Consider the following 57,671-nt stretch of genomic DNA (forward strand, 5'->3'; position numbering starts at 1 on the left):
AGCCCAAACCATTAACAAATGTTTTGATAATTGTGGGATGGTGGGAAAAGGGTGAAAGATCACAATCCGTAAAAGCGGCGATACTTGAGTTGCGGGGTGGATATATGTGTGGGAGAGAAGGGGAGAGTCTCAGCGCTATAATTCAATGATTTCATAATTATGTACTTCAAGACTTTCAGAATCTATACAAAACAACTAGTACATCCAGTGCATCTATAAGCTTTTCCATGTGATCTCTTTCTATATAACTGTTATCATAACATGTTCATTCCAAGTACCGTCTATTAACAGGATGTTTTGTATTTGCCCAATTTAAAAATCCTGCCATTATCCAGCGGGATGCTTGATAAATGGCAGGACAATAACCTTACTTCATGTTCACTAACTTTAAATATTCCGAACTTCAACAACCTTACCTAAATCCACAAACTGCTCATGATCCACCTTCACCTTCACTCTGCCCTTTCGGCGCTTCTCACGCCATTCACGAAGGTCTTCCTCCGTTTCTAAGCGAAGCTCCGCGATTTCCAGCGCTCGGTCTAGGACATATTTGCTTGTGTAAAGGACTGTATTTATCCCCTGTCCCCCTAAAGCAATGTGAGGCTTTAAAGGTATCCATTCCTCGACAGTGAATCTAACATAATCTTTCTCTTCCTTATGAGGTTCAGGGACAATCTCCTTTATTTCCTTCCGTTTCACCACTTCCCAATCTATCACTTTACCCACCCAATGAATCCCTGTCTTTGCAGGATCGAAGAATTTCCTTCTCGATTGGCACATCGCTACGTATTCAATTTGGGTTATTATCTTCTGGCTTGCAAGGTTCTCCACAGGTACATGGTAAAAAGAATGCTGCCTGGCCACCTCCACTTGTTTGGGGCCACGAACAGAGCCGACAAGAACATTTTTACCCGCGAGTTGGTTGGCATAGTATTCTTTCGTACCGCGTGGACGAGTCGAGCGTTCATAAGCCTTTTCCGGACTATCCTGAATAATCTCATCTAAAAATTGCTCCACCAGGCTTGTAGAATTCGGTAGGAACGGCAAAGCGCCAATATTCAATAGCTCGATGCTTTTGTAGAATTGGTGGGTCTTATACCGCTCCTCATCCGGATAGGGAAATAACACATAGGCGCCGAACATGCTTCGTTCGTATTCCCCCGAGCCTTTCTCCTGATACACTATGGCGTCACGATAGCGGTGCATCGTGTTGATGTCATCCTCTTCAGGTCCAGGTTGTCTATAAGTCCCGTGATAGGAAGTCCCTTCATAAGCCGGATTTAACCGATACTTCGCATCAAAAATATACTTATACTCTTTGATTTTGCCAGCATCCTTCTTCTTCAGTGTCAGCACATTATCCGGACGCTGATTGAGCGTCGGGGTCCTATCCGAGCTAGGAATCGCATTATAATACAGGATGAACTGCTCTCCGTTAACTGGATTCTCGTACACCATCTTAGCGCTCTGCGAGCGGTCAAGTGTAACAAAAATACCGTTCCGATTCACCTTAATAATATCCTGCTTCACCAGTTTATACTTCTGCCCCAGGAGCTGATTCAGCTTCAAGAAGCACCAGTACTCATAGAGCTGAGCGACATCCTTCATAGACAGGCGCAGCAGATCGCCTTGGATCGACAAGCCTTTGAGCAGCATGAGATAACAGCGATAGACTTCGCGGTATCCAGGGGCCATCTGCAGCACCAGTGTAACGGACATCTGCCTCAGTACTCCAACCTCACGCAAAAAATCCATCTTGAGCACCCGCTCTAGTTGAGTGAGCATGGTGTCTATCCTTTTTATTAGTAATGGATCTGGGGTTCGGTTTTTAATCTTCCAGCGACTCTTGAGCTCTTTCAACTTTCCATGAATACGTTCCAGCATCCAGCGGATGAACCGATTCTCATTAGTATCATAGGCGAGGCGTCTTCGTGTCTCGATTAAATGTGTAGCTGTGTAATTTCGGCTGCCGATGGTCAGGAATCCATGGTCCATGTCTTCTCTTAATCGTTCGGGATGCTTCGCGAGCTCGCGGATGTTCTCTCTTCCTGCCTTTTTGACCCGATTGGCGTCCACTAGTCGGCGATCCTGGAGCAGAGCATAATTAGGATTCTTGTTAATCCGCTCAACGGCATCCAGAAGCTGTCTAAATACATGCTGAAGTATAGTGAAAAACTCCGTCAAGCTCTGATGCTGCGTTTCCCGCAGGCCTGTTAATTGGTAGGTTTTACGCAAAAAATCAAAGGCCAAATTATAAATCTGCTCATTCACTTCATTTAAAATATTCTGGTAATCCAGCTTGTAATCCATTTTAGAGGGAAAGATCTCCATCTCTACCCGCAGCAAAGCCTGTCCTGAACTACGGATCTCCCACTCCGTCAAACCTACCTCATTCCCAAAGTTCAGCACACCCGCAAGAATAGACTCACCTAGGGGCTTAATCGCCTGCCGAAGCAGCACATTTTCATGATAAAAAGATAGGTTAGCAGCGGTCTTCTTCTGAATCACCAGCTCATACGACTGTGTCTCATAAAAACAAGGAAAAACTGACTCCCCCGGCTGCCAGTCCACCATCCCTTGGGCTTCAGGAGAAAAGACTTTAATCTGAACATTACCAAGCCGTTCGGAGCAAACAAGCCCTAGCTGCGCACTCACCCATTCCTGACCAGAAGAACGATGAAGCTGCAAGGTCTCCACCGTAGGATGATAAGGCCGTCCTTGAAGAAAAAGCGTAAAAAGCTCCGTTTCTACACGGAGCAATTCTACCGTCTGATTAAGAGAGCCAGTAAGAGGTAAATCCATCTTCCTCTAACCTCCTAAGCATAAAAGCCAATTTACGCGCACTTTGTGGATGTTTAGCCGTAGGTGGAGTTTGGCCAGCAGCCCATTTCAGGTAGAGTGGAGAAGCATCATTGTCCATAAGATCTTCAATATTTACCGTCACACCAGATCCGGTACCAAGAGCCCCTTTCATCAATTTCAATAATACCCGGCGAACCGAAGAATGACTTCCTTGAATACGTGGTAGTATCTTTTGCAGCAGTTGCCAGTCAAACGCTTCTTCCTCACTCATCAGCTTGTACCGTTCGTTATAGATCATATAGAAGCAAATCGCATCCCGTACCCGAAAACCTACATGAGCGTGGATATCCTCAAGCAAAGCATTGATCTTAACCAATCTCTCTGTCGTCCGTACAACAAGCTCTTTGTTTGTATCATAGGCATCCACTAGCTGCAAATAATCGGAACGCAGAAAAAGATGATTCAGTTCGGCAACGTCAGAGCTATCACTGGTCTCTACCTGCACATTGAAATCCGGATACTGCTGCAGATTAATATAATTGAATTCTAGTGTATTGGCTCGATCCAGTACCTTTTTGCTAAAAGGATGTGTCGTTTCGTCCATGTTCACAGTCCCGATTAAGAACACATTCTCCGGGATACCCAGGCTGCCAAACTTCACTTGATCCTCAGGTGTATCCAGCAGGGTAGAAGATATGAGATCCTGTGTCTGTATCTTCCCCTCCTGCCAGTCCTGTGTTTCCAGCACACTTAACAGATCACTGAAATAATGCTCTACCCGCGCCAAATTCATCTCATCCATACAGATAAAATATGGCTTATGTCCATTCTCCGGCTTCCGCGCCTCTACTAATACTTCCGTGAGCGGACCCGGTTTGAACCTGCCCGAAAGATCCTTGTATCCCAGCAGATCCGCAGGATCACTCCAATCCGGCCGCACTGGGATCAAGGTAAACTGGCCGTTATTCCCCGTTGCACCAAAAGCCTCTGCAAACAGCTTCACCAACCGAGTCTTCCCTGTACCCGATATCCCCGCTAGTATGACAAAAGGCTTTGTCTTTAGGGAGAGGTAAAAATTCTCGATAAGGTGCTTAGGGAAGAAGAAACCTTTGCGGCGGATGTGGGATTGGATTTGGTGGAGTAATGTTATAATCGTAGAATCTGTCGGTGGTAAAATAGGGATCACCTCATGTGCGTTCTCCGTATTGGAGGCAGCCTCATCTTGATCTAGAATGGTAAAATTAGGCCAAATGACCTCAGCAGTTAACGATTGAAGCACTTGAAGTCCTTGTCTTGAAAAGCGAAACAAATATCCTTGATTAACTCCGCCTCCAGAATGAAGCGGACCTTGGGTTAAGTTTACTTGCATAATTTGCTGATTAAACTGTTGTAGCATAATGGGCGGAATGAGTTCCACATACTCTGTTCGAACCAAACGACCATCCTCTTGCCAGTTCGTATTGGCCATAGAGCCTGGCTTGGGTGCTTCCACCGCAGCATCAGTTACCTGGCTTACATAACGAATAGCTTTATTTGAATAATGGAGGATGATATCTCCTTGTTTAACTTCCCTCATCATCTCCCAATGATATAGCTTTCGGCCTTGCGAATTCAGTAGGGGCGCCCACAGAATCCCCTCTTCCTTCTCCGCTTGAATAGTCGTTCCCTGATTCACCCACCATACATTAGGCTTCGACTTAAACGTTATAAACTCTAAACGGTATTCGAAAGGAACTCCTGTGGCAAAGAAATCTATGTATTCAGCTTGATCTTCAGGAACGACAACCTGAGGTCTCTTCGCATCATCTGCTTGTTGGTTCGTTCTCTCTTGCATAATGTAGGAATATGAATGCGAGAAGGTTTCAATTAACAAATTCTTCAACGTTTGATTTCCGTTATAGCGGAGTTGAAGGGCTTCCCGACCAGCAGATACTTGATCAATTTTAAATAATGTGGCTTCATAGTTCTGATCTTCATGCACCAGCTTAACTTTTCGCCCTTCACCTAAACTAGGCTGTTGACCTTGGTTAGCTTCTAAAAAATCCGGATGAAACTCAACTGGAATATGAGTGCCATCACGAAACATGGAAAAGTCCACCTTTTTCCGACCGATTAGGTTAGGGATCTCTGTATCCTTCCACCAGCTTCGTAGTTGTTTGATCATTTATGTTAACTCCCTTAGTACAATGATAGGTAACTCATAGGTACTTCTAGTTTTTTTGCTTTATTCTCTGTACGTGAAGCTTGCGAATCTCCGCATCGGTTATATTGGCCTGAAGCAAATGCTCATAAATCGTTTGTATTTGCGCCGGAGAGATAGAAGGTTCAGGAGTTACTGTTTTTAAACTGATCAGCTTCCTAGAGATAAACTCACTTAGTTCCACATCATAGACAACCAGTTCGTCCGAGTGGATTTTCCGAAGCTCCGGATCAATAATGAACCGACATCTCATCGTGAATGAAACCATAGAGATAAATTTCACTGCAGCTATACCTTGTATCAGGCTCTCGATGGCCTTAATATGTCCATAGTTTTGCTTCAGCGGATTATACATCTTGTAACGATTGCTCACTGACCATTGTTGATCCGTTCGCCCACCTTTAATTTCTCCATTATAGTTTTTCGTCTCAATGACAAATAAGCAATACGGGGAAATAACGATATGATCAATCTGGGTATACCCTGTTCGAGACTTGGGATTAGGGAGTAATAGATCGCTTAACGATTTACACTCCTTAGGTAACTGGTCGAGTTGAATATTGATTTTATGCTCACCTAACTCTCCAATTCGTGTGGAAGCAACCTTCGGTTTCGACTTAGGAGTTTGTGCCTTACGCACTGCCTGTGGTGGCTTAGTGTCGGATATTTTAAAGAGAGACAATAGCGCTTTAAACATAGCAAAACCTCGCCTGATATAGATTTACAATATGTATGGTTATTCGACAATATGGGAAGTTATCCCTTTATTCAAACCATGAATGGAGGTCTGCCCTCTTTTTGGATGAACAGCATCTAAAAAAACAAAAATTCCAAACATATATACACAAAAAGACTGTCGCAAGGACAGTCCGAAAATAAAGTATGCGTTTATCCCCTTTAGTTCCGATCCTTATATGCTTTTCCGGCAGCCACAGGACATGTCTTAGTCTGAGGGAACTGAAGGGGCAGTAAAGGCATTTGCAAGCTGCATGCCATCCTTCAGTCCTTGTAGATATAGACGTTCATAAAGAACGGCTTGCTTCGATTGAAGCCTATCCTCCCAGTACTCAAACTCTGGCATACGTGCAATGTCCATGGAGTCAAACAACGCTTGAAAAGCTTTGCGCTCTTCTTCAAAAACATGCCTAGGCTCGGATTGATGTTCAATCTGTGCGGTCACCTCATCCAATCGACCTTGAATCGTCTGTAAAAACCATGCAGGAAAGCTCAACATATCCCCTCCAAGATAGAAACTCAAACGAAACGACGCTGCATGTCCGTTTTTTTCTTGGTACATCCGATTAATCAGTTCGTCAACCTTACGACTCTGGGCCTGAACCTCTTCATTGCTGCTTAACGGAATTCCCTGCTCTAGTGATTGCTGTCCGAGTTCATTCAGCTTACGCTTTTCCTCCTCATATTTGCACATCAGATGTTGCATTGCACCCCCACCTTCCGGAAAAGCTATATCTGTAGACGATGTATGGAAATTTTAATGCGTTTATCGGTTTATTTCATTTTAATTCGATATCCGCATTAAAACAACACTTACCTCGCATACAATTTGGTTAAATTGTGAGGTGAGACCAAAATGAGGCATCGCAAAGAGCCCCCAGGTGACAAAAATATCATTGGAACCCGAGTTGTAGCTATTCGAAAAGCTAAGCGAATGAAGCAAAAGGATTTCCTTGCCAGGTTGCAAACCTTCGGCTTAGACATCAGTCCAACCAGTTTATCGCGCTTGGAGGGTCAATATAGACTCGTGCAGGATTATGAGGTGGTTGCCATTGCGAAAGCTCTGGATGTTTCTGTTGGGGAGCTGTTGGGGGAGGGTTAGTGAAGTGATGTTGATGGTGAACTCTACTGCTGAAAAAAGATTTGGCGATCAAGCGTAAGTACGTACGTATAACGTCCAAAAAGATGGAGAACTGAAGCAACTTCTGATTCTTACTTTGTATGCTTCAGTCGCTTACAGATGATTTCTATTGCTAGGTAGACATCAAATAATACCTTTCAATGAAGAGAAGGCAATCCCCCAATCCCATATAACTTCTCATTCGTTATTTCCGTTGTTCGTATTAATAAACTCCTGTTAAAAAACCGTAATTTCCCCAATTATTTCCTTTTTTATATCACGACTTTATAATAATCTGAATAATATCCTGATAGAAAGACAGGGGAAAGGCTTGATGGATAAGATTTTCACTTCTTCACTCATGCTTTTCTCCGATGTCTATCACGTCTTCATTCGATTTTAGTCACGAGTTTATTGTGGGGCTACAACTTTCGCACAAGAAACGCCACACTTTCCACACTTATTGGACAGTCCTGATGTGGCAGTATTCGCTTAATTGTTATAATAGCCCATACATCTTAGCCTTGGTTGATTCTTAAGCAAGAAGGAACTAAACTTATATATTTAATAATTCTAAGACATCTTGTGGTTTTTGATTGGCTTGAGCCAATAACACTTGAGATGCTTGAGCAATGATATTATTCTTAGTCATTCTCATCATTTCTTTCGCCATATCCACATCTCTTATCCTTGATTCCGCTGCCGTTAAATTAACTCCGTAATTCGAAACATTATTATGTATGTGTTCTAATGCATTTTGATAAGCACCGAACTTAGACCGCTCTGCTGAAACTATTTTTATTGCTTTATCAATTTTGGATATTGCTGATTCTGCACCCTGTATTGTTGAAAAGTCAATCCCATTAATGCCTAGGGCAGTTGTCCTCGCGTCTGATAAATTAACTATAAAGATATTACCTGCATTCGGACCTACTTCTAAATGTAATGTATTACTATTTTTAGCAGCATCAATGATTGTTAGATCAGATACCGTATAACTACTACCATTCATTTCTCGCTCAAACTTAAGTATGCCGTTATCATTTTTAGCAATTATACCAGCACTAATTTTGTCAAATTGATTATTAAGGATATTAATGAAATCGGAAGTAGTATATGAACCTGCGCCTAATGTAACTTGTTTTTTGATTGAACCATCAACGGTAAATTCCCAATCTTGACTATTTTCTATTGATATTCCGTTTGAAATATCAATATTGGTTAAGAGGTAACTCTTTGTACTTGGAGTCCAAACATCACCAGGATTAGCCAAACGTATAAATAATGGATTCAATGCATTGCCGGATACCAACTGTATGGCATTCTTAGAATTGCTTGAATTATGCTTCAATGAGAGCATGTAATGAGTATTACCCGGCCCTGCGCTCGTGTTTACGCCAATTGGACCAGTAAAAGACGCCGTAACTTGGGCTCCGACATTCGTGAGTTGTTTATTTAATTCAATAATAAACTCATCTCTGCTATAGGCCCCCTCAGTTAGCACAATCGTTTTGGATACTCCATTTTCTTTAAAATCAAGCGTATCGTTTACACCTGAAACCACGGTATAACCTATTGAAAAATCCGCCTCTCTTCCCCACACATGATAATTCCCCAAAAAGTTATCTTCTTGAGCAAATATCTCATTAAATGCAGTTCCCTCGATTTCGATCATATGATTGCCTGGTATTGTGCTCGTAAGTAATGTTCTCATATGAGTATCATCCCACTTACTATACACATCAGTAAGTTTTACAGGTGCCCCTAATGCTGCAAGTTTGGAATTAATATCATTGTATATAGCAGTTGAAGAGCCGTTATACATCCCTGAGGCAATAGTAACAGAATAAGAATTCCCATCAACTTTCACCGTCAGCTCATCATTCACCCCGGCAATAATTTCAACCCCTGCAGCATTATGAATATTGTCACTATTTCCAATTAAAGTTGAACTAGTTAATGAAGAAATATTCTCACCTGTATATATTGTATAGGTTCCTGAATTGCTCGAACTGGCATTCAATAAGTTAATTCCGTTAAAATTTGTGTTATTTGCAATTTCATTTATCCCTTGCTTAATTTGTTGAACTTCTTTTTGAATATGACTTCTATCTGAATCAGTTAAAGTACCATTAGAAGCCTGTACAGCAAGTTCTCTTAACCTTAAAAGATTAGGGTCTTGTATTATCCCTAATGCCCCTTCAGCGGTTTGAATTAGTGAAATACCATCTTGAATATTTCTTCCAGCTTGAGCTAATCCACGAATCTGCGCTCTCATTTTTTCCGATATTGCCAATCCCGCTGCATCATCTGCCGCTTTATTAATAAATAATCCTGAAGACAACTTTTCTAATGAAGTTCCTATGGATTTGTTATTTTTATTTAATTTATTTAATGTATTTAATGCAGAGATGTTATGCGCAATTCTCATATTGTCACCACCCATAATATTACATCGGTATTTCGTATCCATTTTATTAGCACTAAATACCTATATTTTCTCTTTTTAGAAATCAGCAGTAATTTTGTTTGGTTTTTTCATGGTAGGATCCTTCTAACATCTCCATGCTTCAAAGCCAATGAAGAACTCTAAAGAGGAGCTTTGATTCACAAGATGAATTAACTGTTTAAACGTTCACAAAGACGACTGAATAGAAATCAGTTACAACTTACAAAAGCAACTTAAAAAGGGGTTTAGCCATTTGGCTAACCTCTTTGTTCAATATGAATAACCCCCTGTTAAAAACAGCCACAACCTGCAATCACCATTGTTCGCATAAATAAAGACACACTTGAATTTGATGATTCCCCCGTTTTTTTCACGAGTTTTTGGGGTTGCGACTTTCTTTCCATCAATACTATGCATTCTACATGAGTGGGGTAGACAGTGTGAACAAACTTTATACGATGAGCCCTCATCATTTGAGGAGATTCCTCAACCTGTGCAAGCATTAGACTATATATTAAATTATCAAAGCGTTTGGCATGCTCGTCTATATCATCCATATATACAATAGGTGCAAGGTATTTAATCAGATTGGATTGATCCTGCTCCAGCAAGCAGACAAAAGCCGCATTATGTTTATACTTCTCTATGTATTGTAGCTGCATTTTCACAGATACTAATTCCGTATTAAGTGCTTGAATTTGTCCAATTACTATTTCTATCAAATCAGCACGAATCAATTGATAGGGTTCATCTATAAAGACAAACTCCTGCATATGATGAATTAATCGGACAAGCTGTGGGCTTCCCCCCCCCCTTGTAATCCCTCCTTATGTTGACAGAAGAATCCGAAATTACACAAATAATCAAACGTGCCTTGACCAATCCTTCTCCAAACAGATCTTTACGAAGCCCTATCAAGAAAAAAAAGCGGAATTCAGCCCTATGCTGAATCCGCTTTTCATTACCCTTCACAATTTAATCAATAAGCCCCGACTTCTGCAGCAACCGCTGAATCAGAACTGCCACTTCCGCGCGGGTGACATTAGCCTTTGCCTCCAGCTTATTGTCACCACGGCCACTAATCAAGCCAGCTTTGGCCGCAAGCGCCAGACTGTCCTTAGCCCAGACACCTATGTTACCGGCATCTGTAAAGGCTGCGAGCACGTTTGTCACATCCACTGTGCCAGTCTGGTCCGCAAGGCCTGTTAACTTCATCGCTTTAGCGATAATGTTCATGGCCTGCTCGCGAGTGATTGGAGCATTCGGTTGGAATGTCCCGTCCTCAAAACCGGTGATCAGACCGTACTTCGATGCCGTTTCAACCGCACCTGCATACCAGCTATTCGCTGATACATCCGCAAATGCTGTCTTACTTTCACCAAGTTTCAGTCCCAGACCGCGTACAATGATCGCCGCGAACTCTGCCCTGGTGATATCTGCATTCGGGTTAAAGATCGTTTTGTTCACTCCATTAATTACTAGACGAGATCCCATATCGTTCACGGCGTCCTTCGCCCAATGATTCTCCACATCCGCAAAAGTCAGCGGATGCCAGATCACCGAATACGAGCTATTCGTCACACTCTTAATAACTGCGTAGTATTTGCCCTCCTTCAGAACGAATCTAGTCGGTACATGGCGCACTGTGCCATCTGGCTCCACAACGACTCCAGTCGTAATCCGATTCGGATCAATACCACCTGGAAGTGTCACTATCCGCTCTACGTAAGCATTGAACTGACTCACTTCCACTGTCGATGTACCGTAAGTAGCGGTAACAGTGAAATCTAGTGACGGTGCAACAAGTGTGAATCCACCACTGCTTGCAGCACCTGTCACTACTTGGTTCATAGATGGCGAGGTCTCACTGATCGTAATCTTCAGTATGATATCTTCCAGCTTCAAGCCGCTTCCAAGTTTTTTAGCTAACGCATCAATATTGATTTCGTCGGCTGGCAAAGTATAAGTACCTTTACTTGTCTGAAACACTAGGGTAGCCGATGCGTTCTCCATGTTCTTAATTATTTGACCGTTTAACTCAGCGACGATGATGTTGGAATCCTGCGTCACCGGAACGGTCACCACCGCCCCGTTACCTTCCGCGTCCAGCTTCACTTGGAGTTTAGCTGGGTCGACGACGATAATAGTTGTTGCCACGTTTCCTAAGGTCGTTGTTGTTGCTTTGCCCGCGTTCTCTTCCTTACCGTTAACAAGGACGATCACATCGGTAACGACTGTGTTCGCGTTACCGGGGGTTGTTCCACTATTCGAGTTGCTTCCGGATCCTGGGCTGACCGGATCAGTACCAGGTGTTACGGTATCAGCCACCACAGCTGCTGTTGCACTACCGTATTTCACCACTTTGCCGTCAGCATCTACCTCTGCAATCCCAATCGTATCTCCATTGGCCGCAGGAACCAATCCCTCACTGCCTACAAGCGTGTATCCAGTCAGGACATCTCCCACATTTGGTACGACGACGCTACCAGCGCCAAAGTTCTTATAAAGGAGCTTATGTCCTTCAGCCAGCGCAGGCGTTACGGTGATTTGTGTATAGCCGTTATTTGCCGAGCCACTTGGATCGATGGCGATCACGTTCAAGCCATCGGCAGGGTTAAGCATATTAATTGTAAAGGTCAGCGTGGTTGCCGGTCCTGCCGGAACGGACCCGCTAGCTACCACACGTACCTTAACGATGTGCTCACCACTCAAATCCGGCAAGTTTGTTCCGTCGTACCGTACGTAAGGTCCGTCGTCCACAGAAAATTCCATACTTGTGTCCAGACCAGCAATCGTATTGTTCAGATCATCAGCCGTGACTTCAGGCGCGGACGGGATGACCGCATTCGAGTCATGAACGATAACCTGAGCAGCAATAGAAGCGAATGCTGTTGCCGTTGCCTTTTCCCGAACATAATACGTGTCCGGCGCAAGGTCAGTAATCATTGTGTCTGTAACTTCTGTCCAAAGACCAGTGCTGCCTATTTTGTATTCCATTTGGACTGTCAGATTCTGAATGGTACCGTTGTTAGCCCCATTGTACGTTACATCCGTAACAGTCACACCTACCGGAGCCGCTGCACGAGATGGAATGCTTAACGTCTGTACCGCACTGTCCGTAGTTGTTGAACCGTCACCTTTCTTAAGGATGCTCAGTGACGTTCCCAACCAGCTGCTATCAATTTCCAGCTTACCATCTACTGGCACCGTAATCGCTGTATCGTTTACCATGTATGAGCCACTTGGCGTTAGGCCTGCCAACTGTTCAGTAGCATAGTCGATGATCGCCGCTGGCGTCGCTTCTGGCATTTTCGTGAATGCCGATACCGTCACTTGCACCGAAGCCGAGGTAAATGCCGTCGCTGTTGCTTTCGTCCGCACATAATACGTGTCTGGAGTAAGCCCAGTCACGCTTGTACCAGGTACATCCGTCCATGCACCTGCTGTACCTTTCTTGTATTCCATTGCAGTAGTAACATTGATGAGCGTACCATCGTTTCTGTTCAATCCCGTTTCACCCGTTGCTGTCACACCAATCGGCGCCACTGAACGGGACGGAATGCTTAGCGTCTGCACTGCGCTATCCGTTGTCGTCGAGCTGTTGCCCTTCTTCACGATGCTTAGCGATGTTCCTATCCAACTACTATTAATGGCCAGCTTACCATCTACTGTCGCCGTAACCACTGAACCATTTACCGTGTACAAGCCACTTGGCGTCAAGCCTGTCAACTGCTCTGCCGCATAGTCAATGATGGCTGTCGGTGTTGCTTCCAGCGTTGGCACGAACGTAGCCACCGTCACGATCTTCGCTTCTGACGCAAATGCTGTCAAAGTCGCTTTCGTCCGCACATAATATGTGTCCGGAATAAGTCCTGTCACGGTTGTGCCTGACACATCCGTCCATGCACCTGCTGTGCCCTTCTTGTATTCCATCACGGTTGTTACGTTCGTCAATTTGCCATCGTTGGCATTTATCGCCGTTTCATCCGTCGCCGTTACACCAGTCGGCACCCCTGCACGGGACGGAATGCTTAACGTCTGCGCCGCACTATCCGTTGTCGTCGAGCCATTGCCTTTCTTCACAATACTCAGCGACATTCCCAACCAACTGTTACCAATAGCTAATTTGCCATCAGCTGTCGCTGTTACCAAAGCTCCGTTTACTGTGTACGAGCTGTTTGGCGTGAGACCTGTCAATTGTTCGGCCGAATAATCAATAACAGCTGTCGGCGCCACTTCCGGTGTTGCTACAAAAGCAACCACCGCCACTTGCACTGAAGCTGACGCAAATGCCGCCCTAGTCGCTTTCGTCCGCACATGGTACGTGTCCGGAGTTAGTCCCGTTACGGTTACACCCGTCACATCTTTCCATGCACCTGCCGCACCCTTCTTGTATTCCATCTCGGTTGTCACGTTCGTCAAGGTACCATTATTAGCATTTATCGTCGTTTCGTCTGTCGCCGTCACACCTATCGGCGCCCCTGGACGGATCGGAATGCTTAGCGTCTGCGCTGTGCTATCCGTTGTCGTAGAACTATTGCCCTTCCTCACGATGCTCAGTGACGTCCCCAACCAACTGCTGCCAATAGCTAATTTGCCATCAGCTGTCGCTGTAACCAAAGTGCCGTTTACTGTGTACGAGCCACTTGGCGTCAAACCTGTTAACTGCTCGGCCGCATAGTCAATGTTAGCTATCGGTGCTGCTTCCGGCGTTGGCACGAAAGTAGCCACCGTTATGCTCTTCGCTTCTGAAGCAAATGCCGTCGTCGTCGCTTTCGTCCGCACATAATACGTGTCCGGAACAAGTCCCGTTACGGTTACACCTGCTACACTCGTCCATACACCTGCTGTACCTTTCTTGAATTCCATCTCGGTTGTCACGTTCGTCAATGTACCATTGTTAGCACTGATCTCCGTTTCATCCGTCGCTATCACACCAGTCGGCGCCTCTGCACGTGGCGGAATGCTTAGCGTCTGCGCCGCGCTATCCAATGTCGTCGAGGCATTGCCTTTTTTCACGATGCTCAGCGACGTATCCAACCAACCACTGTTAATGGCCAGCTTACCATCTGTTGTCGCTGTTACTGCCGTACCGTTCACCGTGTACGAACCGCTTGGCGCCAGACCAGTTAACTGCTCTGCCGTATAATCAATGATGGCTGCCGGTGTCGCTTCCGGTGTTGCCACGAACGTAGCCACCGTAACGCTCTTCTGTTCTGACGCAAACGCCGTCACCGTCGCTTTTGTCCGGACATAGTAGATGTCCGGATCAAGTCCCGTTACGGTCGCACCTGAAATATTCGTCCAAGTACCCGCCACACCCTTCTTGTACTCCATTGCAGTTGTTACGTTAGTCAATGTACCATCGTTAGCACTTATCGCCGTTTCATTCGTCGCCGTTACACCAGTCGGCGCCCCTGGACGGGATGGAATAATCAGCGTTTGTGCTGGGCTATCCGTTGTCGTCGAACCATCGGCTTTCTTAACGATGCTCACTGACGTTCCCAACCAGCTGATGTCTATAGCCAGCTTACCATCCGCTGTCGCCGTTACCGCCGTACCGTTGTTAACCGAGTACGCGCTGTTTGGCGTCAGTCCTGTCAGTTGCTCAGCTGCATAGTCAATGATGGCTGCTGGTGCCGGAGCTCCCGTTTCAAATATTTTAGCGGTTATTCTATAATGATCAGCGTCCGTATTATCGGTTGTCACCAAGAGAAGCTTGTCACCAAAGGTAGGATACAACCGGAAGCTTGGATAATATTCCACATCGAACATCCAAGTGTCTTCATTGTAACCCTGAAAAACCACCGGAGCGGAATCCACCGGCTGATCCGATGTAAAAACCAAATTACCGTCATTGTCATAATAATTCAGGTAAGCATACTGCGTTCCAGACCATTCTTTACCATAGTTGTACGCATCATCGATGGCTTTATTGGAGGTAGAGTCTGTACTTACGGTTACAAATCCCGGAGTTGCAGAATTCTTATATACGGCAGCGGATGATTCACCCAGAGAGCCATTTACCGTAAAATCACCTTTGCTCGTACCGTTCTTATCATATAAGGAGACTGTTGATGTGCCGTTTCTATAGCTATATTGGCTGAACATGAAATTGCCGTTGTTCAACGTGGATAGAAACAGCTGTTTTTCATCCGTTCTTATACCTTTATCAATCGTTTTTAACAGAGTCCCACTATTACTGAATATTTTCAGATGAATAGTATCCGTCTGGGGTCCTACTCCCGAATTGTAAGCAACCATATATACACCGTCTCCAGCGGATACATAAGACATGCTCGCATTATGGTTAACCAATAGCGTTTCACTCGAGACCGGGGTTCCCGTAACAGAGAACACACGCGTAGCCGTGCTAATATTGTCGTTTCGTTGCCAGGAAAAAGCTATATTGCCGTCAGACAACTCCGTTATAGAGACAAAGCGCGTGAGTGCCGGGGTACTGGCGGCAGAGTATGTATTAATCTGCGTCTGACCGACCACCTTTTGTCCTGACTGGTTTAGCACCATGAAATAGGCATTGGGAGTACTCTCCCTAACGGTTCCCAATTGCAAATTGTTATCGCCGCTGTCGCTTTTATGGTAAGTAATCAGAATCTTTCCGTCACTTAGCGCAAGCATATTCACATCAGTCATTTTGTAATAGGTATCCATTAGACTGCTCAGATCAACATCTGTTCTAAGTGTCCCCGTGCTGTCAAAAATCTTCAAAAAATAAGAATAAACGTAGGAATTGCCTTGATAAGCGAATGTGTTCAACACTACTGCGGTACTTCCGTCAGGAAGAACATCAACATCAGAAACATTCTTACCCGAGGCGTTTGTAACTGGAGGCTGAATGGGAATGTCCACCGTTTTGGTGAATGAGGGGATGGCAGCGTATGCCCGGAGTGAAATCATCGGTAGCAGTCCAATGACTAATATAAAAGCCAATCCAATCTTGCCTAACTTTTTTAACATTGCTTTCCTCCTTGTCGAATGACTATTCATATAATTGTTAACGCTTCCGTAATTGCAGTTAATACAGAAAAGCAGATTTCTATCCTATTATATCGACATTTCTCAGAAAATAGTTTATTTTTCGACAAAAAAATACGCTGAAACACGAATTTAATATGACTTTAGTCATATATATTTGTATTCAAAGAAAACATCATAGATTCGCACATTAAAAAAGCCCTCTCTGTCTATTAAACAGATTAGGCCGTCATGTTTTGAATTCCGCATCCTGATTGCCGATGGAAAAGACGATCTATGATCGTAGTTCTAGTTAATACAAAAAAAACCGAGAAAGGCACTTTATTTAAAAGTGTCTATTTCTCGGTTATAGTTTATTCGTCCGTTACGTTAACTAGCTAGATTGCCCTTCCATCGCTCTAATAGATTCATCAACCTTCACCATCATGGAACATTCGACCCTCTTGCGGAAGATGTCACAGCTGAAGTCATAAGTTCCGACCAGGGAACCCGTCGCGTGCAGCGCATTGGCAGGACAACCGCCGCTGCAGTAGAGTTTCGCCCAGCAGTCCTTGCATTCCGGCTTCGAGTAGCAGTTGCTCTCTTGGAATTGACATTGCAGCTCAGGTTGTGTGATTCCATCCCAGAGATTTCCCATGCTGTACTCTTCATCCCCTACGAACTGGTGGCAAGGGAAGAGCTCTCCCCAGGGTGTGACAGCAAGATATTCCGTTCCTGAACCACAGCCAGTGATTCTCTTCTGGATGCAAGGTCCTTCCGAGAGGTCAAGCATGTAGTGATAAAAGGTAAACCCTTTACCTTGTTCACCGCGACCGATCATTTCCTTGGCAAGAATTTCGTACTGGTTGTATATCTCCGGGAGATCTTCCTCGGTAAGTGCATAGGGTTCCTTTGGATCACAGATGACTGGTTCCATCGAGATCTTGTCAAAACCAAGGTCTGCGATATGAAATATATCGTTGGTGAAATCGACATTGTTACGAGTGTAAGTTCCTCGAACATAGTACTCTTGGTCCCCGCGCTTACGAACGAATTCCTTGAACTTCGGAACAATATGATCGTAGCTGCCTTTTCCGTTAACCGTTTGGCGAAGTCGGTCATGAACCTCTTTTCTTCCATCCAGGCTTAATACGACATTGTACATTTCCTGATTTAAAAACTCGGTGACCTCATCGTTCAGCAGCATCCCGTTCGTCGTGAAGGTGAAGCGGAACTTTTTTTTGTATTCTTGTTCCTTGCTTCTTGCATAAGCTACGATCTGTTTAACAACTTTCCAGGCCAAAAGCGGTTCCCCGCCGAAAAAGTCGATGTCCAGGTTTCGATGATGACCCGAATTTTCAAGCAGGTAATCGATAGCTTTTTGTCCAACCTCATAGCTCATGATTGCCCTATCTCCGTTGTATTTCCCCTGGCTAGCGAAGCAATAGTCGCATGACAAATTACAGGTATGCGCAACATTGAGGCAGAGTGCCTTGACATAAGTTTTTCGTTTTTTTAAATCAAGCGAGAGGTTCTCATACTCATCTTTTGTAAAAAGCTGTCCATCATTTTTAAGTTCCTCGATATCCGCGATGGTTTCTCGAATTTCGCTCTCGGAAATGCTGGAATCATCTTTATATTTATCCAACAGCGTTGTCACGATTTTTTCGGCAGAAGTTTTCTCATACTCCGCTATAATTTCATATGCTAGGTCATCAACAACATGCACCGAGCCACTATAGGTATCGAGCACGATATTGTATCCGTTTAGTTTATATTGATGAATCATACTTACTAATCAAGCTCCTTTTGCACACAAGTAGAAACGGCTTTGCTATCCTCTAGAGGAAGCGTCCATTTCTTAAAAATAGCCGCCCATCAGCAGAGCAATGGGCGGTAAAATTCCGAATCCTATCTGTTCATTGCATTTTCACACTTCTGGTTTGCAACGCCGCAGGAAGTTTTACAAGCGGATTGGCAAGATGTCTGGCATGCGCCGCATCCGCCGTGTTTTGCGGTATCCATCAGTTTGCGGGTGCTCAGTGTTACGATTCTTTTCACGATAAATAACTCCTTCTGTAATTTCTTGTGATCACTTTCACTTAATTTCCATGGAACATCGTAGCAACATCACGCAAGTACGTCTATGATTCCCGTCACCTAGCAGAGCAGAGCAGAGAGAGCTTGAACATAAGCATCAACGCTAATTATGCTGCAGTCTTCGTACTTGTGATCGTAAGATGCGGTAGCGGGAACCAGAGTCAGCGCAATACTAAAAAAGTGAAACAAAAAAGAGACGGCAATGATGCCATCTCTTTAACAACGATTTTTCCTCATACTTGTCCGTAAAGTCCAATAAATATAAGGATTTCATAACACTGTATCCTTCCTTACCAGTAGAGCGACACTCTCCGATTCCATATGCACCATATGCGAACATCCCTCTCATTATCATGGCTATTGTTATGGTGGGAAGAAGTCGCGTAGAATTAGGGATTTTTGTAGGGAGTGTTTCTTGAATATTCAATGAAGTTATTTATTTTTATAATGTACTACGCCTTAGTTCATAAAAATATTGCACACTTGGATGCTTTAACTTCATCTTCTCGCTCATGTTTAAAATTCGCTTTTTTCCAACTCGTCTGTCCACTAAGGCTAGAATATTCAATAAGATATCGTCACTTTCTAAGCTCTCCTCTATGGAAATAGATAAATACTTAGTAGCTATAACAATAAAATTCGATTTACTTAATGACGTCTGTGCTGACAAAAGCTCCTTTGCAACTTCTGATATTTTTCTGCTTCTTGCAATGACTATTAAACGATCCTCCGGGATGATCCCCTTGCTATCTTTTCTAACCGCTTCAATGTCTTCATGGTTGATAGGAATTTGAAGATCTGAATCATTCTTAATCTCCTGCTCCGTCTGATACCATCTAATTGAGCTAGTTCTATCATTCATATTAAGTACGTTCTTTTTATCTACCGAAATATAACAATTCCCTGATTTATCAGGTAAATAACGGTAACTACTTGCGCGATATTCAACCCTGCCGTATAACGCAGGACAGAGAAAACTCTCCAGTTGTTGCTTCAATTTGCTCCAGGACATGTATCCTCCTATGTTTTATGTTATAAATACCTGTTGAGGCAGTCGTTCTATTATACAATACATAATACAATCCCACTAAAACCTGAATAATATCTTGATATAATCTAATCCTCTATTTGTCACGTCTACATAGAAACAAGCCGATTAGGTATAGACCCCGTGGTCTGGTACCTAATCGGCTTGTTATGTTACGCCTCAAACGTTTTTACTTCGGTTATAAGTCTTCCTCGGACAGATAATTCGATAACCGGTACAGGAAGTTTCAGCGCGGGTCGTATTGCTGCTTGGATGATTATTTCTCCATTACTTATCGTGACCTTTACCCGGGTTTTCTTTTGAGTATTCAAAGGTCACTTTTACAGGCTCGCTCATATAGCCAGTCGATAGATACGCCTCATTGGTTCCCTTTAAATTACCTGTAAGTTTGAATGTGAATTGGAAGCTTCCCGCGACTGTACTCTTCGTCTCATCTTCAAGATGAACCTTGCCTTTTGGATCAAGCACCTTCAACTTCACATTTGTAAGGACGCCATTCATCAGCAATCCATCAATCGTTACTTTTTTCGCTTCCTCGTCAACCTTTACTTGTATGCCCTCAATGCCCTTCACGTCTACAGCGCCCGAGAGGTTATAGACACCAAACTCGTAGATGGAATATCCGTAATCGGTTGCTCTTTTTATGCCTTGTAACTTCATGTATCTTGCCTTGACCGGGTTGAACTGAATCGTTTCTTTGCCATCATGCGCGGTAATAATTCCGTCATTTGGCATGACATTGATCCAGTTCTGCTTATCGTTCGACACAAGAAGTTTGTATTTATCGGCGCGAGCATATTCCCAATCGATTCGAACCGTATCCATTTCCTTCACTTCATCGAGATCGACCAGGAACCAAGTATTGTCCACGTATTCGCTCGCCCATCTTGAAGCAGGGAATCCATCGACGGCTTTAGCCGGTGCATAATTCGCATTATTGCCTTCGGTCGATGAAGCTTCTACCGTTTTATTCTGCGCCAAATTGCCTATCAGGTAATAGACGCTTTCCTTCAGCGTATTGTACGCCTCATCTTTTATCGTACCTGCCTTCTTGAATTCATCCAGCTTTGCGTTAAAGCCTTGGAGATACTTGGTGACTTGCGCTGCATCTTTCCCTTCATAGCGCTTCATCATTTCCAAATAGTTGTTCAAAGAACGCACCGTTGCAGAATTGGTAAATTGCTTCGCTTTTTCGAAGCGGTCGACTAACGCTTTCATACCAGATGCATTTGTCGTTGCTTCGATAACATATGACTTTGTCACCATATGCCCCGCCGTAACGGTAATGTTAAGCTCATGCTTACCAAGCTTGCCTGCAAGCGGAATAACGGTACCCGCTGTATAAGGCTTGCCGTCATACGTCGCCGTCACTTTCGTCAGACCATCATCCGTTCTAAGCTTCCATGTAAAGGATACGGATTCTGAATCGGGCACCTTCATCCCGCTCTGGAACGGCTTGCCGTTCATCTGCACGTCTACCTCGGAAGGCGGAGCCTCGTTGACCTGATACGTTCCTTTAACAAATTGATACAGCCAGTCGTAAAGAACGCGTGTCGCTGGATCTTTACTTACCGCGGTGTTATAGACTGCATTGTTGCCTTGGTAATACGATTTGAAGCCATCCTTCATGAGTCCTGTCTTCGCACCGCTGTTCAAGTAATCGATATACCGCTCGCGGAACACGCCGTCCGTCAGCATCCGATCATCGAACTCGAGTTCATTGGACATGCCATACTGCTTCGCCAGATTCGCAGAATCCTCCAAGCGCTCGATATCCGTCGGCTCGAAGAAGTAGTTCGGTTGGATCGTCACCGCATCGAAGCCGACATCCTTCCACATGAACGCTTTATAAGCGAAGAAGTGCGGAATCCAGAAGAACTTCAGGTCCTTGCCGCTAATTTGCATGTCATGCAGGGTGCTGCTCACCGAACGGATCAGATCCGGTCCGGATTGGCTTGTGCTGATTTGCTCTTCGAACCAGTACATACCTACAAGCTCGAGGTTAGCATAACCTTTTGCTTCCCATCTCGATTTGACTTGCTGCAGCCACCATTGAACTGCTTTTTCACGGTTCGCAAGGGCTTTCTCTTTGCCAACGGAATCATTAAAGTTCAGCGATTCTCCACCTTGTTCAATAGCTCCGAAATTAGTGATCGATTCACCTGGATCCGGAATCATGAGGACAACCTTTTCCTTCACGCCAGACTCGTTCAGCGCATCGGATACTTCCTTAGCCGCTGCGTTTAACGCATCCATATCACCGCCTACCGCAAAGGTCTTATCCAGATACCATTGCCAATCTTCCAGATAAGCCCGCCCGCCGAAATCACGACCTGGATTTGGAGAGTTAATGCCAAGATACAGGACGCCGTCGAAGAGTCGATCCTTAATCTTGCCGTCCTTATCGACATAACTAATGTTCGGAATGATCCGTTCTTTCGTCCAGATGCCTAAGTCATTCGCATATTGCCCGTTATACAAAAGTCCAAGATGCTCTATACCCGCTGTCGCTTCGCCTGCCGCCAAGAATTTCGGCGTATGCGTTGGAACAGTTACGGCTCCGGCAACTTTTCCCTCTTCACCGAGGATTTCAATCTCATCCACGAAGGTCATTGCTCGCGTATGCATTGTGAATGTTACTTTCACGTACCGAGCATACGCGATTTTCGCATGTGGGCCGATCGCTTTAATACCGTCCTTGCTGCCATCCCACACATAGGTCTCCGTGTATTTACCATCATTCCACAGCTTCTGCGTGGCATTGTCTTTGAGCAGTCCCCAGTTCACCTTGTCATCGGAGACGTACATCGATACCGTGAGTGGCACGAGTACATTGTTCGTTGGCCAATCTTCGAGGAAATTGGCTTTAATACCCGTGAGTGATTTCTTCGCCCCCAAATCAAACACAACTTCGCGTGTCTTACCCAAATGATGTCCAACCCATGCTACGTCGGATCTATTGCTTGCCCCATATATACCATCCGTAAGTTTGTTGCCTTCATCCGGATAGGAAGCTTCCGGCTCTTGCGACCACTCATAAGATAAGCCCGCTGCAAGATTGTGATATACCGCCCCATACACTGACGCAATAACACCCTCCGTACCCGCTCCCGGTAGGTCTGATGGAATCGTCACCTCGACCGGATCGGCTTCGCCCGGCGGGTTCGCTGGTGTCTGTTCCTCTGTCTGTGTAGGCGGCAGCGCCTCTTCCGCTTGCGCGATCGGCATCATGGTTACGATCATGATCGCAACCATGACGAGAGCTACCCATTGTCTACTCCTCTTCATATCGTACGAACTCCCTTCTGATTCTTGAGTCAAGAAACATCAATCTCCTAAATGGTATGCGCTTCCATTTCAGCTTACCTCGATGCTCTTTCCTCCCTTCCGAGATTCCGACACGTCATAGAAGCTTATAACATATGTCAATGTCCTTATAGTAACATTATGAAAAGTGGCCTTTCTTTCAAATAGATAATTAATGACATTGGGTATACACTTGTTGACATGAAGGCCTTCACGTCGCGTCTTTATAGGTATAAAGATAGCGCTTACCTCCTTAGGTCCTACCTATTTTCTATCAATGTCCTCTAAGCAATCCGCCAAATAAAAAACGCAACCCCCTCGAGGTTGCGTCGTGTTTATATATGGTGGCGCCTAATTGCTGCGGCGTTCTACTAACTTGATGCCCTATCCATAACCGAACGGATGCTTTTTGTACTCTAAGGGGCTTGAACCGACTCTATTTTTGAACACACGACTAAAATAGTACTGGCTCTTATACCCTACCTTCACGGCCAGATCCCCGATTTTGATATTCGGCATTACGTCATCCAGAATCTCCTTCGCCTTCGATATCCGAAGCTCGGTGACATAGTCAAGGAATGAAGCACCGATTTCTTGCTTCATACGCTTGCTAAGATAGGTTTGGTTGATATGAAATAGCGCTGCTACTCGAGTAATAGACAGCTCCGGATCCTGATAATGACTGTCAATATACTCGGTCACTTTTTGGATAAGCACTGTTCCATCCCCTGTATACCCGGGAAGCCCCAGCTCCTTATCCACCCTGCTTTCATGTGAATGCAAAGGATATTTTGCCTGAAGATGCTCATCGATCCGATGAAGCAGCTTGTTCAGATCACTCTTCGGCACAGGTTTCAATACATAATCGAATGCTTGTAGTTGCACGGCTTGACGCGCATATTCAAAGTTATCGTAGCCGCTGATGATGACAACCAGAACCGACGGACAGCGTTCGCGCAATATATTCATCAGATCGAGCCCATTCATATTCGGCATGTTGATGTCCACAAGACATACATGTGGTGGGGCTTCCTCCACCATATTCAATGCTTCGTTTGCACTTTTCGCTTCTCCTGCAACCTCAAAAAGATACGGACTCTCCTCAATGTATTGTCGCAAGCCTTTGCGAATGATCGTTTCATCATCGACGATGACAATCTTCCACATCTTCTTTCCACTCCCCGTCCAAAGGTATTCGAATGACCATAACGGTAATGCCATCTTCGCTCTTCACTGCAAGGCCATATGGCACCCCGTAAGCTAGTCGAATGCGATGGTTTACACTGTATAGCCCAAAGCCTGTGGCAGAACGATCATATTTATCATCAAGAAGGGCTTGATTCATCTGTTCAAGCTTCTCTTCAGGAATCATAACCCCATTATTTTCAACCTCAATGACCAAATAATCGACCTGTTTATATGCTGTGATCGAAATTTTGCATTTTTGATCCCCAAGTGGCTTAATCCCGTGATAAATCGCATTTTCCACCAACGGCTGCAGCATGAAGCGAACGACTTGGCACTGAGCAAGCTTTTCATCATATCGAAGCTCGTAGTCCAGAATCTCCTCATATCGTACGCCTTGAATATGAAGATAACTCTCGACATGGTACAACTCCTGATCAAGCAGAATGTAGGGACTGCCTGTGCCAAGCCCTAATCGAAAATACGCGCTAAGCGCTTCCACCATCTCCACCACATTGTCTGCTCCATGTTCCGTTGCCATCCACTGGATCGTATCCAATGTGTTGTATAAAAAATGCGGCTTGATCTGCTCATGAATCAGTCTGAGTTCCATCTCCTTTCGGTCCTGCTCCACAGCGTATAATTGAACAAGCATGTCATTGAAGCTTCGCCCAAGATCGCCGATCTCATCCGAGCGCGTAACATCTGCTCGTATGGTTTGGTTGCCGTTCTGCACATTTTCCATTACCTGGCGAAGCGACTGAATTGGACGAATAATGGAAGAAGCAAGCAGCATCAGAAAGACGATAAACGCACTACCGATAAGAACGCCTACCAGCAATGCAGTCCGCTGGGTTTTGATCACCGCTAGCGATAGACTTGAATTCGGTACTTCGAGTACTAGCTTCCAGCCTTCCACATTTTGAATTGGAGCCTCAAATACACTCATGTTCTTCTTATCTGCTGCATCCTCCGCTCCATCTCCTTCACCCAGCTCTCTGCAATCGATGATAAGCTGGCCTGACTGGTCATATAGCATTACATCTTGAGCAATCTCCTTCATCTTCTTGACGGAGACGGCTGCGGCAATATAAGCTACTTCATCATTCACCGATGGATTCACGCGATAGAGAATGACGACGATTTCAACTGCATTCGCTTTGGATACGATCGGATTACTCACCACATAATTGGAATCTGAATTTAGCAGTTGTTTTCGATAGTAGGGTCGGTTTAGTATCGAAAAAGGCTTGTCCCTTGCTGACCAGGAATTTCCGTGAATATCCACCACGCGTATGGATTCGTACTCTACTTGCTTCTTCACCTCGAACTTATCGATCTCTTGCAGCAATTCATCTCGTGTCCACTGATGGTCCGAAGCTAGAGAAGCAAGCATGTCTATCTCTCCAATGCGCTGATTAAACCAATAATCAATCTGGTCGCTGCGTGCATTAACCACTTGCTGCGTTAAGTTCTTATTCAAAGGGACAACCGTATGGTTCATCTCCAAATATATTGTTACAAGCAATGCAACGAACAGCAGCAAGAAGCAGCCTCCTGCGATTAACGTAATTTTTAAGTGAATTGATTTCATTGTAATCATAGCCCTTCACAATATCCGTTTCTTACATGCCCGAAAAAGACAAAAAAACGCTAATCTGTGCAAATACATAATGCTGTACTAAATCTATAATAGGTCTTGTGCATATTTTCACATGAAATAACATTCATGTCTAGGCTAGAGATAAGGGATTTGCCTAGCAAATCTTCCTCTCCCTAGTGTATGTAACCAATTCACAACAGAATGAAGGAGATATTATGCGAACTCACACGAAAAAGCTGTTATCTATTCTACTAGTCCTCAGTCTTATGTTCACGCTTGCTGCCTGCGGCGGTAAAGATGCAGCACCCGCTGCAGATGCAAACGGAGTTCAAGTCTTTGAAGGAGTTGGGCAAGGTAAACATGGCGATATTAAAGTACAAGTTTCCTTATTAGATAACAAGATCACTGACATTAAAGTAACAGAGCATAAGGAAAATGAAGTACTTGCAGAACCTGTTTATACGCAGCTCAAGCAAGATGTCATGGCAACTAACAGCGCAAAAGTTGATGCCATTAGCGGATCTACGGTTACAAGCAAAGGATATCTCGAAGCCATTCAAGATGCAATTACGAAGTCTGGACTTACCCTTGTCGCTGGCGCTGCAGTCAGTGGAAGCAAAGACAAAGAAGAAGCCGAGCAAACCTATGATGTTGTCGTCATCGGTGCCGGGGGTGCTGGCTTTAGTGCGGCTATCGAAGCGAACAGCGCTGGAGCTAATGTAGTTCTGCTCGAGAAAATGCCAGCTGTTGGCGGCAACACATTGATCTCCGGTGGTGAGATGAATGCGCCTGACAACTGGGTTGAACGTGCTCTAGGCATCACAGATGACACGACTGAATTGTTCTATAATGATACGATGAAAGGCGGAGACAACCTCGGGGATCCAAAGATGGTTCGTATTCTTGCCGACAATGCTCTATCATCTGCCGAATGGCTGCGCGATGATATCAAGGTAGAGTTCTTACCTGATCATCTGTTCCAATTTGGAGGCCATTCCAGAAAACGTGCGTTGATTCCTGTAGGTCATACAGGTGTTGAATTGATTACTAAGTTAAAAGCCAAAACAGACGCTGATCAAATCACGATCAAAACGAATATGAAAGCCGAAACCTTGCTGAAGGACGAAAGCGGCAAAATAACAGGTGTAACTGCGACTTCAGGTACTGGCGACAAGATCACATTCCATGCGAACAAAGGCGTCATCATCGCTACCGGTGGTTTTGGATCCAATGTAGAGATGCGTAAAAAGTATAACCCTAAAATGGATGAAAAATATATGTCTACCGATACACCAGGATCTACAGGTGACGGTATCGTTATGGCAGAAACGATTGGCGCCAAACTGACAAACATGGAGAGTATTCAAACGTATCCAATCTGTAATCCTGAGACAGGTGTTATTTCCCTGGTTGCAGACTCCCGCTTCGATGGTGCGATCCTGATTAACCAAGAAGGCAAGCGCTTCGTTGAGGAATTAGAACGTCGTGACGTTATTTCTAAAGCAATTCTTGCCCAAACGGGCGGATATACGTATCAATTATGGAATCAAGGCATTGAGGATATAGGTAAAACGATCGAAGTTCATCAAGACGAATACGATCAACTCGTTAAACAAGGCTTGCTCTTTAAAGCCGATACGATTGAAGAGGCGGCTGATTTCTTTAAAATTGACGTGAACACTTTGAAAGAAACGATTAATAAAGTAAATGATTATGCGAAAACAGGTAAAGACCTTGATTTCAAACATCGCGGTGGATTGAAATCTCTTGAAAAAGGCCCTTACTACATCGAAAAAGCTGTACCCTCCGTTCACCATACAATGGGCGGCTTGGTGATCGACGAGAAGACTCGCGTATTGAATGAAAAAGGCGAAGTCATCCCTGGGCTGTTCGCTGCAGGTGAAGTAACAGGGGTCATTCATGGTGCAAACCGTCTTGGCGGTAATGCCATCGCTGATATCTTCACATTCGGCCGGATTGCAGGCAAACAAGTTGTAGCAGAGTAATCTTATGTTTGTGTAACTGCTCTATTAATAAGTTAGCCTTAAAAACGTGCAAGATAGTTTGTAAAGTGCAGGTTGACTGCTAACTTTCAAGCTGCCCTCTATGACATAGCAAACCGCCCTGTAAGCAACATTGCGAACAGGGCGGTTTTTTATGGTGGAGCCTACGGGCTACGCTCGTCTAACTCGCTGCTCTTTTATCGTTCTCCGTTAGTGGAATTAAAATTGCCCAATTATTTAGTGTCTACTTGACAAGCGTTCCTCACCAACAAAGCCACCGACTCTACGTGCACCGTATGCGGGAACATGTCCACCGGAGTCACCTCCACTGTCTTATACCCTCCATCTTCGAGCACCCGCAAGTCCCTTGCCAGTGTCGATGGATTACACGATACATACACCACACGTTCCGGCTTCATCGCCAGAATCGTCTCCAAAAGTCGTGGATCGCAGCCCTTACGCGGAGGATCGACCACGATAACATCTGCCGTAATCCCCTGCTCTTTCCAGTTAGGGATTACATCCTCAGATGCGCCTACCTCAAACACTACATTATCCATACCATTCAAAGTGGCGTTCGCCCGCGCATCCTCAATCGCTTCACGTACGATCTCTACACCGTAGACCTGTTTAGCATGCTGTGCAAGGAACAATGAAATCGTCCCGATACCGCAATAAGCATCTATAACAGTCTCGTTTCCCGTAAGTCCTGCATACTCTACCGTCTTACCGTAAAGAACTTCAGTTTGAGCCGGGTTAACCTGATAAAAAGAACGGGCAGAAATCGCGAATTTCACATCGCCGATATAATCGTAAATAACATCGTTCCCCCAAAGGGTACGTGTTGTATCACCGAAGATTACGTTCGTCTGCTTAGTATTCACGTTCTGGCAGATGCTTGTAACAGCTGGGATTTCACGGCGGATCTCAGTGATCCATTCGTCCACATGTGGGATGCGTTCGCCATTAGTGACGAGTACGACCATCATCTCACCAGTACGGAAGGCTTTCTTTACTACGACATGACGCAGTAAGCCTTTGCCGGATTCCTCGTCGTAAGCAGTAATGCCGCGCTTCCGTCCGATTTCTTTCACCTTGCGCACAACGTCATCATTATCTTCATGCTGAATCAAGCATGTTTCCATATCGATGATCCGGTGGCTTCCTCTCGCGTAAAAGCCGCCCACAAGGCCGCCTTCGGTTACACCGATCGGCACCTGAGCCTTGTTGCGATATCGCCAAGGCTCGTCCATGCCCAGTGTTGGGCGGACGAGAATGCCCGCTGCCTGATCCGTTCCAGCGTCTCCGCCACCACCACTCACCTGGAGCTTCCCAATCCGCTCCAGGTTGTCCACCACCAGCTGCCGTTTCCACGCCAGCTGTGCCGCATAGTCCATATGCTGCAGCTGACAGCCGCCGCATTGGTCATAGATCTCGCAGGGCGCCGCGATGCGGGCGCTGCTCGCCTCTACTAAATTCAGCAGCTTGGCGTAGCCATACTGCTTCTTGGTCTTGAGCACCTTTGCCCGGACCTTCTCTCCGGGAAGGGCTCCCTGCACAAAAAGGGTAAAGCCTTCTACGCGGCCTACCCCTTCACCTTCATGGGTCATGCCGATAATATCGAGCATAACCTCATCATTTTTATTCACAGGCAGTCCGGCGACAGGCGCCTTGCCGACTGGGCGGCTGGTGCTGCGTCCACTGCGGTGTTTACTCATTATTTATAGTTCACTTCTTTCATTATCATCGCTGTATAAACCCAATTATCATAACTATATATCCCACAATCATCTACAATCGCTCTTAGCTTAGTTATTTTCAGCAAAAATCCGCAAATGCTGTGGCAAAATCCGGAATCGCCCTGGCAGTTCTCCACCCAGTTCGCCGTCCAAGTTCAATTGGACATGTCCTGGAGAGATTACATCCATCGCATCCGTACGGAAATAAATAACCTTCTTATCATTCAAATGCTCACCACGAAGAGCCAATCTGACCAAACGGACAAACTCTGCCAGGTTGCATTTTTTAACCGCTATAACATCTAATAGACCGTCATCGATCCGAGCGCCGGGAGCAAGCTTTTCGAAGCCGCCAACAGAATTCGTATTTGCAATCAGGAACAGCATAAACTCATCATGAATAACTTCCTGCCCATTGGCACGAATGATTAGTTCCTGAGGAGATAGGCTGACCATTTTTTCAATACCTTTTAAATAGTACGCAAGCTGCCCAATCATGGTCTTCAGCTTACTAGGAACTTCATATGTCAGTTCGGTTAGGCTACCGCCGCCTGCTATATTAATAAAATAACGGTCATTTGCCTTACCGATATCAATCGGACGTGTCTCTTGGCGAATGATCAGATCACAGGAATCTTCCCAGTTCTTCGGGATCCCCATTGCACGTGCAAAATCATTAGTAGTACCAAGCGGCAAAACGCCGAGCGGGGGAAGATTAGGCTTCTCCGCCATACCATTAATAACCTCATTTAAAGTGCCATCGCCACCGGCTGCTATGATCAAATCATAACCGCGTTCTACTGCATCTGCAGCAGCTAGCATAGCATCGCCTTCTCCGGTTGTTGCATGGCAGGTAGCTTCAATGCCACCAATATCCAGCCGGTCCAAAATATCGGCGAGCCGCTTCTTCATTTCTTCCCGTCCAGAAGTGGGATTATAAATCAATCTCGCAGTTTTCATTACCGGAACGCCACCTGTTTTTATAATAGAATAACCTAATTGATTATACCTAATTCGGACCACTACAATCAATGTTAAAGGCCCTTTCATGCAAATATTCCATTATACAGCAATTAATGACACTAAGTTTAGAGAAAACAACTATTTATATGTGTATGCAACAAATCCCGTATTATCCACGGATGTGGCCACTTTTTTTATGATTAAGTGTGCTCAAGGGTAGGTGCTTTATCGTTTCATTCGAATCTGTTCGAGGAGTGTCTCTACCTGTCTCTCAATCCAATGCGGAAGAAGGGGATGGGGCAGAAGCGTTTGACCAGAATACTTATAGGTTAACCCTTTAAGTCTGTTCGGAACCACATGCTTAGTAAAATAGCCTTCACTCAAAAAAAGCGGCGCCACCAGAACCTCGTGACCCTGCTCCTGCCAATACTCTACCTTGCTTCTTATACTATCCGGACTCAGCAGACCATAGTCGGCCGCCGCTACGCCACTTACCTCACGTACACGTCCCGCCAGCGAAGATATACCCTTCTGCCAGCGCTGCCGGAAGCCATCATATACACTGCCATGACCCACCAGTAGAATCGTCTCTCGCTTGGGTTCCGTAGACAGCTCACGCAGCTTGTCCCAGATCATTACAGCGATGTCCGGATCATCATCGATAGGATAACCGTAATGAACTTTAGCCTTCACTGAGAACAGCGCTAAATCCGTCTCACGTTCAGGCTCAGGTTTGGCGCCAAGTGCATATTCTATCTCATCTACATGTGTGCTTCCTGAGGAAACGAACAATGGGACCACAATAATATCTGTGATCCCTGCGTGTTCCAGCTCATTTATTCCATCTTGAATCAGACGGCCCTCTACCAGCTCTAAAAAAGAGACCACAACAGGAATCTCTTCACCTAGCGATAATCCGCTTACGGCCTCCTCTACGATTGACACCCAAGCCTTATCGCGAGAGCCATGACTGATAATAAGTACGCCCGGTACCATAAATTAGCGTCCCAAACGTTCCAGCGTTAATTTATATCCGTCATTGCCGTAGTTCAGGCAACGTTTTACACGGGAAATCGTAGCTGTGCTTGCGCCCGTCTCTGCTTCGATCTGGTTGTAGGTGGAGCCTTTGCCGAGCATACGCGCTACTTCCAATCGCTGCGACAGCGATTGAATCTCGTTCACAGTGCACAGATCATCAAAGAACACGTAACATTCTTCCATATTTTTTAACGTTAAAATAGCTTCAAATAATTGGTCGATACTTTTATCATTTAACTTCTTAAGTTGCATCAGCTTTTCATCCCCTAAAAGTTCTATCAGCATTAGTTTCTCTAATTAAGCTCCGTACAAAACTAGCTCCGGAAACATAAACCTCATGCGACTATCCTGCCTTTACTATATTGCACTGGAGCGCATTTTTCAAGCATTAACGATTTCACGCTGTAAAGAGTGAAATCGATGGACAAACGTCCACCCATGGCGCACACTCAATATGTACCAAACTACGTTTGTTTCTTCCTACATAAGAAATAGCACCTACACTATAGTACTACATAAGCGCCGAAAATCAAGCATGTACACGCTTTTTTCACTTCTTAAAGACGATTATAGGCATTCGCCCTTTTCCGCTCCTATCACGGGTAACCCGGGCATTCGTCTATACCGTATGTTCGCCCATGACATACAGTATAGCAAACCACTAACAAAGGAATGTGATATTATGCCTGATCATTACTATAATCATTCCCGCCGGAACCAGCGTTCACTGACCGATACTTATAATGCATCTGCTTACCCCGGGCTCAGTCCATATGCGCCTTCATCCCCCCCAGGAGAGAGCGGAATCCTTCCCGCTTTAGGAGCAGAAGCTGCCACTGAAACAGCTCTAGCGCTTCCTGCTGCTGAAGCTACAACAAAGGCAAGCGGCGGGCTTGCCGGATTGCTTAGCGGCTTAGGCGGATTAGGCGGCGGGGGCGGAATCGGTGGGAATATGGAGCAAATTAAAGGTATCATCGACCGAATGGGCGGTATCGACGGGATCGTAAACTCCATGGGTAAAGTGCAGAAGGTGATGTCCGGCTTCCAGCAGATGGCTCCGATGGTTAAGCTCTTCATGGGTAGCTTCGGCAAAGGAAAAGGAGCAGCAGGCGCACTGGCAGCCGAAGAGGATGCCGCAATGTTCAGTCCGAGTCGGCGCAAAAAAAGACGCTCCACCTCTGGGCGTCGTAAATCTACTACAACCACACGCCGGCGCTCTACTCCCTCTACCGGAAAACGTCGCCGCAAATAGCGGTGACGTTTTATTTTTACTTAAACCACCCACTACGCCGGAACCATCTGAACATACTAACACCCACCACCAGCATAAACAGCAGAACGCCAAAATACCCATACTTCCATTCGAGTTCAGGCATCACCACAAAGTTCATCCCATAAATTCCGGCGATCAGTGTCAGCGGCATGAATACGGTGGTGATTACTGTTAGTGTTTTCATGATCGAATTCATCCGGTTGGAGTTAAGAGAAATGTAGCTATCACGTAGATCCGCAGTCATTTCTCGATCCGCCTCAATCATATCCGACAGTTTTAACAAATGGTCATAGATATCGCCAAAATAAATCCGTTCCTCACCGTTGCTCTGGACATGCTGCGAATTCACGATCCGGTACATCAAATCGCGCATCGGCACAATCGTCCGCCGCATCTTGAGCAGCCTTCCGCGCACATTAAACACTTGGCTCATCAAATCCTCCACCGACTCACTGCCGCCATTGCTCTCCAGATCCGCAAGCTCGTCCTCTAAACTATAGAGGCATGGAAAATACTTATCTACCAGCTTGTCCATTACAGTATATGCAGCCGCCATCGGACCACCCGACCAGCCTTTACGACTATGTATTTCACGCTTCACCTGCTCCCAAGCTTCATTCATCTCTGTTTTTTCCTGATGATGATAGGACACGAGGTAATTCGCACTCAAAAAAAGGTCAATCTCTTCAGCATCCAGCGTCTCTTGATTCAGCGCATGCAGTACAAAAAACTGTACTTCCTCATAATGATCCAGCTTCGGCCGCTGCAGCACATGCATACAGTCCTCAATCGCCAAAGGGTGAAAATGAAAATAGTGATCCAGCAGCAGCGTCTCCTCTGCCGTAGGTGTAGCAAAATCTGCCCATATCCATGCATAATCCTCCCGCCGGATATCCTGCAAAGGTATGTCTGTCAGCACCTCACCTGTATGCGTCACCGCAAGTGTACGTATCATAAATGTTCCTCCGCTTCATCTTCTTCCACGCATCTATTGTACCGCAAGAAGAGGAGTCTTCCAAAAATAACAAAAAAGAATCTCAACCGAGAAGTCGTAGCTCTGAGGTTCCATTATTCTATAGCGTCCCATTCCGGAAAGGATGGAATACCCTTTAGTAAGTTTCGTTCATCCTCTTCTCCCTCTGATCATTCGGCTCATTGTGTATATAACGATGCTCCTCAGATGGCGGGGATAGAATGGATAGAGTAAGTTGGGTTGGGTTGGGTTGGGTTGGGTTGGGTTGGGTTGGGTTGGGTTGGGTTGGGTTGGGTTGGGTTGGTTGGGTTGGGTTGGGTTGGGTTGGGTTGGGTTGGGTTGGGTTGGGTTGGGTTGGGTTGGGTTGGGTTGGGTTGGGTTGGGTTGGGTTGGGTTGTCACCGAACTTAATCAAATCGTATTAAGTGATTTGTTTAATGATCAGTTAGTTTAAATTCTAACCCGCCGCTTAGATTCGACAGATGCACAAATAGCTACGCCCAGACATAAGCTCATACGCACCTTATCCAAGCTTTAGCCACTCTCGGTTGTACGAGCTAGACTCTGCAAATTTAGGGCACTTATACCCTTCTTTATGCTTCTTCGACGTCATTCACCAATTCTGGGGTATTTATACCCCTCTTTATGCTTCTTCGACGCTATTTCGCCAATTCAGGGGCATTTATACCCCTCTTTATGCTTTTTCGACGCTATTTCACCAATTCTGGGGTATTTATGCCCCTCTTTATGCTTCTTCGACGTAACTTAGCTAATTCTACGGGATTAATACCGCTCTTCCCCCTCCAATCGCCCAATTCAATCATTTTTACGGGATTTATACCATTCTTTCTCCTCCCAGTCGCCGAATTCCGTCATTTCTACGGGATTTATACCGCTCTTCCTCCTCCAATCGCCGAATCCCGTCATTTCTAAGGGATTTATACCGCTCTTTCCCCTCCAATCGCCGAATTCCACCATTTCTACGGGATTTATACCGCTCTTCCACCTCCAATCGCCGAATCCCGTCAATTCTACGGGATTTATACCGTTCTTTCCTCCTCCAATCGCCCAATTCCGTCATTTTTACGGGATTTATACCGCTCTTTCCCCTCCAATCGCCAAATCCCGTCAATTCTACGGGATTTATACCGCTCCCGCCCCGCACCACCCAAACAACAAAAAAAGATGTCCGCAGCCAAAGGCTAACTGACATCTTTTTATTAAAGGGATTTAAAAAATGATTTTGAAAATCAGACCGGCTAATACCGCACTGATTGGAATCGTAATAAACCAAGTGACTACAATACGTCCAGCTACTCCCCATTTCACGGCGGAGAAGCGTTTTGCGGAGCCAACACCCAGGATCGCTGAAGTGATAGCATGTGTGGAGCTGACTGGCAAATGAAGCAGTGTTGCCGAGAAAATAACGGAAGCCGCGGAAATATCAGCCGCGAAGCCGTTGATAGGCTCGATTTTGAAAATCTTCGTACCCATGGTCTTGATAATCTTCCAGCCGCCAATGGAGGTACCGAGTGCCATAGCCGTAGCCGCAGCAACCTTAACCCATAGAGGGATTACATCCATAGTCTCTTGGCGTCCTGATGTAACGAGGGCAAAGGTAATGATCCCCATCGCCTTCTGCGCATCATTCGTACCATGAGTAAACGACTGTAATGCCGCCGTCACAACCTGCATGGAGCGGAAGCCCTTGTTAACCGTATGTGGACTACGCTTTGCAAAAATCCATTTCAGGACTGTCATGATGATATAACCGATAACAAATGCAATAATTGGCGAGAAGATCAAGCCCTCGACAATTTCCACAAATCCGCCCCAGTTAATATGCGACGAACCTGCACCCACATATACTGCACCAGCCAAAGCGCCGATCAATGCATGAGAGGAGGAGGACGGAATTCCGAGCCACCAGGTGATCAAATTCCAAATAATCGCAGCAATCAGCGTGGCTATTATGATATCCAGACCATTTTCCAGCAACGTGGGGTCTGTGATACTTCCGCCAATTTTCTTAGCTACACCTGTAAACATCAAAGCTCCGACAAAGTTCATCAGTGCCGCCATAATAATAGCTGTTCGAGGTTTTAACGCACGTGTAGAGACAGAGGTAGCAATCGCGTTGGCCGTATCATGGAAACCATTAATAAAGTCAAACGCAAGCGCGAGAAATATAACAATTCCAAGAATCCATATCGATGTTTCCATATTCTAGTACCCCTTATGAGTTGCGCATGATGATCGATTCCAACATGTTGGCTACATCTTCACATTTATCTGTAGTGGTCTCGAGTCGCTCATATAATTCCTTGCGCTTAATCAGCTCAATCGGGTCCTTAACGGTTTCAAATAGAGCTTTGGTACAAATACGAAGGACTTCGTCCCCTTGATTCTCAAGGTCATTCAAACGGATCGTATATTCACGAATGGCCAGCAGCTTCTTCTGGGAAAGCAAATGAACCGCTTTTTGGATTTCATAAGCACACTGACGAAGGATTTCGGCAAATTGTACAATGTATTCATCCGGGTCAAGAAGGTTGTACATATAGAAACGTGAGGCAGATGCCTCCAAGCCATCAATGACATCATCCATGCTTGTAATCAAGTCCATAATGTCGTCACGCTCAAGTGGCGTAATGAACGTCTTGTTCAATTCCTTAATTACGGTGTGCGTGTAAGTATCACATTGGGATTCGTACTTCTTCATCTCTGCAGCGAAACTATCGACATTATTCTGGAGATCAGTGATATTCTGAGCAAAATAATCTGCAGCTTGGACAATGGTATCCGCCATATTTTCCAGCGTCTCAAAGAATATGTCCTTTTTTCTCAACTTCATTGTTTTAAACCCCTTTACATAATATTACCGTGAGTACAGAGTCACCCATATGTAAAAAGCATGAAAATGAATGACAACCCTTGTTATCTTAACATATCCGTAGAAGGTATAGAAGCTATAGAAATGAACTTTTTTACACTCTATTAACACTTACCCATAATTCCGAACACAAATCTGTATAACACTGGATATTCCGACTTTCTTAGGTTGCACTATCTGCTCCGCCATATACCACATGACTGCTAAATGAAGGTGCATTAGGGACGACCAAAATATGGGTGATTCCTGGATACATTAGCTCTTCTTTACCATCCTTCACAAACCGAATCACATCACCTGGCTCACGCGACCATCTGCCCTTTGTGACCTGTCCCCGCTGAAAGAGCAGCGCTTCTCCACCAAGCTCCACGTCAACCTGAAGTCTTCCAACATCATCAAGTACTTTATGATCGGAACCCATCACCATCACATTTGCAGCTTCTACTGGCTTATTGTTATTCAAATCCAAATGTGGTTTACCATTCACGTAACGCTGATAGGTCTGGAGCTGAGTATCGTATTTATAGTCAATTTTATAGCTTTTAAGTAAGAAGTTTACGCTAAACTCAGCGGCCTGTTCTCCGCCTGTTGGTATGTAATCTGGATTGTTAAAAAGATACCCTGGCACCTTCACACTTTTCTCATAACCCAGCTTCTCGGCACCTTCCCGCAGCTTCGCTGCATTACTGTAGAGATTATGAGGGGCTTTACGTGCTTTGTCCCGCCAGAAATAAGCTCCGGCACGACCGATCTCGTCCATATCTGCTTTTTTCTCTTTTTGCAAAATAGCATAAGCCGCGGGGCTCCCCCCGGCATGCACCGTCACACCACCGTAGCTCTCGCCAATATCGAGCAGATAAGGGCGAATACTGCGAATCGGTCCGATTTTGACAACTCCGGTATGACTTTGAAAAATACCAATCAACCGCGTAATGCCACCTTCAGCAAGAACCTCATATAAAATATCCGCTTCACTTACCCCCGATTGTGGCCGGGCCGCTGGAGCATTATTAATCATAACAGCTAAGGGACGTGGGAGACTGTTTTCAGAAACGGGAAGACCTGTTAATCCGGAAACGAGTTCAGCAGTTGGATCTGCAGTAGGCGATGGCTGGATCGTTTCAATAGGCGCGGGATCTGCTGTAGGTTGCTGTGTCGGGGCAATTACATTATTTGCACTCTCTGTTCCGCAAGCGGAGAGCAATAGGGTACTTAGTACAAGGGCAGATAATAGACGGGAAGAAGAGCAGTTTACTTTCATAAGCTTGTAGTTCCTCCTAAACGTTTTATGTATCTTAACTGGTTTCTTCCATTTAATCACAGCCAGTCCCATTTGTCTTGATCCGCTTGCATCAAGTGTAATCGACTTCAGCGTCCTTATTAGGACGATATACGTTTAAGCGAGAAATATAAGGATAATGCATAGCGTGAAACTTTTACTTTCTTATATTTAAAAAAGGGCACAGCCGATCTCCGGCTGTACCCTGCGTGTATCTTATCCATTTAGTCTAGCTTCCAGCAATTGAGGCTTAATGTCCCATATTGATACGCTTGAAATATTCGCTCTGCCTTCCTGCTGCCATCCGCTGTTCCCATCGCATAAAAGAGAGGTGCGAAATGCTCTCTTCCGTAAGATGGAACCGCATCTCGAACATGCGGAGCTTTTTTCTCATAAGCAAACAGTGAAGGTAAATCCCAAGATTCTAACCCCTTTGCAATCCACGCATCGAATTCAAGCGCCCACTCTTCAGGCTGATCACTTTCATTAAGCATCCGCAAATTGTGAACAAGTCCACCGCTTCCTATCAGCAGTATGCCTTCGTCACGCAGAGGGGCTAACATCCGCCCGATATTATACTGTTCCTTGGGAGAACGTAGTGAATCGACGGATAAAGCGACTACCGGAATATCGGCTTTCGGAAACATTTTTTTCAGTATTACCCAGACTCCGTGATCGAGTCCTCGCCCCAGAACGGGCTGATGTGAAAGATTGTTACCCTTAAAGAGCTCGGAAATCCGCTTGGTTAGAGCTGGATCGCCTGGGGCTGGATAGGTCAGCGTATACATTTCTTCAGGAAATCCGTAGAAGTCGTGTTGTGTTTCGTGCTTCTCATCCATGGTGAGTAGCTGTTCTGGGCTATCCCAGTGCGCTGAGAATACTACTATACCCCGTGGTGCTTCTAGTTCTTGACCAAGCCGCTCCAGAAAACGGGTATACTCGTTATCCTCCAGTGCGAGGAGCGGAGAACCGTGCGCGATAAAAAATGACGGTAATTTCATAGGATGCCAACCTCCATAACCCAGTATATGGTGTGCATCTTTATTTTACCGCTAATTTCAAGTTATTGCGAGTAAAGTCCATCACCTATATCATCCAATTTTGCCACTCTGTCTGCACATGCTCCTGTTCGTTCATCCACTCTCTTGTCCGCTTAAGCAGCTGCTGCTGTGCTGGCCCAGAAGAAAAGGTATGATCACCTTGAAAAATGATCTCTTTATCGCATCGTCCCTCAGGACGCGTCCAGAATAATTTCTGGTAAAGGAATGCATAATCCACGGGGATGACATCGTCAGACGTACCATGAATGACGAGCACATCACCGCTGAATTTACTAGCCTCTTGGAAAGGCTGGAAGGCCGCCAAAGAATTGAAATATACCGGTGTGAATGAGTAGCCCACGTAATCCGCCGATCCATTCTTCACCGATCGATCATAAGCCTCCCGCCCTACGATCTTCACAATATCATTGAAGGGGTAACCCACGGAGGCCCACAGCACGAGATTCTTCACGCGGCGATCACGAATACTTGTCAGAAGTGCAACCGCTCCACCCAGACTATGGCCAATAAGCGTCACACGCTGTGGATCCACATCGGCAGAGCTAATTCCGTAATCGAGCACTGCTCTAGTCTGAGCGATCATCGACTCCATATCCTCACCGCCGTAATTACCGCTGCTCTCGCCGCAGCCCGCATAATCAAATCGAATGACCATATACCCATCTTGCGCCAGCTCACGAGCTGCTTTGACAAATATCCGATCGACTCCAATCCGGTTACCCACAAATCCATGGCAGATTACAGCTAATGGCAATCTGTCCTTGCAACGTGTGGAAGTTCCCTTCTCTTTACTCGGATAATGGATGCTCGCTGTCAATTCTTCGCCGTTATGCCGAATTACAATATTCCGTTCCATTGCCGTAACCTCCTATATTTAATCATTATTTTAATTTATTAGAATTCCGATTAACTTAGTGTGAATTATATTCTTATTATAAAGATTTCGTTCATATTGTCAACAGAAACGGGACAGATCTTAGTAATTTGCAAGAGCAAATTCGGAGTATAAACCGGAACGTCAAACAGCCAGTCTCCAAAATAATGGAGACTGGCTGTTTTTCAATCGCATGCTGAGCTTCCAGGGTCGTCAATCAATCATAGCTGTCGTTAAACATCTCATGGGTTTCTTGACTGCCTTCCCAATCCTTAAGCGCGCCCTCTGTTGCTGGTTCTTCTGTGGAATTCCACATGCTGAATCCATCAGAACCGCCCCAATCCCCCATTGAATGATTGGGCGTAGGCTCGAAACCGTTGCCCATGACTCTGTCCTGTTCTTTCTTGTTCTCATGTTCCATAAAGCTCCCAACCTTTCCCAAAGCTATATTGATCAAGCAACAACATTATCAGTGTTCACTCTTATAAAAGGATTATGCATAGGAAAATAGAAATGCTTGTCCTTGCACTGACCTGTCAGGCAAACGTATACTCTAGGTTAAAGACTATACCGATTAACACTACTGGAGGTTTACATCCCTATTATGAAAGTGAAAGATATGATTAAGGAAAATAACGCCCTGCGCGAGCAGATGACGCCTTTCAATCGATCCTATTTTGAAGATATGATCCTGACGATGCGCGCCAGTAGGGTAGAGGCTCTCCGTGCTGAAGAACTTTTACTGGATGCAGCCAAGCTGCTTCTGAAAGAACAAAAAAAAGGTAAAAACGCTAAACAGGTGTTTGGCGAGAATCCGGATGATTATTTTAAAGAGATCATAGACAGCGCTCCCACACGCTCAGCACGCAGCAAATGGAACTATTACTTGATGATTCCCTGCGCGGCTCTAACCTGTTTGTTCGGGATCTTTGCTATAGGTGGACTCTTCTTGCAATGGACTAACGGATCCTCCGGGATGTTCGGAGAGATTAGCCTCTTCACCCTCTTCGCTGTTGGGGCAGGTTCCATTATCTTGATCGAACTTATTATGAAATGGTTAACCTCCTTGTCTGAGGGGGATGCACCTAAAGCCAAGCCCTTTGATATCAAGGGCCTTGGCGTCTATATCGGAATCGCCGTAGTTGCCGTATTCATTGGCTTGTACCTCGACCGATTGTTTCCGGTCATTACTTTATCCCCGTGGGTAAGCTTAATTGTTTCCCTGATTGGGGCAATTGGACTAAAGTTTATATTTTTTAGAAAATAAAAGTCATGCTCCACCCATATTTCATCCGATAGACAGGGGGAACTTTCATGAATAAGAAGCAATATATTCTCTATTCTGTTCTAGCAGTAACATTGGGACTAGGCGCGGTACCTATAGGAACGATTCAAGCTGAAGGCGCTGCCAGCCCTCCTGTGGGAGGCACTAAGGCAAATGCTTTGACAGCAAACAATAATCATGCGGAGGCTATCTATAAAGCAGCATTGCCGCTGTTGTCTTCCTCTAACAAGTTACCCGAAGCTATTAAATATTTGAACGCCAATATGTATGCGGTAGGTTCGTATCGTGCCACGATAATGACACTGAAGCTTGAGAATTTGCACAAGGCGGCGCTTCCGGCGTGGGAGAGCAAATTCAGTACCAGCAATGTCCAGCGGAAGCTCACCGCCATCTATAAAGCTGGCGCAAGTATGAAGACCCTTGCTGATGCCACAGAAGATCTAACTCTGCGCACACTGCTGAAGAGTGCCAGCGAAAATGGATATAAACTGGAGACCGCGGAAGGCACTTTTTTCCCGGTGATCGATTATGAGGCTTACCGCAAATATAAGCTTTATGTCACTGACGATATCAGCGCGTATCTATCCATTATGGCTACGGAGTCTGATCTGCCCTCCTCCAAGGATAACGGGCTTGTCATTGGTTGGACCGATGTAGCTGCGCGAGCACTATCTCAAGAGCAATTTATTCTAAATTATCCGAAATCGAACCGAATTTCAGCCGTGAAATCCTTATATTCTACCTATGTTAACAATACGTTTTACGGCCAGAATAACACGCCCCTTTTCCATTATGACAATCTTGAAATGGACTTGGAGGCGCAGAAAGCCTACTCTAGCATTCTCACCAAGAATAAAGACAACAGCCCTTTCCTGCAGAAACTAGATGGCTTCATGAAATTGATGAAGGACAAAGATTATAAATTAACAGATGAAGTCGAACAATACCGTAAGACTGAATTACCTCTCTAGTATGATCTACAAAAGGCCCGTCCCCATTCATTCTGGGACGGGCCTTTCTATGTTCATTAACGAAATGATTAAAGTGATGAAAGAAATTAAATAAGGATGTTAAAGAGATTGGAATCCTTATTGATTTCTACATAATCTACACCCTTCTGCTGCATCCGTTCGATAAGTGGTTCATAAGCTTCAATGGACAATAGCTCTATGCCTACAAGCGCGGGACCATTCTCTTTATCATGCTTCTTGATGTACTCGAAACGGGTAATGTCATCCTCTGGGCCGAGGATTTCGTCCAAGAACTCACGCAGGGCACCTGCCCGTTGTGGGAAGTTCACCATGAAGTAGTGCTTTAAGCCTTCGTAAATCAGTGACCGCTCTTTGATCTCCTGCATACGGTCAATATCGTTGTTACCCCCACTTATGATACAGACGACCGTCTTCCCGCGGATTTGATCACGGTATTGATCAAGTGCTGCGATAGGTAAGGAACCGGCTGGCTCAACTACTATAGCGTTCTCGTTATACAGCTCCAGAATGGTGGTACAAGCCTTACCTTCAGGTACCATCACGATGTCATCCAGATGCCGGGAACAAATATCATAAGTCAGTCCGCCAACGCGCTTTACAGCCGCTCCGTCCACGAACTTGTTAATTTCTTTTAGCGTTACCACTTCTCCAAGCTTAATTGCTTCAGTCATTGAAGCAGCACCAAGCGGTTCCACACCAATCAACTTAGTGGATGGACTCACCGTCTTCACATAAGTGGCTATTCCTGCTGCCAGGCCGCCCCCACCAATCGTTACGAACATAAAATCCGCAGGGTGGTCCAGATTCTCCATCACTTCCATCGCTATCGTTCCATTGCCTGCAATAATTCTCGGCTCATCAAACGGGTGGATCAACGTCATACCATGGTCTATACAAGCTTGCAGCGCTTCATCATAAGCATCATCGAAGGTATCACCCTTCAGAATGACCTCAACAAACTCACCGCCGAACCGTCGAACTTGCTTAACCTTCTGGTTAGGTGTTGTGCTTGGCATATAGACCTTGCCCTTAATCCCAAGTGCCTTACAGGAATAGGCTACACCTTGTGCGTGATTTCCTGCACTCGCGCAGACAATACCTTTGGCTCTATCTTCTGCGGATAGACTACGAATCATATTATAAGCTCCGCGGATTTTAAAAGAACGGACAATCTGCAAATCTTCGCGCTTCAAATATACATCGCAATCATACTTGGCCGATAGTACGGCGTCACGCTGTAGTGGAGTCCGGATGATGACCTCCCGCAGTACGTGATGAGCCCGTACGATATCTTCCATTCCTACGATTCGGTCTTCCTCTTCTCTCATAACCCTCTCGCCTCACTATCATCTATTCATTCTACTTCTTGTAAACATACTCTCCCAAAGACATTTTTTCAAGCATTGTCCGCTGTATGCAATACAATTATTGATGCAAATCTTATACTTTCTTATACATGCAAAAACGCCTTCATCGTCCCTATAAGGACGGTAAGCGTTTATGCGAGAAATATAAGGTAATTTATAACGTGAAACAAATAAATTCTTATATTTTAAAAAAAAGAGACTACAGGAATCTCCCATAGCCTCTTTAAGTTCATGTCCGTCCAAGATCTGAATTCTACTAATCCTGTTGCTTCAGCATCCACTTCAGCAGATCAGGTAGGCTTGTCCACAAACGCGAGTGTACAATCACATATTCGATAGCTTCATTAGCGTCGCCCATTCCCACAAAATCCGGAAGGTTATGCGGCAATCTTTTGATCCCTAACAAATAATCCGGCACATGCTTGTTCACATTCCGCGCTACGCGGTACAACATTTTCAGTTGGGAAGTAATCCCATTCTTCTTATATTCTAAGACCATCCGGTCGTAAGCTACTGTCGCCGCTGCATCATTTCCGAACTTTTCCAGCACCTTTTCTGTCTTCTTGAGCTTGTTGGTGTAGAGATACGCAGCCGTTAAAAGGTAACGCGCACCAGTGTTATCTTCAGGATTCAGCTCTAAAATGTGCTCAAGTACTTTTTGTGCTTCTTCTGCATTTCCGCTAAACCAACAAGAGTCGGCGTAGCTTTTGCAAATTCGAATGTATGGACGAGTCTCGTGGAGGTCCCAGAAATGTCCTTTGTTCTCAGCGAAAAAGGCTTCTCCAAGCTCACGTTCACCTGCATCCATCCCTGCTTTTAGAAAAGCACGAGCATCTGCTTCATTCTCTGCTTCCTCAGCCAAAATGAGATACGCATCCGGACTGTCCGGATAAACCTCTAATGCGGCTTCAGCTAACTGTATCCGGCGGTTGGATGAATTGGTTTGCATAGCCTTTTGTAATAGTGCTTGCTCCTGATCCTTCGGACTGCCTGAGATATTCAGCAAAAGTAATTCTTCTTCCGCACCACCCATACCGTATTCCTCAATGTAATTGAGCATCTCTTTGACTTTTCTAGAGATGGTAGGCGTAGTAACCTCATGTTTGGTAGCAAGATCCGCTTGTGTTAGGGAGAAGCCATATTCCTCAGACAAAATAAATTCGATCGCCGCGCAGAAAGAGCCCATTTTCTTCACAGCAGGCTTAGTCTTACGGGAATAACCATTCCACAGAACTAGAGCTTCCCAAATAAGCTCTCTATCATAGCTTTCTCTCATGCTCTCAATAAGGTGCAGCGCCAGTTGTTCATGTGCTGGATGCTCCCAATTCAGATCACGTGACACTTTTTTTCTGAGCGTAGCAAGAGTTAGCTTCACTTCAGGTTGTGCTACGGGCTCCTGTTTCTCAGCCACAGTCTCGCTAGCTGCCGCTTCTTCCTTGTTTACAAGTTGCATGATGGACTCTACTGCAGAAGTTTCTTTACCAAGGCAGCATTTCTTATATTTTTTCCCGCTTCCGCAAGGACACATATCATTTCTTCCAATCTTACTCAAAACGAATTCCTCCTTAAATCTGTGAGTAGCCATTCGCCATAAGCGTATCGCTAGTATGCACTATAAGTATCATCATTTCCAGGCACGAGGCATCCTTTATAAGGTTACTTCACAAAGTCTGAAGGACTCCGATTTAAAAGGGCCTTCCCATGATCGGAAAGACCCTTATCTGTATATATCCGCACATTTTCCCCCGTACGTGTAGTATTATAGCACTTCTTCTATCACTTGTCAGTCCTTTTTTAGGACTTTAAGCGCAAAAAATGCTAGATACAGTTCTTTATCCTTATACCAAAGCTTTCATAGCGATGTCGCTGCGGCTTTGTTTTCCGGAAAAAGAAATTCCTTCGGCTCTAGCGTAAGCTGCAACACGAGCTTCAGCAATCGTAGCACCTAGGCCTACCACGCCTAGTACCCGACCACCATTCGTCACCCAGCTTCCGTCTTCACCACGCGCCGTACCAGCATGGAAGATCAGCCCTCCTTGGCTGTCTTCAAGACCTTCAATTGGTACACCCTTTGGATAAGGGCCTGGATATCCTCCCGAAGCGAGAACTACGCATACAGCCGCTTCGTCGCTCCATTCAATGTCGATATCTGCAAGTCTGCCCTCTGTGACTGCCAGAAAGATTTCTAGCAAGTCGCTCTTGAGTCTAGGCAACACGACCTGAGTCTCAGGATCACCGAAACGAGCATTAAACTCAATCGTCTTTGGTTTACCCTCTGGAGAAATCATCAGTCCCGCAAATAGTACACCGCTAAAGGGACGACCTTCGTCCACCATAGCTTTTGCCGTCGGCTTAATGATGGTCTCGATCGCTTCTTGGATAATAGCCTCATCAATATGTGGTAAAGGCGAATAGGTACCCATTCCGCCGGTATTAGGACCTTTATCCCCATCAAATACGGGCTTATGATCCTGGGCAGCAGCCATAGGACGTACCGTCTCTCCATCGACAAAAGCCAGAATCGACATTTCCTGTCCAGCTAGAAATTCCTCAATAACAACCTGAGCGCCTGCTTCACCGAATACCTTAGTGACCATAATATCAGCGAGTGCTTGCTCTGCTTCTTCCAACGAATAGGCAACCGTCACGCCTTTTCCTGCAGCCAGACCATCTGCCTTGATTACGATCGGAAGCGGCTGTTCCCGCAAATAAGTTAGCGCAGCTTCATAGTTGTCGAACTTCTCATAGGCTGCTGTCGGAATATTATATTTATGCAAAAGATCCTTCATAAAGGTTTTGCTGCCTTCGATCTCCGCCGCATTCTTGCGTGGGCCAAACACAGGAATATCCTGTGCTTCAAAAGCATCCACAATCCCAGCAGCGAGTGGATCATCTGGACCGATTACAACAAGACCTACTTCCTTCTCTTTCGCAAAAGTCGTCAGACGATCGAACTCAAATACTCCGATCGGCACACATTCGGCTAACTGCGCAATCCCGGCGTTGCCGGGTGCGCAATAGATTTTACCTGCCTTTGGGCTTTGGGATAGACTCCAAATCATCGCATGTTCCCGGCCGCCGCCGCCAACCACTAAAATATCCATCCGAATATGATCCTCCCAGTGCTCTAGTGTTTGAAATGACGGACGCCTGTGAAGACCATAGCAATACCATACTCATTAGCGACCTTAATTGACTCTTCGTCTTTAATGGAGCCGCCTGGCTGAATCACTGCAGTGATTCCTGCTTTTGCTGCCATTTCAAGCGTATCGCCCATTGGGAAGAACGCGTCGGAAGCGAGTACGGCTCCCTTAGATTTTTCACCAGCTTGTTCGATTGCAATTTTAGCTGCACCAACGCGATTCATCTGTCCTGCACCTACGCCAACGGTCATATCATCAGCAGCCAGCACAATCGCATTAGATTTCACATGCTTAACTACTTTCCATCCGAACAACAATTGTTTCAATTCTTCCTCGGTTGGTTTACGGTCCGTAACGACTTGTAGATCATCTGGGTTCACAGAGTGCACATCGCTCTCCTGTACAACCATTCCTCCATCAATAGAGGTAACTACAAAGCTGCTCTTACGCGCACTAGCCGTACTAAGGTTACCGATTTTGAGCAAACGGAGATTCTTTTTCTTCGTAAGGATTTCCAGTGCTTCTTCCGTAAAGCCTGGTGCCAACACGATTTCGAGGAAAATATCTTTCAGCAGGTTCGCTGTGTCTGCATCAATAATCCGGTTTGCTGCTACAATCCCACCAAAGATAGAAGTTGGATCCGCGTTGTAAGCTTTTTGATAAGCTTCGTATACACTTTCACCAACACCTACACCACAAGGGTTCATATGTTTAACCGCTACGACAGCAGGCTCTTCAAATTCTTTCACGATTTGCAGTGCTGCGTTAGCATCGTTGATATTGTTATAAGACAACTCTTTGCCATGCAATTGTTCAGCCGCAGTGAGTGTATCCAGTGCCGCCAATGGCTTGCGATAGAACGCCGCTTTTTGATGCGGATTCTCGCCATAACGCAGATCCTGAATTTTCTCATAAGTCACGGTGTAGCGCTCTGGCAGAGGCTCGCCAGTAACGTTAGCCAAATAATCGGAAATTAAGGCATCGTAAGCCGCCGTATGACGGAACACTTTTGCCGCAAGACGTTTGCGTGTTTCTAGCGTTGTATCTCCACCTGCGCGAACCTCTTCAAGTACAGTAGCGTAGTCATTAGCATCCACCACTACACTCACAAAAGCATGGTTCTTCGCCGCAGAACGCAGCATCGTAGGTCCGCCGATATCGATATTCTCGATGGCTTCCTCGTAAGATACGTCAGGTTTTGCGATCGTTTCCGCGAACGGATACAGATTCACAACAACCAGATCGATGTAGTCCAGACCAAGCTCCTTCATTTGACGCGTGTGCTCCTCGTTATCACGAACCGCAAGCAATCCACTGTGTACAGCAGGGTGCAAGGTTTTGACACGTCCGTCCATGATTTCTGGGAATCCTGTCACATCGGAAATCCCGATAACTGGAACACCTTCTTTAGCCAAAAGCGTGCTTGTTCCACCTGTAGAGATAATTTCTACGCCTAATGCAGACAACTCGCGGCAAAAATCCACGATACCTTGTTTATCCGATACGCTGACTAGCGCTCTTTTGATACTCACTTTGAATAGTCCTCCTTCAGGTTGTACGTGCGATTTAATATGAAGAAAACCCACAACGCGACACATAACGCCGCTTATGCAATATTTCCCGAGAAATACCCTGAAACATCTCGGTCTGTCACCAAATGTCGATCCAAAACTTCGAATGGCTGCGGTGCAGCTTACTTTTCGCGGATAATCGTCTTTCTTCCACTCAGTTCCACTTTCCCGCTGGCAAAAGCGCCAACCACTTCGGGATACAGCTCATACTCAACCTTATGAATACGTTCTGCCAATGAATCCGCCGTGTCGTTATCCTGCAGGGCTACGCTGCGCTGAGCAATAACAGGCCCGGTATCCATACCTCCATCGACAAAATGCACAGTAACACCCGTCAGCTTCACGCCATAATCCAGCGCTTGTCCGATTGCATCTTTTCCTGCAAAAGCAGGCAGCAGCGATGGATGAATGTTAATAATTCGTCCAGCATACGGCGTTAAAAGCACTGGCGTAATAAGACGCATGTATCCTGCCAGCACAACCAGCCCGATTTCTCGCCGCTGAAGCTCTGCTACAATCTCTGCTTCGTAGAGTTCACGGCTGGCGAAGTCTTTTGGCCGCAGCAAGAGGGAGGGAATGCCCGCATCCTCCGCTCGCTTAGCTACAGGTGCCTCTGGCTTGTCGGATACAAGCAACTCAATATTGCCATCACCAAGCAAGCCTGCTCTCTGTGCATCGATCAGTGCAGCAAAATTACTGCCTTGCCCAGAAGCAAAAACAGCGATTCGACTCAATTGCATCACACTTCAGCTCCAGTAAAGGTTACTTTGCGTTCCCCTTCTGTCACTTTACCAATGATAAAAGCCTCTTCTCCGCTCGCTTTGAGCAGTTCAAGAGCATGTTCTCCATCAGCGCTACTTACTACCAGAACAAGTCCAATTCCCATATTAAAAGTAGTAAACATATCACGGTTGCTTACGTTTCCTTTGTTCTGCATCAATCCGAAGATCGGCAGAATCGGCCACGATCCGTAATTAATCTCCACATCTACACCGTCAGGCAATACGCGCGGGATATTCTCGATGAATCCGCCCCCCGTAATATGTGCCATCCCTTTCACCGGAAGCTGCTCCAAGAGCGCCAGCAAAGGCTTCACATAAATCTTAGTTGGTGCAAGAAGTACATCCACAAGCGGAGCTCCAAGCTCCGGAAGCACATCATTCAGGCCATAGCCATCTTCCTCAAGCAAAAGCTTACGCACCAGTGAGAAGCCGTTGCTGTGCACGCCGCTAGAAGCTAAACCAATCACTGTGTCTCCAGCAGCGATGTTAGCACCTGTTACCAGCTTCGCTTTGTCAGCAACGCCAACTGTGAATCCAGCGATATCATACTCACCCGCTGAATACATGCCCGGCATTTCAGCCGTTTCGCCGCCAATCAGCGCACAACCTGCTTGGTGACAGCCCTCTGCGATTCCTGCTACGATCGCTTCGATTTTCTCCGGTACGACTTTGTCGCAAGCCAGATAATCGAGGAAAAATAGCGGCTCCGCGCCTTGCACTACAATGTCGTTCACGCACATAGCTACAGCGTCGATCCCAATCGTGTCATGGCGATCCGCAGCGAACGCGATCTTAAGCTTCGTGCCTACACCATCAGTTCCCGATACGAGCACTGGCTCTTCATATTTATCTTTATTGAGGCCAAACAGCGCTCCGAACCCACCAAGATCCGTCATTACTTCTGGACGGTAAGTACGTTTTACGTGCTTTTTCATGCGTTCTACCGCTTCGTTACCAGCCGCAATATCCACTCCGGCGTTTTTATAAGCTTCCGACACTTGGGACACCTCATCTTTTAATAGTTTAGAGCGCGTTTGGGCGCATTCGGGACTAACTTCATTGGTGGTTATTGGAGTTATTACGAGGAATGTTTGGACTTCCGATCGCTGTTATGTTTGGATTTCCTGATTTAAACCGCTCATCGCGGTAGAAATCCAAACATAAAGGCGAACGCTAACGCTTCTACAGTTCCAAACTTCCTCTCCATAACTCCCTCCAACCAACGCTTTCACCCTACTGCAAGCCGCAGTGCGCGCCTTGCACACGGACCTCAAGACCTCGGTGCATGAGCTGCGCCATGCACCTCCTTAAGCGAAACAAGCGGGTCCTGCATTTGCGCAGCAAACAGGGACGAGCTTGGCGAGCTGCTCTTGGCGCTTTTGGCGCAGCCGAGCGCCTTCCTTAGCGAGACTAGCGGGTTCCGCATTTGCGCAGCAAACAGGGACGAGCTTGGTGAACTGCTCTTGGCGCTTTGGGCGCAGCGGAGCGCCTACCTTAGCTAGACTAGCGACAGCTTGGTGAGCCAGTCCCGGCGACGATAAGCAGCCGGGGGGCGGAACGCCGTAAAGCGTGTCCCGACCGTGCGAAGCACACATGGACAAAGCGAGCACCAATACCCACACCCTCTTAGCAAGTTAACACCAAACTCCTACCGCCGAGCTTTCGGGTGGCCGGAGGGCAGAGCCCTTCGGAATCCCCCTTAGCAAGGGGGACTTAGGGGGATGGACCTAATCTAGCAGCTGCAGCCATCTTTTTCCGCCCCGCCAAAATCAACCTGCGTCGGGTAATCATTATCGAAGCAGGAAAGGCATAGCCCGCCTTTGTAATCATCTTTGTTGTGACCACCAATGGAAGTGATTAAGCCCTCCGGTGACAAGAATGCCAAGGAATCGGCATTAATCTCTTCGCACATTTCCGCAATGGACTTGTACGACGCGATGAGATCGCGGCGGTCTGGGGTATCAATGCCGTAGAAGCAAGGATTCTTGAAGGGCGGCGATGTAATCCGCACATGAACCTCTACGGCTCCCGCTTCGCGGAGCAAATTGACGATACGCCGTGAAGTTGTTCCACGCACGATGGAATCATCGATCATGACAACACGTTTGCCATCGACCACACTGCGCACGGCGCTTAGCTTCATTTTCACACCTTGCTCACGCAGCTCTTGGCTCGGCTGGATGAAGGTCCGGCCTGTATACTTATTCTTAATGAGCCCAAGCTCATAAGGAATGCCCGTCTGTTCCGCAAATCCAATCGCTGCCGAGATACTTGAATCCGGTACACCAGTTACGAGGTCAGCATCTACGAAAGCTTCTAATGCCATTCGGCTACCCATCCGCTTACGGGCGGTGTGCAGGTTAGCGCCATTCATATCACTGTCTGGGCGAGAGAAGTAAATATACTCCATCGCGCATAGCGCTTTACGTTTTGGCTCGGTAAAACGGTCCTCTAACAGGCCATTTTTATCAAGCACGAGCAGTTCGCCAGGTTCGATATCGCGTACTAACTGTGCTCCGATAACTTCTAAGGCGCAAGATTCGGAAGCAAAAATATAGGCGTCGCCGATCCGTCCCATTACAAGCGGACGCAAACCATGGGAATCCGAAGCGACAATTAATTTGTCATTCGTCATAAGCAGAAAAGCAAATCCGCCAACCAGTTGTTTTAGCGCATCCTTAGCCGCTTCAACAAAATCCTTAGACGAACGTGCAATCAGATGCGCCAGCACTTCTGTATCACTTGTGGTTTGGAAGATCGATCCGCTTTGCTCAAGCTGTTTACGAATCAACGGTTCATTTACTATGTTACCGTTTGTAGCAATCGCCAAATCACCGTCACGATATTTGAATACGAGCGGCTGTGCATTAGTTAAGCGGCTGTCTCCGCTGGTGGAATAACGTACATGCCCGATGGACATGTCTCCAACCAGTGAGGCAATTTTGTCCTTGTCGAATACTTCTTTTACTAACCCCATTCCGCGGTGATAGTTGAAATCACGACCATCTGCTACGCAGATGCCCGCACTTTCTTCCCCACGGTGCTGTAAGGCGTGCAAGCCGTAATAAGACATGGACGCCGCTTCCGGGTGTCCGAAGACCCCGAAAACGCCGCATTCTTCTTTTAATGTGTCAAAAATATCTCCCGAGCCCGTTCCTTCATTGTAAAAGTCACCAGTCCACAGGATAGGAGTCTCCTGCTCTTTCCCGGTCTTTATTTCATAAGACATGGAATAGCATCCTCCCAAACGAATTTCAATTCTGCTACAGCTTCATCTAATACGGATGCACCGTCCAGATTCACGCGCAGTCTGTCTCCACCTACAGTTCCGATGATTTCCACTGGAACGCCGCTTGCAGCAATCGCTGCTTTCAGCTCTTCCGCACGTTCAGGTGCTGCCGTCAGCACGATACGTGATTGGCTCTCACTGAACAAAGCTACATCGGATCTAAGTCCATTAGCAGAAAGTTCAACGTTCGCACCAATACCACCACTGATACAGCTCTCTGCAAGTGCTACAGCAAGACCGCCTTCGGACAAGTCATGTGCTGAACGCACCAGGCCGCCGCGAATCGAGGTAAGCACTGCGCTCAGCAGTGTTTTCTCAGTAGCCAAATCCAAAGCTGGAGGGCGGCCTTCGGTTACACCATGAACAGCATATTGAAATTCACTACCACCAAGCTCAGCTTTTGTTACGCCTAGCAGAAGAATGGAATCTCCTTCTTGTTTGAAGCCTTGAGTCGTAATATGATCCGTATCCGTTACTAAACCAACCATGCCGACAACCGGTGTTGGGTAGATGGATCCCGTCGTATTTTCGTTATAAAGACTGACATTCCCGCCGATAACCGGAGTATCCAGCACACGACAAGCTTCAGCCATACCATCAACCGCACGCTCCATTTGCCAGAACACATCAGGTTTCTCAGGGTTCCCGAAGTTTAGGTTATCGGTAATAGCAAGCGGTTCAGCACCCGAACAAACGATGTTACGAGCCGCTTCGCTGACTGCAATCCGTCCACCCACTTCAGGATCAAGATAAACATAACGCCCGTTACAGTCCGTGGTCATCGCAAGTCCTTTACGTGTACCATGAATGGTAACTACAGCCGCATCAGATCCAGGTCGAACAGCCGTACTAGTCCGAACCATGTAATCATATTGGTTGTATACCCAAGCTTTGCTTGCTACGGTTGGTGATCCAAGCACTGTACGCAGTGCGCTGCCCAGATCTGTAACTTCCGCGTAACGAAGCGTATCTACCGATTCATTTTCTACATAATAAGCAGGAACCTCAGATGGTTTGTTATACACTGGGCACTCATCCACGAGCGCTGTTACAGGCATGTCGCCAACAACCTCGCCGTGATGATACAGCTTCAAGCGACCATCATCCGTTACTTTACCGACCTTACAGCAGATTACACCCCAGCGATCAAAAATCTCTTGCGCCTGAGCTTCATCCTTCGGTTCTACTACGAACAACATCCGTTCTTGCGATTCTGAAAGCATCATTTCATAAGGGGTCATGCCGTCTTCACGTTGTGGAACCTGATCAAGATACAGCTCCAAACCATTACCAGCTTTACTTGCCATCTCTGCACTAGAGCAGGTAAGTCCAGCCGCACCCATATCCTGAATCCCAATAACGATGCCGCTGTCGATTAACTCTAGACAAGATTCCATAACGAGCTTCTCCATAAATGGATCGCCTACTTGTACAGCTGTACGTTTAGCTTCTGACTCTTCACTTAGTTCAACGGATGCAAAAGTAGCCCCATGAATCCCATCACGTCCAGTAGGAGGACCTACGTAGAAGACTGGGTTTCCTACACCTTTAGCGACACCACGCTGGATTTTATCATGATCAATCAGACCGACACACATTGCGTTAACAAGCGGGTTACCGTCATAGCTATCATCGAACATGATTTCGCCGCCCACGGTTGGAATCCCGATACAGTTACCATAACCAGCAATACCCGACACGACATGCTCGAACAAATATTTCACGCGATCGCTTTCCAGCTTGCCGAAACGCAAGGAATTCAGCAGTGCGATAGGTCTTGAGCCCATGGAAAAAATATCACGAATGATACCACCTACGCCTGTTGCCGCGCCTTGAAAAGGTTCTACTGCAGAGGGGTGGTTATGACTTTCGATTTTGAATACAACCGCTTGGTTGTCTCCGATATCTACAATCCCTGCGCCCTCGCCGGGTCCCATCAGGACACGTGGTCCAGTAACTGGGAAACGTTTCAACAATGGCTTAGAGTTCTTGTATGCACAGTGTTCGGACCACATTACGCTGAATACGCCGATTTCAGTATAATTCGGCAAACGTCCCATAAAAGACTTGATGAGCTCATATTCGCTGTCCGACACACCGAATTGGCTGTAAATTTTCTGCTCTGCGATCTGTTCTGCGGTCGGTTCCTTAACGGATACTTGCTGCGTCATGACGATCCCTCCAAGTCTTCAGTATAGATGTGAACATTCGTTTGCCATCTTCAGATCCGAGCAAGCTGTTAGCTGCACGCTCAGGGTGAGGCATCATGCCGACTACATTCCCCTGCACATTACTAACACCCGCAATATCAGCTACAGAGCCGTTAGGATTATCGCTATATGTGAACACAATCTGATTGTTAGCTTTCAGTTCTGCTAAAGTCTCTTCATCACAGTAATAGTTTCCTTCGCCGTGAGCGATTGGGATGATGATTTCTTCATCCTTAGCATAATCAATAGTAAATGGGGTTTCGTTATTAACAACCTTAAGCACTGTATCATGACAACGGAACTTCATGGACATGTTACGACGCAGCGCGCCTGGCAACAAACCAGCCTCAGTAAGAATTTGGAACCCATTGCAAATGCCTAGCACGAATTTACCTTGCTCTGCTGCTTTAGCAACTTCAGCCATTACAGGAGCAAATCTTGAAATCGCGCCGCAGCGCAGGTAATCACCATATGAGAATCCGCCTGGAACCAAAATGCAATCATACGCCGACAAATCTGTCGCTGTATGCCACACATAATCGACTGGTTCGCCGAGACTGTCCTCTACCGCCTTGTAGCAATCAATATCACAGTTAGAGCCTGGGAAGACAAGTACAGCAAATTTCATGTCGTTTAGTCCTCCAATTCGTAGCGGTAATCCTCGATCACCGTGTTGGCAAGTAGCTTTTCGCACATTTCCTTGAGTCGCAGTTCTGCTTCAGCACGGTTATCCGTGTCCAAAGTCAGCTCCATATATTTCCCAATACGCAAACTTTCAACTTCTTGAAAACCTACCGAATGAAGTGCTCCTTGCACTGCTACACCTTGTGGATCGAGAACGCTCTTCTTAATGGTGACATATACCGTCGCTTTTAACATATGCTTGTAGTTCCTCCTAAATTTTTATGTGTATATACTTTCTGAAAGCTGAAACTCTACTAAAAGTAACTCTAGCTTTAAAAACATACACTTCATTTATTCCCATGAGTAAACACACAATGTTGAGCTATAAAGACTTGCCAGTAAGACGATGATAAATGTCCAGATAACGGCGCGTTGTTTCTTCAACTACTTCTAGCGGAAGTGGATCAGGTTTGCTATTTTTATCCCAGGAGGATGCAGATAGATACGTACGAACAGGTTCTTTATCCATACTATCAATTTCGATATCAAGAGCGTATTTGTCCTTGGCCCAGAAACGTGAAGCATCCGGCGTAAAAATCTCATCAATCAGAATCACCTTGCCATCCAGCAAGCCGAATTCAAATTTGCAATCTGCTAGAATGATTCCCCGCTCAGCACAATACTCTCTGGCAAAAGAGAACAATTGCAAGCTCTTCTCCTGCAGCTCGAGTGCCAGATCAGCACCGATTAGCTCCTGCATCTTTTCAAAAGGAATATCCTCATCATGACCTACATCGTTTTTAGCCGCAGGGGTAAAGATTGGCTGTGCCAGCAGCGCATTTTTGCGCAAGTTCTTAGGAAGCTCAATACCATTCACTTTGCCAGTTTCTTGATACTGTCTCCAGCCCCCACCGGTGATGCACCCACGCACAACACATTCGATATCGATGCGCTCTGCTTTGCGTACCACCATAACACGGTTTCTGAGAGCTTCCTTGTCCTTAACGATATCTCCGAGCAGATCCACATCGATATGAACGACATGATTCTCCATTAGCTCTTTGGTCTTTCCGAACCAGAACGCACTCAGACGGTTAAGCACATTGCCCTTTTCAGGTACCGCTGGGTCCAGCACATAGTCAAAAGCAGATATCCGATCCGTGACGACGATCAGTACATTCTCCCCTAAATCGTATAGTTCACGAACCTTCCCTTTATAGAGCAGCGGCGCATTGATGAGTTCCACGGCTGTGGATACGGCCGACGATGTCATGACCTTTCCTCCCTTGAACTAATGATCTTGATTACTGCAACTGGTCTCAAAGGCGTAATTCCGAGGAATGTTTGGACTTCCGATCGCTGTTATGGTTGGATTTCCTGATTTAAACCGCTCTTCGCGGTAGAAATCCAACCATAAAGGCGAACGCTAACGCTTCTACAGTTCCAAACTTCCTCTCCATTACACCATTCGACCAATTTCCTTTATATCTAACTCCTTAGTTCACCACTAACCTATCTTTTTTAGATAAGCTCTAGCTTGCGGAAGATGGTGTCCACATGCTTAAGGTGCCAAGAAGGGTTAAATGCATCTTCAATTTCTTCTGGGGTAAGAACGTTAGTGATCTCAGGTGTAGCTTCCACGATATCGCGGAATTGTTTTTGCTCTTCCCATGCTTGCATAGCACGCGGTTGAACGGTATCGTATGCTTGCTCACGGCTAAGACCTTTATCGATCAGTTTGGTCAAGATCCGACCGGAGAAAGGAACACCGAACGTACGGTTCATGTTACGCTTCATATTCTCTGGGAATACAGTCAGGTTCTTCACGATGTTTCCGAAACGGTTCAGCATGTAGTTGAGCAGCATTGTCGCATCCGGAAGGATGATACGTTCCACAGAGGAGTGCGAAATATCGCGTTCATGCCAGAGTGGCACGTTCTCGTAAGCTGTAACCATATGTCCGCGAATGACGCGGGACAGACCTGAAATGTTCTCGCAGCCAATGGGATTCCGTTTGTGAGGCATAGCGGATGAACCCTTTTGACCTTTGGCAAAAGCTTCTTCCACTTCACGAATCTCACTCTTTTGCAGAGCGCGGATTTCAGTAGCGAACTTGTCTAACGATGTCGCTACCAAAGCAAGAGCAGCCATGTATTCAGCATGACGGTCACGCTGTAACGTTTGTGTAGAGATTGGAGCTGGGCTTGTGCCGAGCTTGCGGCAAACGAATTCTTCTACGAAAGGATCGATGTTAGCGTACGTACCAACGGCACCGGAGATTTTTCCGAACTGTACACCGTTCGCAGCATGGCGGAACCGCTCCAGGTTACGTTTCATTTCTTCGTACCATAGAGCCATTTTCAGACCAAAGGTAGTGGGCTCGGCATGAACACCATGCGTACGGCCCATCATCGGTGTATCCTTGTAAGCAATAGCTTTATCTTTAAGGATCTCAATAAAGTTGATGATATCCTTCTCTAGAATTTCATTCGCTTGACGCAGCAAGTAACCTAGCGCCGTATCTACCACGTCAGTAGAAGTAAGACCGTAGTGAACCCATTTGCGCTCTGCGCCTAGGCTTTCGGAAACCGCGCGTGTAAATGCGATAACGTCATGACGTGTCTCTTGTTCTATTTCATCAATGCGTGCGATGTCGAATTTAGCGTCTTTACGCAGTTTAGCTGCATCTTCGTGCGGGATAACTCCCAGCTCAGCCCATGCTTCACAAGCGCAAATCTCAACTTCCAGCCACGCTTTGAATTTATTTTCCTCCGTCCAAATAGCTCGCAT

The 57,671-nt window shown here is 45.9% G+C and carries 42 protein-coding genes (1 of these 42 only partly in view); 6 read left to right on the forward strand and 36 right to left on the reverse strand.

Features of this window, described 5'->3' with window-relative positions; genetic code table 11:
- Positions 1-387: 387 nt before the first annotated feature.
- From MKX60_RS00465 to MKX60_RS00480, 4 genes are all read right to left on the reverse strand, one after another.
- Positions 388-2,802, reverse strand: coding sequence for a restriction endonuclease-like protein (locus MKX60_RS00465; RefSeq protein WP_341058832.1), 2,415 nt, complete (start codon positions 2,800-2,802; stop codon positions 388-390).
- On the reverse strand, positions 2,774-4,966 hold the full coding sequence (locus MKX60_RS00470; protein ID WP_341058834.1) for an McrB family protein: 2,193 nt from the start codon (positions 4,964-4,966) through the stop codon (positions 2,774-2,776). Before MKX60_RS00470 ends, MKX60_RS00465 begins: the two co-directional genes overlap by 29 nt.
- 46 nt (positions 4,967-5,012) lie before the next feature.
- Complete coding sequence (locus MKX60_RS00475; protein ID WP_076300255.1) at positions 5,013-5,699, reverse strand: nuclease-related domain-containing protein; 687 nt, start codon at positions 5,697-5,699, stop codon at positions 5,013-5,015.
- Positions 5,700-5,945: 246 nt separating this feature from the next.
- Complete coding sequence (locus MKX60_RS00480) at positions 5,946-6,443, reverse strand: hypothetical protein (protein ID WP_076300254.1); 498 nt, start codon at positions 6,441-6,443, stop codon at positions 5,946-5,948.
- A 150-nt stretch (positions 6,444-6,593) separates the two neighbouring features.
- On the opposite strand from MKX60_RS00480, the gene MKX60_RS00485 reads away from it, so the two are divergent.
- Complete coding sequence (locus MKX60_RS00485; RefSeq protein WP_076185152.1) at positions 6,594-6,839, forward strand: helix-turn-helix domain-containing protein; 246 nt, start codon at positions 6,594-6,596, stop codon at positions 6,837-6,839.
- 574 nt (positions 6,840-7,413) lie between these two features.
- Here MKX60_RS00485 and MKX60_RS00490 read toward each other — a convergent pair.
- The 9 genes from MKX60_RS00490 to MKX60_RS00530 all read right to left on the reverse strand — a co-directional run bounded on the left by MKX60_RS00490 (position 7,414) and on the right by MKX60_RS00530 (position 25,466).
- Positions 7,414-9,288, reverse strand: a complete 1,875-nt coding sequence (locus MKX60_RS00490; protein WP_341058835.1) for a flagellin N-terminal helical domain-containing protein — start codon at positions 9,286-9,288, stop codon at positions 7,414-7,416.
- A 308-nt stretch (positions 9,289-9,596) separates the two neighbouring features.
- Complete coding sequence (locus MKX60_RS00495) at positions 9,597-10,043, reverse strand: hypothetical protein (RefSeq protein ID WP_340974066.1); 447 nt, start codon at positions 10,041-10,043, stop codon at positions 9,597-9,599.
- 238 nt (positions 10,044-10,281) lie between these two features.
- On the reverse strand, positions 10,282-16,284 hold the full coding sequence (locus MKX60_RS00500; protein WP_341058836.1) for an S-layer homology domain-containing protein: 6,003 nt from the start codon (positions 16,282-16,284) through the stop codon (positions 10,282-10,284).
- 391 nt (positions 16,285-16,675) lie between these two features.
- On the reverse strand, positions 16,676-18,070 hold the full coding sequence (gene scfB, locus MKX60_RS00505) for a thioether cross-link-forming SCIFF peptide maturase (protein WP_341058838.1): 1,395 nt from the start codon (positions 18,068-18,070) through the stop codon (positions 16,676-16,678).
- A gap of 122 nt (positions 18,071-18,192) precedes the next feature.
- Positions 18,193-18,342 carry a six-cysteine ranthipeptide SCIFF gene (scfA, locus tag MKX60_RS00510; protein ID WP_076098734.1) on the reverse strand — a complete coding sequence of 50 codons (150 nt, stop codon included), beginning with the start codon at positions 18,340-18,342 and terminating at the stop codon, positions 18,193-18,195.
- Positions 18,343-18,823: 481 nt separating this feature from the next.
- Positions 18,824-19,393 (reverse strand): SF0329 family protein, encoded by a 570-nt coding sequence (locus tag MKX60_RS00515; RefSeq protein WP_340974062.1) that lies wholly within the window; start codon positions 19,391-19,393, stop codon positions 18,824-18,826.
- A 303-nt stretch (positions 19,394-19,696) separates the two neighbouring features.
- Positions 19,697-22,717, reverse strand: a complete 3,021-nt coding sequence (locus tag MKX60_RS00520) for a DUF4855 domain-containing protein (protein WP_341058839.1) — start codon at positions 22,715-22,717, stop codon at positions 19,697-19,699.
- Positions 22,718-23,119: 402 nt separating this feature from the next.
- On the reverse strand, positions 23,120-23,902 hold the full coding sequence (locus MKX60_RS00525; protein WP_341058841.1) for a response regulator transcription factor: 783 nt from the start codon (positions 23,900-23,902) through the stop codon (positions 23,120-23,122).
- Positions 23,877-25,466, reverse strand: coding sequence for a sensor histidine kinase (locus tag MKX60_RS00530; RefSeq protein ID WP_341058842.1), 1,590 nt, complete (start codon positions 25,464-25,466; stop codon positions 23,877-23,879). Before MKX60_RS00530 ends, MKX60_RS00525 begins: the two co-directional genes overlap by 26 nt.
- 272 nt (positions 25,467-25,738) lie before the next feature.
- On the opposite strand from MKX60_RS00530, the gene MKX60_RS00535 reads away from it, so the two are divergent.
- Positions 25,739-27,529, forward strand: a complete 1,791-nt coding sequence (locus tag MKX60_RS00535; RefSeq protein WP_341058843.1) for a flavocytochrome c — start codon at positions 25,739-25,741, stop codon at positions 27,527-27,529.
- A gap of 230 nt (positions 27,530-27,759) precedes the next feature.
- On the opposite strand, the gene rlmD is transcribed toward MKX60_RS00535, so the two are convergent.
- From rlmD to MKX60_RS00555, 4 genes are all read right to left on the reverse strand, one after another.
- Positions 27,760-29,244 (reverse strand): 23S rRNA (uracil(1939)-C(5))-methyltransferase RlmD, encoded by a 1,485-nt coding sequence (gene rlmD / locus MKX60_RS00540; RefSeq protein ID WP_341058844.1) that lies wholly within the window; start codon positions 29,242-29,244, stop codon positions 27,760-27,762.
- Positions 29,245-29,334: 90 nt separating this feature from the next.
- A complete protein-coding gene (locus tag MKX60_RS00545; protein ID WP_042184783.1) occupies positions 29,335-30,225 on the reverse strand; it encodes a diacylglycerol kinase in 891 nt (296 codons plus the stop codon).
- A 228-nt stretch (positions 30,226-30,453) separates the two neighbouring features.
- The gene (locus MKX60_RS00550) at positions 30,454-31,224 is read right to left on the reverse strand and encodes a sirohydrochlorin chelatase (RefSeq protein ID WP_341058845.1); all 771 of its coding nucleotides are present in this window, start codon (positions 31,222-31,224) and stop codon (positions 30,454-30,456) included.
- 3 nt (positions 31,225-31,227) lie between these two features.
- The gene (locus MKX60_RS00555) at positions 31,228-31,518 is read right to left on the reverse strand and encodes a YerC/YecD family TrpR-related protein (protein WP_019913624.1); all 291 of its coding nucleotides are present in this window, start codon (positions 31,516-31,518) and stop codon (positions 31,228-31,230) included.
- Positions 31,519-31,948: 430 nt separating this feature from the next.
- On the opposite strand from MKX60_RS00555, the gene MKX60_RS00560 reads away from it, so the two are divergent.
- Positions 31,949-32,518 (forward strand): hypothetical protein, encoded by a 570-nt coding sequence (locus MKX60_RS00560; RefSeq protein WP_076300204.1) that lies wholly within the window; start codon positions 31,949-31,951, stop codon positions 32,516-32,518.
- A 16-nt stretch (positions 32,519-32,534) separates the two neighbouring features.
- On the opposite strand, the gene corA is transcribed toward MKX60_RS00560, so the two are convergent.
- A complete protein-coding gene (gene corA, locus MKX60_RS00565) occupies positions 32,535-33,494 on the reverse strand; it encodes a magnesium/cobalt transporter CorA (protein WP_341058846.1) in 960 nt (319 codons plus the stop codon).
- Between the two features lie 239 nt (positions 33,495-33,733).
- On the opposite strand from corA, the gene MKX60_RS00570 reads away from it, so the two are divergent.
- A complete protein-coding gene (locus MKX60_RS00570) occupies positions 33,734-33,922 on the forward strand; it encodes a hypothetical protein (protein ID WP_341058847.1) in 189 nt (62 codons plus the stop codon).
- A gap of 819 nt (positions 33,923-34,741) precedes the next feature.
- Here the strand turns inward: MKX60_RS00570 and MKX60_RS00575 are convergent.
- The 6 genes from MKX60_RS00575 to MKX60_RS00600 all read right to left on the reverse strand — a co-directional run bounded on the left by MKX60_RS00575 (position 34,742) and on the right by MKX60_RS00600 (position 40,039).
- Entirely contained in the window at positions 34,742-35,734 is a 993-nt protein-coding gene (locus tag MKX60_RS00575; RefSeq protein ID WP_042184776.1) for an inorganic phosphate transporter, read from the reverse strand.
- A gap of 13 nt (positions 35,735-35,747) precedes the next feature.
- Entirely contained in the window at positions 35,748-36,365 is a 618-nt protein-coding gene (locus tag MKX60_RS00580; RefSeq protein WP_042184774.1) for a DUF47 domain-containing protein, read from the reverse strand.
- A 202-nt stretch (positions 36,366-36,567) separates the two neighbouring features.
- Positions 36,568-37,665 carry a DUF3048 domain-containing protein gene (locus MKX60_RS00585; protein ID WP_341058848.1) on the reverse strand — a complete coding sequence of 366 codons (1,098 nt, stop codon included), beginning with the start codon at positions 37,663-37,665 and terminating at the stop codon, positions 36,568-36,570.
- A 242-nt stretch (positions 37,666-37,907) separates the two neighbouring features.
- Positions 37,908-38,684 (reverse strand): DODA-type extradiol aromatic ring-opening family dioxygenase, encoded by a 777-nt coding sequence (locus tag MKX60_RS00590; RefSeq protein WP_042184770.1) that lies wholly within the window; start codon positions 38,682-38,684, stop codon positions 37,908-37,910.
- Between the two features lie 85 nt (positions 38,685-38,769).
- Positions 38,770-39,600: an alpha/beta hydrolase family protein gene (locus MKX60_RS00595; protein ID WP_042124053.1), complete on the reverse strand. Its 831-nt coding sequence runs from the start codon at positions 39,598-39,600 to the stop codon at positions 38,770-38,772.
- Between the two features lie 235 nt (positions 39,601-39,835).
- Positions 39,836-40,039 carry a hypothetical protein gene (locus MKX60_RS00600; RefSeq protein WP_340974051.1) on the reverse strand — a complete coding sequence of 68 codons (204 nt, stop codon included), beginning with the start codon at positions 40,037-40,039 and terminating at the stop codon, positions 39,836-39,838.
- 183 nt (positions 40,040-40,222) lie between these two features.
- On the opposite strand from MKX60_RS00600, the gene MKX60_RS00605 reads away from it, so the two are divergent.
- Complete coding sequence (locus tag MKX60_RS00605; RefSeq protein WP_340974049.1) at positions 40,223-40,885, forward strand: DUF1129 family protein; 663 nt, start codon at positions 40,223-40,225, stop codon at positions 40,883-40,885.
- Between the two features lie 47 nt (positions 40,886-40,932).
- A complete protein-coding gene (locus tag MKX60_RS00610) occupies positions 40,933-41,874 on the forward strand; it encodes a hypothetical protein (RefSeq protein WP_341058849.1) in 942 nt (313 codons plus the stop codon).
- 86 nt (positions 41,875-41,960) lie between these two features.
- Here MKX60_RS00610 and ilvA read toward each other — a convergent pair whose 3' ends face one another.
- From ilvA to purB, 12 genes are all read right to left on the reverse strand, one after another.
- Positions 41,961-43,223, reverse strand: a complete 1,263-nt coding sequence (gene ilvA / locus MKX60_RS00615) for a threonine ammonia-lyase IlvA (protein ID WP_042184762.1) — start codon at positions 43,221-43,223, stop codon at positions 41,961-41,963.
- Between the two features lie 295 nt (positions 43,224-43,518).
- Complete coding sequence (locus MKX60_RS00620; protein ID WP_076286939.1) at positions 43,519-44,814, reverse strand: SEC-C metal-binding domain-containing protein; 1,296 nt, start codon at positions 44,812-44,814, stop codon at positions 43,519-43,521.
- 286 nt (positions 44,815-45,100) lie between these two features.
- Positions 45,101-46,366 (reverse strand): phosphoribosylamine--glycine ligase, encoded by a 1,266-nt coding sequence (gene purD, locus MKX60_RS00625; RefSeq protein ID WP_341058850.1) that lies wholly within the window; start codon positions 46,364-46,366, stop codon positions 45,101-45,103.
- A 23-nt stretch (positions 46,367-46,389) separates the two neighbouring features.
- Positions 46,390-47,937 carry a bifunctional phosphoribosylaminoimidazolecarboxamide formyltransferase/IMP cyclohydrolase gene (purH, locus tag MKX60_RS00630; RefSeq protein ID WP_076121669.1) on the reverse strand — a complete coding sequence of 516 codons (1,548 nt, stop codon included), beginning with the start codon at positions 47,935-47,937 and terminating at the stop codon, positions 46,390-46,392.
- Between the two features lie 161 nt (positions 47,938-48,098).
- Positions 48,099-48,716 carry a phosphoribosylglycinamide formyltransferase gene (gene purN, locus MKX60_RS00635; protein WP_341058851.1) on the reverse strand — a complete coding sequence of 206 codons (618 nt, stop codon included), beginning with the start codon at positions 48,714-48,716 and terminating at the stop codon, positions 48,099-48,101.
- A complete protein-coding gene (gene purM / locus MKX60_RS00640; protein WP_042184751.1) occupies positions 48,716-49,756 on the reverse strand; it encodes a phosphoribosylformylglycinamidine cyclo-ligase in 1,041 nt (346 codons plus the stop codon). The genes purN and purM overlap by 1 nt, the downstream gene beginning before the upstream one ends.
- A 734-nt stretch (positions 49,757-50,490) precedes the next feature.
- Positions 50,491-51,987, reverse strand: a complete 1,497-nt coding sequence (gene purF / locus MKX60_RS00645) for an amidophosphoribosyltransferase (protein ID WP_076286945.1) — start codon at positions 51,985-51,987, stop codon at positions 50,491-50,493.
- On the reverse strand, positions 51,972-54,218 hold the full coding sequence (gene purL, locus MKX60_RS00650; protein ID WP_341058852.1) for a phosphoribosylformylglycinamidine synthase subunit PurL: 2,247 nt from the start codon (positions 54,216-54,218) through the stop codon (positions 51,972-51,974). The genes purF and purL overlap by 16 nt, the downstream gene beginning before the upstream one ends.
- Positions 54,196-54,885 (reverse strand): phosphoribosylformylglycinamidine synthase subunit PurQ, encoded by a 690-nt coding sequence (gene purQ / locus MKX60_RS00655; protein WP_042124034.1) that lies wholly within the window; start codon positions 54,883-54,885, stop codon positions 54,196-54,198. The genes purL and purQ overlap by 23 nt, the downstream gene beginning before the upstream one ends.
- A gap of 5 nt (positions 54,886-54,890) precedes the next feature.
- A complete protein-coding gene (gene purS, locus MKX60_RS00660; RefSeq protein ID WP_339244715.1) occupies positions 54,891-55,136 on the reverse strand; it encodes a phosphoribosylformylglycinamidine synthase subunit PurS in 246 nt (81 codons plus the stop codon).
- Positions 55,137-55,263: 127 nt separating this feature from the next.
- A complete protein-coding gene (locus MKX60_RS00665) occupies positions 55,264-56,154 on the reverse strand; it encodes a phosphoribosylaminoimidazolesuccinocarboxamide synthase (RefSeq protein ID WP_076286947.1) in 891 nt (296 codons plus the stop codon).
- A 248-nt stretch (positions 56,155-56,402) separates the two neighbouring features.
- A protein-coding gene (gene purB, locus MKX60_RS00670; protein ID WP_042124027.1) for an adenylosuccinate lyase crosses the window boundary here: on the reverse strand, positions 56,403-57,671 show its 3' portion. The gene runs 27 nt beyond the window's last position; the window shows 1,269 of its 1,296 coding nt (coding positions 28-1,296); its start codon lies off the right edge, out of view; it ends in the stop codon at positions 56,403-56,405.

The organism is Paenibacillus sp. FSL R5-0914, assembly GCF_038004525.1.
GTDB lineage: Bacteria > Bacillota > Bacilli > Paenibacillales > Paenibacillaceae > Paenibacillus_AQ.

Bases quoted from the DNA above. Each gene is read 5' to 3' on its own strand.
- MKX60_RS00465 (WP_341058832.1), bottom strand. From the start codon at position 2,802: ATGGATTTACCTCTTACTGGCTCTCTTAATCAGACGGTAGAATTGCTC.
- MKX60_RS00470 (WP_341058834.1), bottom strand. From the start codon at position 4,966: ATGATCAAACAACTACGAAGCTGGTGGAAGGATACAGAGATCCCTAAC.
- MKX60_RS00475 (WP_076300255.1), bottom strand. From the start codon at position 5,699: ATGTTTAAAGCGCTATTGTCTCTCTTTAAAATATCCGACACTAAGCCA.
- MKX60_RS00480 (WP_076300254.1), bottom strand. From the start codon at position 6,443: ATGCAACATCTGATGTGCAAATATGAGGAGGAAAAGCGTAAGCTGAAT.
- MKX60_RS00485 (WP_076185152.1), top strand. From the start codon at position 6,594: ATGAGGCATCGCAAAGAGCCCCCAGGTGACAAAAATATCATTGGAACC.
- MKX60_RS00490 (WP_341058835.1), bottom strand. From the start codon at position 9,288: ATGAGAATTGCGCATAACATCTCTGCATTAAATACATTAAATAAATTA.
- MKX60_RS00500 (WP_341058836.1), bottom strand. From the start codon at position 16,284: ATGTTAAAAAAGTTAGGCAAGATTGGATTGGCTTTTATATTAGTCATT.
- scfB (WP_341058838.1), bottom strand. From the start codon at position 18,070: ATGATTCATCAATATAAACTAAACGGATACAATATCGTGCTCGATACC.
- MKX60_RS00515 (WP_340974062.1), bottom strand. From the start codon at position 19,393: ATGTCCTGGAGCAAATTGAAGCAACAACTGGAGAGTTTTCTCTGTCCT.
- MKX60_RS00520 (WP_341058839.1), bottom strand. From the start codon at position 22,717: ATGAAGAGGAGTAGACAATGGGTAGCTCTCGTCATGGTTGCGATCATG.
- MKX60_RS00525 (WP_341058841.1), bottom strand. From the start codon at position 23,902: ATGTGGAAGATTGTCATCGTCGATGATGAAACGATCATTCGCAAAGGC.
- MKX60_RS00535 (WP_341058843.1), top strand. From the start codon at position 25,739: ATGCGAACTCACACGAAAAAGCTGTTATCTATTCTACTAGTCCTCAGT.
- rlmD (WP_341058844.1), bottom strand. From the start codon at position 29,244: ATGAGTAAACACCGCAGTGGACGCAGCACCAGCCGCCCAGTCGGCAAG.
- MKX60_RS00545 (WP_042184783.1), bottom strand. From the start codon at position 30,225: ATGAAAACTGCGAGATTGATTTATAATCCCACTTCTGGACGGGAAGAA.
- MKX60_RS00550 (WP_341058845.1), bottom strand. From the start codon at position 31,224: ATGGTACCGGGCGTACTTATTATCAGTCATGGCTCTCGCGATAAGGCT.
- MKX60_RS00555 (WP_019913624.1), bottom strand. From the start codon at position 31,518: ATGCAACTTAAGAAGTTAAATGATAAAAGTATCGACCAATTATTTGAA.
- MKX60_RS00560 (WP_076300204.1), top strand. From the start codon at position 31,949: ATGCCTGATCATTACTATAATCATTCCCGCCGGAACCAGCGTTCACTG.
- corA (WP_341058846.1), bottom strand. From the start codon at position 33,494: ATGATACGTACACTTGCGGTGACGCATACAGGTGAGGTGCTGACAGAC.
- MKX60_RS00570 (WP_341058847.1), top strand. From the start codon at position 33,734: ATGGATAGAGTAAGTTGGGTTGGGTTGGGTTGGGTTGGGTTGGGTTGG.
- MKX60_RS00575 (WP_042184776.1), bottom strand. From the start codon at position 35,734: ATGGAAACATCGATATGGATTCTTGGAATTGTTATATTTCTCGCGCTT.
- MKX60_RS00580 (WP_042184774.1), bottom strand. From the start codon at position 36,365: ATGAAGTTGAGAAAAAAGGACATATTCTTTGAGACGCTGGAAAATATG.
- MKX60_RS00585 (WP_341058848.1), bottom strand. From the start codon at position 37,665: ATGAAAGTAAACTGCTCTTCTTCCCGTCTATTATCTGCCCTTGTACTA.
- MKX60_RS00590 (WP_042184770.1), bottom strand. From the start codon at position 38,684: ATGAAATTACCGTCATTTTTTATCGCGCACGGTTCTCCGCTCCTCGCA.
- MKX60_RS00595 (WP_042124053.1), bottom strand. From the start codon at position 39,600: ATGGAACGGAATATTGTAATTCGGCATAACGGCGAAGAATTGACAGCG.
- MKX60_RS00600 (WP_340974051.1), bottom strand. From the start codon at position 40,039: ATGGAACATGAGAACAAGAAAGAACAGGACAGAGTCATGGGCAACGGT.
- MKX60_RS00605 (WP_340974049.1), top strand. From the start codon at position 40,223: ATGAAAGTGAAAGATATGATTAAGGAAAATAACGCCCTGCGCGAGCAG.
- MKX60_RS00610 (WP_341058849.1), top strand. From the start codon at position 40,933: ATGAATAAGAAGCAATATATTCTCTATTCTGTTCTAGCAGTAACATTG.
- ilvA (WP_042184762.1), bottom strand. From the start codon at position 43,223: ATGAGAGAAGAGGAAGACCGAATCGTAGGAATGGAAGATATCGTACGG.
- purD (WP_341058850.1), bottom strand. From the start codon at position 46,366: ATGGATATTTTAGTGGTTGGCGGCGGCGGCCGGGAACATGCGATGATT.
- purN (WP_341058851.1), bottom strand. From the start codon at position 48,716: ATGCAATTGAGTCGAATCGCTGTTTTTGCTTCTGGGCAAGGCAGTAAT.
- purF (WP_076286945.1), bottom strand. From the start codon at position 51,987: ATGTCTTATGAAATAAAGACCGGGAAAGAGCAGGAGACTCCTATCCTG.
- purL (WP_341058852.1), bottom strand. From the start codon at position 54,218: ATGACGCAGCAAGTATCCGTTAAGGAACCGACCGCAGAACAGATCGCA.
- purQ (WP_042124034.1), bottom strand. From the start codon at position 54,885: ATGAAATTTGCTGTACTTGTCTTCCCAGGCTCTAACTGTGATATTGAT.
- purS (WP_339244715.1), bottom strand. From the start codon at position 55,136: ATGTTAAAAGCGACGGTATATGTCACCATTAAGAAGAGCGTTCTCGAT.
- MKX60_RS00665 (WP_076286947.1), bottom strand. From the start codon at position 56,154: ATGACATCGTCGGCCGTATCCACAGCCGTGGAACTCATCAATGCGCCG.